Consider the following 57,671-nt stretch of genomic DNA (forward strand, 5'->3'; position numbering starts at 1 on the left):
CATCAACTTACTCAAACATAGTGAAACATCTAATTCTTGACTAAGGTAAGGTGGCTAACTTCATTATAGAACTTTCGATCTAACAAAAAATAAAAAAATAGAGATATTTTTCTTGCATTCTAAACTAGACTATGTTATCATAATTGAGGTTTGAAAAAACTGACCTAAGACAGTAGGGGAGCTAGACTCATAAACATCCTACCGAGGCACAAAACGATTATGGATATAAACGTGTTTGTACTTTCGTGTCTAGGTTTAGGTGCGATTTTTTTGTGCCTAGCCCAAAATAAAAACGGAGGTAAACGAAATGTCAGAAGCTATTATCGCTAAAAAAGCGGAATTAGTGAATGCCGTTGCTGAGCAAATGAAAGCTGCAACATCTATCGTTGTGGTTGATGCGCGTGGTTTGACTGTAGAGCAAGATACTGTTCTTCGTCGTAACTTGCGTGGTGCAGAAGTTGAGTACAAAGTTATCAAAAACTCAATCTTGCGTCGTGCTGCTGAGCAAGCTGGTCTTGAAGGTCTTGCAGAATTGTTTGTAGGTCCATCTGCAGTAGCGTTCTCAAACGATGCTGTTGCTCCAGCTAAAACAATTTACGATTTCGCGAAAACTGCTGATGCTCTTGAAATCAAAGGTGGAGCTGTAGAAGGTAAAGTTTCTTCTAAAGAAGAAATCGAAGCACTTGCTACATTGCCAAACCGCGAAGGCATGCTTTCTATGTTGCTTTCAGTACTTCAAGCACCAGTTCGAAACGTTGCATACGCTGTCAAAGCTGTTGCAGAAAAAGAAGACGCAGCTTAATCAAATCGCGTCAGAGCGTAGCTGCTTAGTGCTACAAACTATTTAAAAACCTAAATTGGAGGAAAATCACAATGGCATTGAACATTGAAAACATTATTGCTGAAATTAAAGAAGCTACTATCCTTGAGCTTAACGATCTTGTAAAAGCTATCGAAGAAGAATTTGGTGTAACTGCGGCTGCTCCTGTAGCTGTTGCTGCAGCTGGTGGTGCTGCTGAAGAAGCTAAAGATTCATTCGACGTAGAATTGACATCTGCTGGCGACAAAAAAGTTGGCGTTATCAAAGTTGTACGTGAAATCACAGGTCTTGGCCTTAAAGAAGCTAAAGAACTTGTTGACGGTGCACCAGCTATGGTTAAAGAAGGCGTTGCAACTGCAGAAGCTGAAGAAATCAAAGCTAAATTGGAAGAAGCTGGCGCTTCAGTTACTCTTAAATAATAGAGTATCGCAATTTGATTGCGGAAGCCTAGTAAATCAAGGTTTTAGAATTGCTTAGAGCGATTAAAAATCGGGAGAATGTTATTATTCCCCACCAAAACCCCACCAAGATTTAATCTTGGTGGGGTTTTATTTATGGTATAATATGTATATATATCGCTAAGGGTACCCTTAGTCTATTGCTTACACAATAGACTAATACTGTCAGCTCTTAGATAAATCTGTTTAGGAGTCTATTTCATGGCAATAAAGGGAATTACATTAAAAGAGAGTATGAATCGCTCTGTTCAAGCAATTATGCCACTTGATGAAGAAAAAGAGGTATTTAATCAAAAATTGGTTAGTTATTTGACTCATTTAAAAGACAAAGAGGATGAGTCAGAGGAATACCAGAAAAATCTTCTCAAGGGATTTTTAGAAAGTGTATTGCCTTATAATTTTATTAATACTTCTAGTCGAATAGACCTTGCTATCTATAATGGTAAAGACGCCAATTCGTCACTAGGTATTCTTTTTGAATGCAAGAGTTTGACTAACAAGTCTGAAATGATGTCAACGGAAAAAATCAATTCCAAAGCACTTCAAGAAGTTGTCTATTATTACCTACAAGAACGCCTATTTAATAAAAATTTAGAAATCAAAAAGTGTATTATCACAAATGGCCTATCTTGGTTTGTGATCGAGGCTAAAGAATTTGAAAAATATTTTTTCAAAAATAAAAAGCTAGTTGACCTCGTGACAAAGTTCAGAAATAATCAACTTTCTAGCAATAAAACAGATTTCCTTTATAGTGAGGTTATTGCACCAGAAATTGACAAAGCAATTGAAAAGGGAATCATTATTGCTCACTTTGACCTTAGTCAAGCTCTAGTTAAGACCAGTAAGTCTATTGAAATCAAGAAAAATAATCTGACTCAGCTTTATCGATTCTTCACAGCAGAGAATCTTCTCAATAAAGAGATTTTCACTGATTCAAACAAGCTTAATAAGAATTTCTATGATGAATTGCTTTATTTGATGGGGCTAGAAGAAACGAAGTCAGGGACTTCAAAAATTATTTCACGTTTGAAACCTGCTAAACGCCAACGGTATTCTTTTGTTGAGAATATTATTGATAAATTGGAGATGAAAGATGTTCCAAAAGAAAGGCAGGAAGATATTGCTATTCAACTAACAGTTGTCTGGACAAATAGAATTCTATTTTTGAAACTGTTAGAATCTCAGCTGGTGTTGTTCAACAAAGATGAATCTTATAAGTTATTGACCTATGAAAAACTGCCTAACTTTGAGGAGATTTATAGCTTATTCTTTGCTGTACTTGCTAAGAAAGTATCTGAAAGAAATAATCGAATGCAAGAAAAGTTCGGTTATGTCCCTTATCTGAACTCATCATTGTTTGAAGAAACAGAATTAGAAATTTCTAGAGATGGGATTGGTATTGATAGATTACCAGAGGGAGATATTGAAATTTTCTCCAAAACAGCTCTTAAAGGTGTAGATAAAAAACGTAAAAAAGGGAACATCAATTTTATTGATTATCTCTTTGAGTTTTTGGATTCTTATGACTTCTCGACCTCCATCAGCCACCATGAGAAATCTAAGAATGACCTTATCAATGCGTCAGTTCTGGGATTAATTTTTGAGAAAATCAACGGCTACCGTGACGGCTCTTTTTATACGCCAGGCAATATTACCATGTATATGTCACGTAAAGCGATTCGTACAGCAGCAGTGGACAAAGTCAATGAGGCACTCGACTGGCAGTGTGAAACAATCGAAGATATAAAGTTTAACATACGTAATGCTCAGATTGCTAAAAAGGTATCAGATGCGATTGACAGTTTGAAGGTTTGTGACCCAGCGGTTGGATCCGGTCACTTCCTCGTATCAGTCCTGAATGAAATTATTGCTCTTAAAAGTGATTTAAATGTTTTGTTTGACGCTGATGGCAACTATATTGGAAACCTGATTCAATGTTATGTTATTAATGATGAGCTAGTCATTCAAGATATGTCTGGAAATAATTTTTTGTATCAGACAGGTAATCAGCAGTCAGAACAAATTCAAAAGGCAATTTTCAACCAGAAGAGGCATATTCTGGAAAATTCGCTCTTTGCAGTGGATATTAACCCAAGTTCGGTCAATATTTGCCGTTTGCGTCTCTGGATTGAACTCTTGAAGTCTTCTTATTACTATCAGGATACTGATACCAACCAACCTGTTTTGACGACTTTGCCAAATATCGATATCAATATTAAAGTAGGCGATAGTCTCTTACATAAGTTTGATTTTGACTATGAATTTGATATGAGAAAAACAGATTTCAAGGACTATCTATCTCTAGTTAAAGACTATAAGGAGACGAATAATAAACGAGTAAAAGCAGAAATTTGGGAGAAAATCGAAAGGCTCAAACATTCCTTTGATGATACGGCTTCTAGTCCTGAATTAAAGAAATTATCTCGGCTCATATCTGAACGAAATAAGGCTGGTGCCATTAGCCTATTTGAGGAAGAAAATAAAAACTCTAAAGAAGTAGCGGAATTAAATAAGCAACTAGCAAAAGCTGAAAAGGAATTGGAATACAGACTGAAAAATCCATTATTCGCTAAAGGTATGGAATGGCGAATGGAATTTCCTGAGATTTTGGGAGAAGCTGGCGAATTTATCGGCTTTGACCTTGTCATTGGGAATCCGCCTTATATCTTTGCTCGTAATCAATCTTTTAGTGATGAGATGAAATCATATTACACTAGAACATATCCTCTCAACAATTATCAAGCTAACACTTTCGGTTTATTCCTAGAACTTGCTTTTTCGTTAGTAAGAAAAGGTGGGGGAATATCATATATTATTCCCAATTCATTTCTAACGATCAATCAATATAAGACACTTCGCCATCATATTTTAAAAACTTATGATGAAATAACTTTCATCAATTCAAAAGATAAGATTTTTGATGAAGCTTCTATTGATGTTTGTATTATTGACATGTTCACTAAACGACCTGCAAAAGTCATTCTTGGAGAAATCGTCAATAGTGAAGTTAATTTACTGACTGAAACAAACTCAGATTTACTGTTGAATCAGGATGTTATTACTATTTCATCTGCTAATACAAGCTCTCAAAAACTATTGATTAAAATAGAAGCTCAATCTAAAGTTCTTGAGAATAACTATGGTCACGTAAAAGATGGATTAAAAGCCTTTGAGAGAGGTAAAGGAACGCCTAAACAGCCAGAAGACAAAGAAGATTTTCAAAAATTCAAGAATGGAAAACCATTCTTTGCAAAAGAGCAAGTTAATAGTAGTTACAGAAAGTTCTTATCAGGCTCAGATTTACAAAGGTACAAAATAAATTGGTCAGGACAGTTTTTATCATATGGAAAACATTTAGCAGCACCAAGAAATGTTTCAATTTTTGAAGGTATCCGAATTTTAATTGCTCGTATTCCAGTTAAATCCAGATATACCTTTAGAGCCACGTTGACAGAAGATAATTTTGTTCATGAACAAAGTATAGAAGTAATTACAGATTTGATTGGGAATCCAAAGTTTTTAATAGGAGTTTTAAACTCTAAGGTAGTTTCTTACTATGCTATTCATAGGTTTGATTTTTTACAACGTAGCACATTCCCTCAAATGCGTTTAACTCAAATTAAGGACTTCCCAATTCCAGCTGCCACTGATTCCCAGCAAGAAGAATTAGCACAGCTTGTTGAACAACTGATGGAAGAAATGAAAAAAGATTCTCCTGAAACTGAAAAAGTCAATCAGCTTAATCTGGAAATTGATGAATTTGTCATGGACTTGTTTGACTTGACTGAAGAAGAGAAACAGACCGTTAGAGAATTTGAAGTATAGAAAGTAGGTATAAATGGCAAAAAGTTTGCAAAGTCAATTCAGAGATATTGAGAGAAATTTAGTCAGAGAAACGAATAAAATGGTGAAGAGAGCTAATAAGAAGATAAAGCCTGTTATCCTTCCAACACAACTAGATTCCTCTAAAACAGCACTAAACTTTAACGAATATCATCAAGATAATAGTACTCATGTTTCTGTTAATGGAGATTTGATAAACTCACAGATTGGTGGACAAAATAATTTGTTAAATATTACCTATACTGATATGGAAATTGAGAGAGTATTTGAGAGTATTTGAGAATATCAGAGAGTACTCTAGGACATTAGATGAAGAAGAACAGACAGAATTAGTGACAATTTTAAATGAGGTACAAGAAGCCGGAAAAGTTAATAACCATCAAACTTTCTTTGAAAAGCACCCGATACTTGCAATGGCTCTTAGTGCTAGTGTAAGCTGGGGAGTTGATAATGGAATTGATAGATTAGTTAGTGTCATTTCAAATACATTTAAGTGAAAGTGAGATTTACTTGACTTAGAAAGAATCTTGAAAAAGATAATCACTTGTTCTTTAATACAACTTTCACTCGAAATATTTTGATAAGCTGATCTACCTTTTAAAATGTTAGATTTATTATTAGTAGATTCGTTATATAAAATATTTTTTATAATTCATTAAAGATGACGAAGTTCTTATTGCAAACGATTTCAGTTTTCGGTATAATAGTATATAATGATTGTTGGAGAAAGTTTCATGAAAAGATACAAGAATTATATTTTTGACTTTTATGGTACCTTGGTAGATATTATAACGGATGAAAACAAGTTGGAATTGTGGGAAAAGTTAGCTGAGATTTACCAATCTTTTGGCTGTACCTATGGTGCACGTCAGTTAAGGAGTTCCTTTCAAGAAAAGGCTAGTGAGGCCGAGCTAGATTTGATTCGGATTAGTCCCTATGAAAACGTTGAAATTGACCTTGAGAAAGTCTTTATTCAATTACTAACGGATGAAAAATACCGCCGTCCAACTAAGAATGAACCAGCAGATTTAAAAACATTTGGTCAAGTGGTGGCTTCCATATTTAGAGTCCTGTCACGTGAGAAATTAACAACTTATGCCAATACCTTGTCAACACTTGCATATTTAAAGGATAAGGGGAATCGTCTCTATTTATTGTCCAATGCTCAACGTGTTTTTACGCAGGCTGAAATTGAAATGACTGGTTGTGCTGAATATATTGAAGGCATATACATTTCCTCTGATTATCGAATCAAAAAACCTGAACCAGAATTTTTACAAGGTGTCTTGAATGAGAACCAACTGGATCCTACTGAGACGGTTCTAGTTGGAAATGATTTGACTACAGATATTGCAATCGCGCAAGAGCTAGGCATAGATGCTATACTTTTGAATACTTTCCCCTATTCTCCAGAGGAGATTCAAGCTTATCGAGATTTAGGATGGAAGTTTGAAGTAATTGAGGATATTTCAGAGCTAGTCTCACTTCAAGGATAAGCGTTATAGTTACTTCTATCAACTAATATTTATGTACATTTTATTATGTAAATACTATCAAACTACTTTCCTAGGATGAGAGTAGTTTTTGTCTTTTCCAGCTATTTTTTGATATACTAGATAGGTTAGAAAAATTAGAAAGGTTCTGTTTTGGGTCATTCCCAAACAGTAGTCAGATAGTCTGGCTAGAGGTATTAGTTTCATGTCTCAAACCCATATTAACGTTATCGGAGCTGGTTTGGCCGGCTCAGAAGCAGCTTATCAGATTGCCAAGCGTGGCATTCCTGTCAAACTCTACGAGATGCGGGGTGTCAAGCCAACGCCCCAGCACAAGACAGACAAGTTTGCGGAGTTGGTTTGTTCTAACTCTTTCCGTGGCGATAGTTTAACCAACGCCGTCGGTCTGCTCAAGGAAGAGATGCGTCGTTTGGATTCCATTATCATGCGAGCTGGTGAGGCTCACCGTGTGCCTGCTGGCGGTGCTATGGCCATGGACCGTGAGAATTTCTCCCAAGCGGTCACAGATGAGATTCACAATCATCCATTGATTGAGGTCATTCGCGGGGAGATTACAGAAATCCCTGAAGATGCTATCACAGTCATCGCGACGGGGCCTTTGACATCTGACGCCTTGGCGGAGAAGATTCATGCACTGAATGGTGGCGATGGTTTTTACTTCTACGATGCGGCAGCACCGATTGTGGATAGCTCGACCATTAACATGGATTTAGTCTATCTCAAATCCCGTTATGATAAGGGAGAAGCTGCCTATCTCAATGCTCCGATGAACAAGGAACAGTTTACCGCTTTCTATGAGGCTTTAATTTCTGCTGAGGAAGCACCGCTCAACTCCTTTGAAAAAGAAAAATATTTTGAAGGCTGTATGCCTATTGAAGTCATGGCCAAACGTGGTATCAAAACCATGCTTTATGGACCAATGAAGCCTGTTGGTCTGGAATATCCAGAAGATTACAAGGGACCTCGCGATGGCGAATACAAGACACCCTATGCTGTTGTCCAACTCCGTCAGGACAACGCAGCTGGCAGTCTCTACAACATCGTAGGCTTCCAAACCCATCTCAAGTGGGGTGAGCAGAAGCGGGTCTTCCAGATGATTCCAGGACTCGAAAATGCGGAATTTGTCCGCTATGGTGTTATGCACCGCAATTCCTACATGGATTCGCCAAACTTATTGGAACAGACCTTTGCCACCAAGAAAAATCCAAATCTGTTCTTTGCAGGTCAAATGACAGGAGTGGAAGGCTATGTCGAGTCTGCCGCCTCTGGTTTAGTGGCCGGTATCAATGCTGTTCGCCGCTTCCGAGACGAAGCCCCAGTCATCTTCCCACAGACCACAGCCATCGGTGCTCTGCCATTCTACATCACCCACACGGAAAGCAAGCACTTCCAGCCTATGAATGTCAACTTTGGCATCATCAAGGAGCTGGACGGACCGCGGATCCGCGATAAGAAGGAGCGTTATGAGGCAATAGCAGCCCGTTCCCTCAAGGACTTGGAAGAGTTTTTGGCTTACTAAGATAATCAGCTATCTCTAGACACCTTCGGGTGTCTTTTGTGTTATACTGGGGTTAGAAAACCGAAGGAGAAACACGATGAATCACGATACTTGGAAGGGTATTATCTTGCAGAAGCAGGGCTTATTAGCCCCCCAGTCTGTCCAGCAGATTTGCCAAAATCTCAATGGCTTACAGGCTCAGTTCCAGCCCTATGTTCATGTCGGATTTCGCAACCGTATGACAGCGGAGGATTTTCATGAGGGGAGCTGGCAGGAGGAGCTGGCACGTCAGTGGTCCATTCGGCGAACGGTTCATGCCTATCTCAAGTCGGAAATTCCTCTCTATATCCACGAGGGGCGGATGGCTAGTACCGACTATCTTCAAACCGTCGGTCGCGATGATTTTTCACCTCAAACCAAGCAGAAGTATCATCGGCTCATCCTAGAAGCCTTGGAACAAGCCCCTATGACCCGAGAGGAGCTGAAAATCCTCTGTCGTGCGGAAAAGATGACGCAGGAAGAGGAGAAGCAGGTTTTCAACGCTTGGGGAGGCCTTTTTCGCTACATGGTCGAGCGTGGGGAAGTCTATCAGGAGTACGGTGCCAAACGTTTTCATCGCCTGACAGACTTTCAGCCACTTTCACGGGAAAAAGCAGAGCTGGAAATCGCACGGCGGTATTTTTCAGGTTTTGGTCCTGTCAGCTTAGCGGATGCCCGTTACTACTTCAAGGAAAATAAATCTATGGTCCTAAATTGGATGAAACAATTGGATTTGAAAACTATAGAAGTAGCAGGGGAAGAACGCTTCTATCTAGGAAAATTAGAAGAAGCAGAAGTACCAGACTGCCTCTTCATTGCAGGTTTTGACCAACTTTTGCTAGGTTACGAAAAGAAAGCCAATCCCTTCTTTGATCCCAAGCATATTCGGCAGATTTATACGCTGACAGGCATTATCAAACCAGTTGTTTTCTACAAGGAACGACTGGTTGCGACCTGGCGACGTGATAAGGACAGGATTGAATTGGCTATATTTGAAAATTTGACCAGTCTTGAACTGAAAGAACTGGAACGTTACCGTCGAGTCTACGAGGAACGCTTGAAAACTGAGCAAAAATTGTTCGGATAATCCGAAAAATGACGTAATATAACTAAATTTTCTGAATATTTCAGAAAATCTGTGGTATAATACTAAAAACACTGTTTAGAAAGAGATATCAATGAATAAGTCCTACTTTTATTTGGAAATGAAAACGCATGAATTGGAAGTGCCATTTACTACTAGAAAACGCCGAGTCCGTGTTTTATTGCCAAAAGGATATGAGGAAGATGTGGATAAAACCTACCCAGTTGTCTATTTTCATGACGGACAAAATGTCTTGTATAGTAAAGAAGCCTTTTCAGGACATTCCTGGAAGGTGATTCCAACTATCAAACGAAATCCTGATATTGAAAAAATGATTATTGTGGCCATTGACAATGATGGTTTGGAGCGCATGCATGAATATGCTGCTTGGAAGTATAGTGAGATGGGCATTCCTGGTATTCAGTTTGGTGGTAAGGGTACTTTATATGCCGAATTTGTTATGGATGTGGTCAAACCTTTTATTGACAATACCTATCGCACCAAGAGTGACAAGGCTCACACCGCCATGATTGGCTCATCACTTGGCGGTAATATCACTCAGTTTATGGGATTGGCCTATCAGGACCAAATTGGCTGTCTGGGAGTATTTTCATCAGCTAACTGGCTCCATCAAGAAGCCTTTGACCGCTATATTGAGCGTCAGACTTTGGATCAAGACCAACGGGTCTATATATACGTCGGAACAGAAGAAGCGGATGATACAGATAAAACCCTGATGGCAGGTAATATCAAACAGGCCTATATCAATTCCTCACTGACTTACTATCGTCAATTGATAGCTGGAGGCGTTGATTTGGACAATATCGCCTTGGAAGTTGTTTCTGGTGCCGTCCATAATGAGGAAGCTTGGGCAGCTTATTTGCCAGATTGCTTGCGCTTTTTAAGCGAAAAGTGGTAATGTAAAGAATTAGTTAGGAGAATGAATATGCATGTAGAATTTTTAAGTCATTGGTCAGGTAATCTTGGTCGTGAAATGAATGTCAATCGTTATGGACACGCAGGTATTCCTGTGGTTGTTTTCGCTTCATCAGGTGGTTCGTACAATGAATACGCAGATTTTGGTATGATTGAAGCCTGTCGCGGTTCGATTGAGGCTGGCAATGTCCAATTTTTCACTCTAACCAGTCATGATAAGGAAAGCTGGTTGGCGGATTGGAAATCCATCCATGATAAGGCAGAGGCTCACCGTGCCTATGAGCGTTATGTGATTGAAGAGGCGATTCCATTTATCAAGCATAAGACCGGTTGGTTTGATGGTATGATGACAACTGGTTGCTCAATGGGGGCCTACCACGCGCTGAATTTCTTCCTCCAGCATCCAGATGTATTTACAAAAGTCATCGCCCTTTCAGGTGTCTATGATGCTCGTTTCTTCAACAACAACCATGATTATGGTCATGATGATGCAGTCTATCAAAACTCACCGTCTGATTACATCTGGAACCAGAATGATGGCTGGTTTATTGATAAATACCGCCAAGCAGACATCATTGTTTGTACAGGTTTGGGCGATTGGGAGCAAGATGGCTTAGACTCATTTTATAATCTAAAACGCGCATTTGAAGAGAAAAATATCCCAGCTTGGTTTGACACCTGGGGTACGGATGTGGCGCATGATTGGGTTTGGTGGAGGAAACAAATGCCTTTCTTCCTTCACTCCATCGGACTTTAAAAAATTAGAAAGGACTGCCTATGAATTATCTCGTTATTTCACCTTTTTATCCAGAAAATTTTCAACCATTTACCATTGAATTGGCTAAAAAAGAAGGTGTTACCGTTCTAGGTATTGGACAAGAGCCTTACGATCAATTACCAGAAGAGCTCCGCAATGCCTTAACAGAATATTTCCGTGTGGAAGATTTGGAAAATATTGACGAAGTTAAGCGTGCAGCTGCTTTCTTGATTTACAAACATGGTCCAATTGACCGTGTAGAATCCCACAATGAGCATTGGCTTGAAAACGACGCAGCCCTCCGTGAGCAATTTAATATCTTTGGAGCCAAACCCAAACACCTGAAAAAGACTAAATTTAAGTCTGAAATGAAAAAATATTTCAAAAAAGCAGGAGTTCCAGTCGTTCCAGGTGTTGTTGTTAAAACAGATCGTGACTTTGGCAGAGCTTTGAAGAATGTTGGATTCCCAATGATTGCTAAGCCGGACAACGGTGTCGGTGCATCTGGGACTTTTAAAATCGAAAATAAGGAAGATTTTGATCGATTTGTTGACACTTGGGATAGAAGCACCATCTATTTCTTAGAAAAATTTGTCAATTCAAGCATTATTACTACCTATGATGGCTTGCTGGACCACGAAGGCAATGTTGTTTTTGAAACAGGCTTAACCTATGTTCATACTCCATTTGAATTGATGCAAACCAAGAAGGACAATGCCTACTTTATCGAAAAAGAACTAGATCCTAAGTTGGTGGAATATGGCAGAGCTATTATCAAGGCTTTTGGTATGAGAGAGCGTTTTTTCCATATTGAATTTTTCAAGGAAGGTGACGATTATATCGCCATTGAATACAATAACCGTATGGCAGGTGGTTTCACAGTTGAAGCCTATAACTACGCCCATTCCATTGATCTTTTCCGTGATTATGCCAATGTTGCAACAGGTGGTACAGTTGAGGAACGTAGATTTGAACCACAATACTGCTTGGTAGCAACTCGTCGTGATACAACTGACTATGTTCACTCTGCAGATGACATTCATCAGAAATTCGCTGGTAAGATTAAAACCGTCAAACGCATGCCAGATGCCTTTGCAGAATTGCAAGGAAATGATGCCTACCTCCTTGTGACAGAGAGCAAGGAAGAGTTGGATGAAATGATTGCCTACATTGGTCTAACAAAATAAAACTAACTGTAAGACGCCAGAAATGGTGTCTTTTCATTTTCTTACAAAGCTGTAAGTTATCATATCAGAACTGTAAGGGAGCGAGGTAGTAATATTTTCTATAATAGACTCATAAGAAAACGAAAGAAGGGAATCATATGTCATTCAAATTTTTACAAGCAAAGAGAATAGAAGAAAAGGTATTCTCAGAAAAAGAGAAGATTGAACTCATGGAACAAGCTACATTCTTGGAAGAGCTAGACCATGATTTGCAAAGTATGCGATTTATGGCATACTAGAGGGAGGAAACTATGAAAAAGAAAGCATTTGGCTTGCTGGCTTTGGGCAGTATAATGCTAACTGCTTGTTCTTCCTCTTCAGCAAGCCTTAGCTTTGATGAGGGCTATCAGACCTTTCATTACAAAGGAAAAGACTATGCCGTTAGCAAACAGGAAGTTGCCGAAGATAGTATTCAAGGAACAGAAGTTCAGTTTATGGAATGGCCTGTTGTCAAAGAAGAAGGGGCAGTGAAAAAGACGGTATCCTTGAATACTCTCTATGTAACCACTAACAAGGAATGGGCCATCGGTGTCCAGGATGGTTACTATAAGGTAGATTTAGAAGAAAATGTTGCTGAATCAGACCGAATCGACTATCAAAGTGTACTTGAGAATGTTGATTTTACTCAAGAAATCAATTAGGAGTTTATATGTTATTAGAAATCAATCATTTAAAAAAAGTTTACAAAGACGTTACCACTGTTGATATTGAAAAGATTACTGTACGAGAAGGAGAAATCTACGGCTTTCTTGGACCAAATGGTGCAGGTAAGACAACTACGATGAAAATGATTCTATCACTTGTCACTCCGACTTCAGGTGAAATTTTTATTAATAAAAAAGACATTCGAAATGACAAAAAATACCTAAATCAGATTGGATCTATGATAGAAGAACCGTCCTATTATCCTAATTTAACTGGATATGAAAATTTATTAGTGTTTCAAAAAATGGTGGGATTTGATAAAAATAATATCCGGCCAACATTGGAGCTCGTTGGATTAGCTGATGAAAAAAATCGAAAAAAATTAGTTAAGGCCTATTCTCTTGGTATGAAACAGCGACTTGCCTTAGCATTTGCTTTAGTGAAAAAGCCGAAAATCTTATTATTAGATGAGCCCACAAATGGTCTTGATCCAGCTGGTATTCATGAAATTCGTGAATTAATTGTTCAATTAGCCAAAGAAAAAGGTCTGACTGTCTTTATTTCCAGTCACATTCTTCCGGAAATTGAACACATTGCAGATCGAGTTGGGATTATCAATCATGGTCGTCTTGTCTATGAGGGAGAAATTGAAGCTATTAAGTCAAATACTTGGATTGAAATTGGCGGTGATTTTTCACAGAAAAATATTGTTCAGACCTTAGTTGAACTTGGAACGGTAGAAATTTTGAGTGCATCCGAAAGTCAAGTAACTTTAAGGGATTTGGATAACGATCGGTTAGCAGATCTGGTGAGCTATTTAATAGAAAATGGATACCGAATATTCCGAGTGGTTAGAGAAAGTGAAACTCTTGAAGATATTTTCCTAAATCTAACAAAGGAGGCGTAAGATGAATGGTGTTTACATTGAATGGCTAAAAAGTAGACGAACAAAATCTATTTCAATTGTCATTATTTTGATGTTGGTTGCTACACTTTGGAATATTGCAACTTTTATCTCTGCTTTCTCTTCACATCCAGAGTTAAGAATGGCTGGAACCTTGTTTAGTAATCAGAATGTCAATCTACTTATGTTCCCGATTGCAGTTTGTGTGTTTGCTAGTCGAATTGTAGGGAATGAACATGAAGGGCAGACCTTTAAACTACAAATAGCTAATGGTCAAAGCCTAACAGCCATTTTTCGTGATAAATTCTTTTTTATGCTGGTTTCCTTTGTTATTATGTCTGCTATCGAAATTATGATTATTTATCTTTTCGGAACACAGGCAGGAATCTCTATTTCTTTGCAGATTATTGGTATTCAGTTTATTGGGCAGATACTTGCAATATTTTCATTGATTTGTCTTTATCTGACCTTGGCCATGATTCTTGAAAAGCAGGGGATTCTGTTAGCTCTAGGACTTTTAGGTGGTTTTCTAGGAATTATCTTAAACCCAAAAAGTTATGGTTTTACCAGTTTACTTAACCCAATCACTGGCTCAGGAAGTCTTGCGCCTTATAAATATCAATTTCTGGGTGACGGCACAATTACCTATAATTTAGATAGTCAGTTGCTTGAGAAAATCGTCTGTTATGCCATTTACTGCTTGATACTCTACCTTTTGGCGGTTCTAATATTAAGAAAGAAAGGGAACTAAGATGAAAGATTACTTCTTAGCTGAGTGGACAAAAACAAGGAAAATTCAATTATTAGTCATTGGGATTGCCTTTTTGAGTTTCTCTAGTATGATAGGATTGGGTATCTATTTTGCTAATCGTGATGTTTTAATCGACGGAACTCAATCTTTGGTTCTGTGGGGACAACTGACCTTTTACAATAGTACCTTACTTTATCCTCCTATGTTAGCCATTATTGCAGGTCTCTTACTAGTTCCTGAATTTGAGCGAAAAACTCTTGACATGCTAAAGGCTAATCAAGTTTCTATGAGGAAATTATATTTAGGAAAATTAATGAGCAGTTTTCTTCTTATTCTTCCAATTCAACTCTTATTGCTGCTGATTTTTATAGTTGCGGCTAAAATTGACGGCATTTCATTTGACCTTAGTTTAACCACACATGTTAAATGGATTGCTTTATCGCTTTTGTCTTCCTTTCCAATTATTACACTCCAATCCTATATCACTGTAAAAACTCGAAATTTCAGTAAGGGAGTCGGTGTTGCTACCATTGGTAGTATGCTTAATTTTGTATTAATTTTTATCAATGAAAGTTTTACGAAATTTTTCCCTTACTCTCAACCGATGATTGGATTACGGAGTAGGGCATTGCAAGATATGACATTTTTAGAATTTATCTTATTTATTACAGTGAATATTGTGTTTAGTTTTATTTTTTATCAGTTAACTATCAAGAATTTGGAAAATAGTAAATAAAAACCTTTTACAATTTCATGTATTTCTTTTATAAAGCTGATAATTAGAAACTCAATTTCATGGGATTTAGTACCAAAGAAAATTAGCTATACTAAATCAAGTTAATTTTGCCAAAGAAAACAATTAGGAGTTTGTATGTTATTAGAAATCAATCATTTAGAAAAAGTTTACCGTACGCGCTTTTCAAAAGAGGAAACTCGTGCTTTGCAAGATGTGGATTTTAAGGTAGAAGAGGGCGAGTTTATCGCCATCATGGGTGAAAGTGGTTCAGGTAAGACGACTTTGCTCAATATTCTAGCAACCTTGGACAAGCCAACTCGTGGCTCTGTTCTTTTGAACAATCAAGATATTACCAAAATCAAGGAGAGCGAGCTGGCCGATTTTCGCTTGCGTAATCTTGGCTTTGTCTTCCAAGATTTTAATCTCTTGGACACCCTGTCCATCCAAGACAATATCTTTTTACCTCTGGTATTGGCACGTACTGGCTATGAGGAAATGGAAAAACGTTTGAAAGTTTTGGCGCCAAAACTGCGGATTCAAGATTTGCTGAAAAAACGTCCTTTTGAACTTTCTGGTGGACAAAAGCAGCGCGTGGCCATTGCTCGTAGTTTGATTACCCAGCCACAGATTGTCCTAGCGGACGAACCGACAGCTGCCCTAGATTACCGCAATTCGGAAGACTTGCTGAATTTGTTTGAAGACATCAACTTAGACGGGCAAACCATTCTCATGGTGACTCACTCAGCCAACGCAGCTAGTCATGCTAAGCGAGTACTCTTTATCAAGGACGGGCGGATTTTCCACCAATTGTACAAGGCAGGTAAGAGCAATCAAGACTTTGCCAAGGAAATTTCGCTCAATATGTCTGCACTTTTAGGGGGTGAGTAGATGTTTTACCTCAAACTTGCTGGGCAAAATATCCGAAAATCCATGGGTGTTTTTGCTCCATTCGTTTTAGCCAGTCTTGTGCTATTTACTCTGATTTGTTCCATGTTCTTACTCATGCTAAGTCCAGTTATGGAGACCATGGGCTCTGGTGCCATTTCTATCGGTCTTGGTGTTGTTGTTCTGACCATTTTCTCGGTCATTATTGAGATTTATAGTTTTAATTTCTTGATGAAACAACGGGCGAGAGAATTTGGTCTCTATAACATGCTGGGGATGAACAAGAAAAAAGTAGCCTTGATAGCCAGCCTCGAATTGATAATGATTTTCTTGCTAGTTGTGGTTCTTGGTTCTGTCTTAGCTGGTGTGTTTGCCAATGTTCTCTACTTGATTTTTGTGAATTTGACCAATTATAGTGACTTACACTTTAGTATTTCACCTCTGGCATTTGCCATGACCGCCTCTCTCTTTGCTGGTATCTTCTTTCTCTTGGAATTGCTAGCTATTCGGACCATTGGCAAGACCAGTCCACTGATTTTGTTCCGAGCTAGTGAAAAAGGAGAGAAGGAGCCAAAAGGCAATGTTCTTCTAGCTGCTCTTGGTGTAGTGGGACTGGGTATTGGATACTACCTATCACTTTCATCTAAAGCAGAAGGTGTAGCTCTTATCTTTCGGTTCTTTATCGCTGTGCTCTTTGTCATTGCGGGGACCTATCTGTTCTACATCAGTTTTATGACTTGGTATTTGAAGGCTCGTCGGAAAAACAAGCGGTATTTCTATACGCCAGAGCATTTCATTACCACCTCGCAGATGATTTTTCGGATGAAGCAGCACGCAAAGGGTTTGGCTAATATTACGCTACTTGCGGTCATGGCCTTTGTGACCATTGCAACAACGACTTCACTTTATACTGGCATGTCAAGCATGACAAGTGGTCTTTATCCAAAGGAAACATCTATTACCTACAAAGTTGCGGATAGAAGTCAGGGTGAAAGTGCCTATCAGCAATCGGTGCTCAGCCATTTTCCAGAAAAAGCGGAAGATAGTCTGTCCTACCTGACCTACCAAGCTGGTCTGGTCTATGATGGTGGGAAAGAGATTGTCATTAGTCCAGAGACTATTGCCAATAAAGAGATTGTCATTAGTCCAGAGACTATTGCCAATCCAAACTTTAGCAAGATGGCCTTTACCTACTTCATCACCCAAGATGATTTCAGGAAGTTGGGCAATGACCTGCCAGAGCTGGCTGCCAATCAAGTTGCCTTTATGCGTCCGAGTGAAAAACCATTGCTGAAGAAGCTTGTTTTGGGCGATCATACCTTTGAGAATGTAGCCAATCTTGACCAGGCTATTTTCCCAGACATCACCAATACGCTAAATGCCGCCGTTATGGTAGTCAGTGATGACACTGTATTGAATACTGTTCGTGAGTATTATGAGTCCAATAATCCGCAAGGCTATCAGGTTAGCCTGGACTACCGTGTCTTTACCGACTTGACTGATGAAGAGGTTACTTCAATTGGTGAGCAAACTGGGGACTCTTATAATATCAACGATGCAAACGGAGAATTCCTAGGATATGCTATGCAAAAATCCGATTTCAACAATTTACTGATGGGCTTTAGAGGCGGTTTCCTCTTTACAGGTTTCTTGCTGGGAATTAGTTTCCTACTGGGTGCAGCCTTGATTATCTACTACAAGCAGTACTCGGAAGGGCATGAAGACAAGAAATCCTACAAGATTCTACAAGAAGTGGGCATGAGTGCAACAGCAGTCAAAAAGACCATTAACTCGCAAACACTTACGGTCTTCTTTATGCCACTAGCTATGGCGACCTTGCATTTCGTGATTTCTCTTGTTATGCTTAAGCAAATGCTATTGACCCTTGGTGTCACCTCTTCGCTTATGATTTATACCGTCAGCGGAATTACCCTACTGGCAGTCGCTCTGATTTACTTTGTCATTTACAAGTGGACTAGTCGCACCTATTACCGCATTATTGAACGGTAGAAGAAGTCTCGCCTTGTGCGAGATTTCTTGCATTTTCAGGGAAAGGGTGTTACAATGGTAATACCAAAGGAATACTCGAAGAGGTGAGAAAATGGCAGCTATTACATTGAAAGTTTCTGAGCAGGACAAGCTCTTTATGCAGGCTATGGCAAAGTTTGAAGGTGTGAGTTTGTCAGAACTCATTCGGACTAAAACCCTTGAAGCCCTTGAAGACGAATACGATGCGCGTGTGGCAGACCTTGCTTGGGCAGAATACCAAGAAGACTTGGCGAATGGCATTGAGCCGATAAGCTGGGAGGAAATGTTGGAAGAGTTGGGGTTGACGGATGAAGACCTGTTATAAACTCGTACCGACCAGTCGTTTTATCAAACAGTTGAAAAAGTTGGACAAATTTACCCAAAAACAGATTACCAACTACCTGTCTAGTCATGTGACCGACAACCCCAGACAATACGGAAAAGCCTTGACTGCCAATCGTTCTGGCCAATGGCGCTATCGTATCGGCAATTACAGGGTCATCGTCAGCATTGAGGATGATAAATTGATCGTAACAGCTCTTGAAGTCGGGCATCGAAAAGAAGTATATAAATAAAAAAACAAGACTTGTGTCCTGGCTTTTGCAGAATGAAGAAGATGAAAAAAGAGAAGATTTATATTGTTGAAGACGATGAGATGATTGTACAGCTCTTGAAGCAACATTTAGGCAAATCGTATCAGGTTGCCAGTGTGCAAAATTTTCGGGCAGTCAGTCAAGAAGTGGTTGAGTTCCAACCAGACCTGGTCTTGATGGATATTAGCCTGCCTTATTACAATGGGTTTTACTGGACGACAGAAATTCGGAAATCCATGACCATGCCGATTATTTTTATTTCGTCTAGTGATGATGAGATGAATGCAGTTATGGCTATGAACATGGGTGGGGATGATTTTATTTCCAAGCCTTTTTCAATTGGGATTTTGGATGCTAAAATCGCAGCCTTCTTACGTCGGGTCAATCAATTTAGTAAGACAGCGGATCTGCAACTGGATCAGTTTAAACTCAGTCCTGACGGGCGCTTTTCTGACGGCAAATCCAGTATCCAGCTATCTCCGACAGAGACGAAAATTTTAACGCCACTTATGCAACAGGTTGGGCAGATTGTGAGCAAGGAAATCTTGTTGGAAAGCTTGTGGGAGAACGAAGAATTTATCGACCAAAATACACTCAATGTCAATATGACCCGACTACGCAAGAAAACAGGTGAACTGGGTTTTGACCGCATTCATACAGTGCGGGGAGTGGGGTATCTTGTCAAATGATAGCCAAATTTTTAAGAGAATACAGGAGTTTATTGCTAGCCTACCTCTTGCTAGTTTGCGGTTTTATCCTGCTTTTCTATCTCTATCGGCTTCCCCTTACATTCTTGTACCAAGCTCTGCTATTTTCCTTGAGCATCTTGATTCTTTTCAGTCTTGGTCTCTATTGGAAATTCCGCCAGCGAATGCAAGCCTTGGAAAATCTAACAGATAAGGACCTTGCGTTGCTGGATAAACCGTCTGATCTGGCCTATTTACAGGTCCTTTCAACGGAAAAGGAGCAGTGGCAGGAGCAGTTATTGGCCTATAAAACGCGTGAAGAGGATTTGCAGGCTCTGGTAAAAATGTGGTCCCACCAGATGAAGGTTCCTTTGGCTGCCCTGTCCCTCATGAGCCAGACGGACAATTTGCAACAGGCAGATGTTGACCAACAATTGCTGCGCTTGGACAATTACATGGCTAATTTGCTCAATTATCTCAAGTTGTCCAATCAAGCTTCGGATTTTCGCTTTGAAATGGTCCAAGTAAGAGAAGTAGTGGTGGATTTGGTCAAGAAATACCGGCAACAATTTCTGCAACGCGAGATAAGTGTCGCTATAGATGGGGATTGGCAGCTGAAAACAGACCGCAAGTGGCTGAGTTTTGCCCTATCGCAAGTCTTAGACAATGCCCTGAAATATAACAAAACAGGTGGTTCAGTGACCATTGCCTTGGACAAGGGAATCACGATTTCTGATACAGGATTAGGCATTTTACCAGAGGATATTCCGCGCCTTTTTGACGAAGGTTTTACGGGCTATAATGGACGTGAACACCAGAAAGCCACTGGTTTTGGCCTCTATCTCACCAAGCGCGTCTTGCACCAGCTAGAATTAGATATTGATGTGGACAGTCAGGTTGAAGTTGGGACAAATGTGCGGATATTTAAATCAGATTAAGAGTTTGCAACCGCCTCCAAAAGTGCTATACTAAGGATAGTATTTCATTGGAGGTTTTTTATGTCTCATCATGTTTTGCAAAATGGATCCGACATTCGCGGGATTGCCATTGCTACTGACGAATACGCTGTTAAATTGACGCCCCAAGCAACCAAGGAAATTGTTAGAGGGTTGATTCATTGGCTGACCCAAAATCAGGAATTGTCCACGCTCTATAAAGAAGGAAAATTGACCATTGGTATCGGTCGTGATAGCCGTCTGAGCGGTCCAGATTTGGCAGATGCTTTTATTGAAGAAGCTGTTGGTCTGGGGGTTCAGGTGATTGACTTTGGTATGGCCACAACGCCAGCTCTCTTCATGAGCACCCAGTATCCGCAGTTTGCCTGCCACGCAGGGGTGATGATTACTGCCAGCCATCTGCCTTATTATTTTAATGGTCTCAAGATTTTTTCGCAAAATGGCGGAGCGGAACACGAGGATATTGACTATATCTTGTCGCATACGGAGGCATTCCCAGCCTTAAGTCTGGGAAGTCTGACCCATGCGGATCTGATTACGCCTTATGCCCAAGATTTGGTTGATAAGATTCGTACAGCCTGCGATGGTCAAGACAAGCCGTTGACCGGACTCAATATCATCGTCGATGCTGGAAATGGTGCAGGCGGTTTCTTTGCGGAAAAAGTTTTGGCCGAGCTGGGAGCTGATACAACGGGTTCACAGTTTTTAGAACCGAACGGCACCTTCCCTAATCATGTCCCAAATCCCGACAACAAAGAGGCCATGGAAAGTATTCGTCAAGCAGTACTTAAACAAGGTGCCGACTTGGGCATTATCTTTGATACAGATGTGGACCGCGCTGCCTTGGTTACCAAGTCAGGACAAATTCTCAATCGTAACAATCTAATTGCTGTCTTGGCTCAAATTACCTTGTCCGAGCATCCGGGTACGAGCATTGTCACCAATTCCCCAACCTCAGAACACCTAAAAGATTTTATCGAAAGTCTGGGTGGCAAGCAAATTCGCTATATTTCAGGTTATCGTAATGTGATCAATCGCGCCATTGCTGCCAACCAAGCTGGTGTGGATTGTCAATTGGCTATCGAGACGTCAGGTCATGCAGCCTTTAAGGAAAATTATTTCTTGGATGACGGTACCTATGTGGCTGCCAAAATTCTCATGCTTCTGCCTCAGTTGCAAAAGGATGGCAAGTCCCTGGATGATTTGATTGCACAGCTGAAACAACCTTTAGAAACGCAGGAAGTGCGCTTTAAGTTGGAAGTTGAAGATTATCGCGCGCTAGGTGAGCAAGTCATTGCCGACTTGCAAGCGACATCCATTGCCGGTTTTATTTTCAATCCAGAGAATGAAGAAGGAGTGCGCTTTGATGTGACAGCCCCTTATGGAGACGGCTGGTTCCTTCTCCGCATGAGTCTCCACGAACCGCTCCTGGTCCTTCAAATTGAAAACGACCAATCAGGTTATATGCCGAGCATTTTGAAACGTTTGTCTGAATTCTTGGACGGCTATCCAGCTGTTAATCAGACCAAATTAAAAGAATTAGCATAATTAGATGAAAGTCAGCCACTTGGTTGGCTTTTTGGTGTTTTTCTGGCTAGTTTTAAGCAGTTTTAGAAACATTTACAAGATTTTTTCTTAAATTTTCACACAAAATGCTTGACTTATCAATAATTAGTGATATAATAGGATTACAGAAAGAAAGTGAGGTACTTAACATGACACTCGTTTCAAATCCTACTCAATTAATTAGCGCTTTGGACAATAATGAAAAAGAAGTTGTTATCACACGTACCATGACTTTTGCAAGTTCCATCTATCTTCCAGCTGGTATCGACATCAAAGGTCAAGCACAAGAAAATGGCGTTCTGCCAACTGTATTCTTTTCACATTCTGATGGTTTTATCTTGAAAGGCGATGCTAAGATTTCTGATTTAACAATCTCAGCTCTTCAAGATAAGAAAGCTATTTCACTTGTGCCACAACAAGTTCGTGACAACTTTGGTCAAATTTCACTTGAAAACTTGATCGTGGACGGTCAAATTTCAATGATTTTCCGTGCACCAACCATGACTGCACATGTCGACACACACAACGTCTTGGTTCGCAAAGCAGATACGCGCACCTACCTTGAGCAACCACAAAAATATGGCGTAAACGTCCTGCAAGGTGCTTATACCCTTTACAATTTTAACCCCGATGCTAACAGTAAGATTACAGCAGCTATCAGTGAATTGAACGTCGGTCAAGACGGTCAACCTGTCATCGGATCTGGTGTCTTTGTTTCAGGTTTCAATGATGCTGGTGGTCAAGTTGTGATGGATAAAATGGTCTTGGGTTCAGTTTATTCTACTGGTCTCCTTCCTCAAGGTGCGGCAGATTTCATCACCGGTGGTGTCTTTGTTGTCTATGGTGCCCATGTTCACGAATTGTATCAGCTCGGTAAAACCGTTACTTACGGCGTCAATGACATGGTCTTGGATGCTTGGGGAACTGTTGACAAATGGGTCGTAGAAGATGAAGTGATTTCCTACGGTCAATCTGGTGTTGGTTTCGTAAACTTCGGTAAAGTCAATGATTTCCAAGCGAAAAAAGCCATTTCTACCTACGGTGTCGGAGCTCGCGCCTACAATCAATACGATGGTACCTTGAAAATCGGTCATTTTGCTGAAATCAATACCTACAATGACGGTGCTGTTGGTATTCAAATTTCCAAAGAAGTCGGTGAACTGCATATTGAAGGCGATATTACGACCCACGGTGGTGTTGGCCAATCTCTTGTAAAAGGTGTCAACGTGGATCTTCCAGCCTATGCCTTTTCTATCAAAGATGGCGGTTACCTTCATAAACTTCATGTCAAAGGCTCTATCCTTAGCCACGGTGATAATGTTACAACTGTCACTATGGAAGATGGCAGTCGTTTAGACCAAGTCGCAGTGGATGGTAAAGTCGCTGCACTGGGCAACAATAGCAAAACCTTCAGCGATGAAACTGTTGAGAAACGATTTTAAGAATGAAGCTAAACGAGACTAGGATTTCCTGGTCTCGTTTTTAGTAGTAAATTCCGATTAGAAAATTGGCATAGAAAAATGAGATTGGTAGTCCAACCTCATTTTTTTCTTCTGAAAGCAAGTTGTTGCAAGAGCGAGATAATTGGTCCAGTGAAGAGCATGGCAATAATTGTTCCTTCGCGAATTCCTAGAAATGGGTTACCAAAGAGGAAAGAGAGAAGAAGCGCTGTTACAACCATTCCAATATCACAGGCCAATTTGACGCTAGAAAATGGTTTATTGGTCACTTGGGCAATAGTTTTGGGCAACCCTTCGCCCGGCATGACAATCGTATCCGCATTGACCTCAACAATGACACCGATTGCCAAGATAAAGACAGAGATAATCAAGACAATCAACTGGACTGGATAAGATTTACTGGACAAGATTGGAGCGAGCAGACCGTAGAAAAAGTTAATAAACAAGCCAAACAAGGTTCCGGGTATTAACTGAATGAGGTAAGGAATTGCCTCGCTCATCTTCTTTGGTCTAGCCAAGACGAGCTGAAAAACAACTAGCAGGGCTAAGAAGAGCGCCGTGTTCAGACCGATGGATGAACCCATAGATTCTGAGACGACGTTGGGCACAGCAGCAATCGGAGACGTGCCGAGCAGGGATATTTTTGACATGGCAACAGCAATGGCCATGATTGTGATTCCAATAACAAATTTTATGATTTTCATAATTCTATTTTAATACAATATCGACAAAAATCAAGCATTAACTCACTAATTAGTAGATTTGTTATTTATGTTTGCATAAAATAAATTATGTAAATCACAGTTTATCCAATGCATTTTTTTGCTCATCATTGACAATATGGGTATACAAATCAGTAACTTGCGTATTGGCATGCCCCAGTTGATGGCTGACCAAGACCTGCGACTTGGTTGCATCGTAGAGTCTGGTCGCAAGCGTGTGGCGGAGTTTGTGGGGCGTTACACGAATTTTGAAATCAGACGAATACTTGGCAACCATTTTTTCAATAGAAGAGGCATCCATGCGATTGGGTATCCCACGATATTCGGAAAGAAAGAATGCGATGTCAGTCTTTTCAGCCTTATAGCGTTGCTGCCGGATGGTCATATAGGCTTCCAGATAGGGCTTGGCAAAGCCAGCAATATTAACAGAATCCCGTTTACCACCTTTTCGAGTGACTTCGATGATCATCAATTTTAGATTAACATCCTTGAGGTCCAAATTGACGGCCTCAGACAGACGGACGCCAGAGGCCAAGAGCAGGGCAAGAATGGCTAAATCACGCTCCTTATTTTTTCGGAAAGAAGATTTTGCACGGTTGGAAAGTTTATTTTCGTATTCTGTGTCCACGTATTCCAGAAATTCCATGGTTTCGTCGCCCAAAAAGAGTTTCTGCTTGATATTTTCCGCCCGGGCAGCCAAGGTTTCTTTTTTCTTCTTGGTCGACACCTTTTTCATGACATTGCGGTAGAAGTAGGGCTCACCCTGATCATTTTCCACTTCTTCGGTTAAATACTTGAAGAGACTAGAAAGTGCCGACAGAGTGCGGTTTATGGTGGTCTGCGACACACCATTCTGCGTGGTATTGGCGTTCAGTAAGGGACGCTCCCGTAGATAAAGAATGAAGGCTTCCATATCTTTTTTGGTCAAATGTTCCAGAATATCCAACGGAATATCAGCAATCCGTTCCACAGATACCAAATCTGAATCCTGTAACCACTCAAAAAAACGACGATATTCTTTGAGGTATTCATAAAGGGTTGTAAAACTATAGGGAACCGCCAACTTGGATTGGTAATAATCCAAGACATACCAAGGCATGATTTCTTTCAATTCCTCAATTTTTTCCAATAATAATTCACGACGCATGATGATTTCTCCGAGATATTTTATTTAAAATTAAGTATTGTATTTTGGAAGAATTTTCAGCCTTCGTATTTATTTTGAAATTATAAAGTACATATATTCGGCAAAAATTTTTTCTAGTTATCATACCAGTAGTATACCATAGTTTTATATAAGTTTCAAGAAAATTATAGTTTTTCGGAAAGATGTTATATAGATTTTCAATTTTATAACCAAAAAAAATTTTTATGGCTAAACTGGAATTTCTAGATACCCTCATTTTTCTAGTTTGATAATAGATATGTATAAATTCTGAGGTGGTTAAATTTATGCTAAATTTCATACCTATCAATCCTGACAACTGGCGAATTCCGCTTTCCATTTTTCCTTCACAGACAGGCTTTGTTGCTGATAAGATGACCACGCTGGCTCAAGCTTTTGCCTACCGTGAATTTAATAGCCAGGCTTATTTGATTTATGACCATCAATTGCCTGTCGGTTTAATCATGTATCACGATTTACCTCAAGTCCAAGCCTATCACCTATCAGAATTTTTCATTGATAAACATTACCAGGTTCAGGGCTATGGTCGACAAACTATGAATCAATTTTTAGACAATATTCGTAGAGAAAAACGTTTTTCAGCCGTTGAATTATGTATCCTTGAAAACAATGATTTAGCAAGAAAACTATATGGATCCCTTGGATTTGTGGAAACGGGTGATGCTGACGGAGATGAAATAGTATTTCGTTTGAATTTATAAAACCCAACATTTGCATATTAAATATTATGTAAACTATTTTTTATTTATTTGATAACTGCATCATTAACTCCATAGCCGTTTCTTGATTACGGAGATAGACCTTGATGCCTGTTGATTTGACCCGTTTTGTAAAGGCACTTTGACTGAGTTTCAGTTTCTGAGCTAGGGATTTTTGCTTAAAATGTTCAGAATAAATGCCAGTCTCTACCAATCTTAGGATGAATTGCTTTTGCGAATGACTCCACCGATCTCGCATAAAATCGCTGGTCGCTAAAAGACTGTTAATGACCTTGTCAATATGGGGATAGTCGGAAGAAAATCCGTTGGCTCTACTTCCGTAATCGTCTTGTGTCTGGATCAAAGTTAGAGCTTTCTCAGCCTCACGCTGAGCTTGAGAATTGCTTGAGAAAATGCTGGTTTTCTGCACTGCATCATCCAGCTCACCCAAACCAATTCCTATTTGCAACTGATAACCTTCGGCCAGAGACAGATGTAAATAATCAAGAATTTGCAATAAATCCGCGTTGGGTTTGACTTGAGCCTCTAGCAGTCCACCTCTATGGAGAGTAAAATCAGTCAATAATTGACTAGCATAAACCTGATTTAGACGACTAATAATCGTGAGAATGTTTATTTCTGTTTGTGATTGGCTTGATAAAGGTGTAATCTGGCCAGTAATCATCATCATTTTATTCATCATTCCATTTTAATGGAAAAATATAAAAATGTCCATTAAAATGGAATTATTTAAAATATTTATTATGTAACTAGGTCATTACTAAACTTCTATCAAGACTGAAAGAAACTATACTAGCACTTCCCTGACTTTTTTACATTTTACATATTAAAACCCAGCTAAATGGAATAATCAGTCTAGCTGGGTTTAGTTAGTTCATTGTTGTATGTATAAATATAGATGAATGGAAGATTCTAGCGATTTGCCCAGGCGATATCAAGATTTATAGTCTCTTGAGTTGTATATTGTGCGCGATATGGATTCCAAATTAAATTAGCTACTGACGAAACATTCTCATTAATATAATATCCATCGTATTGTGTCAATCCATGAAGTTCAATGATATCATTAAGTTTTTCAGCGTAGGCTGTATCTGTTGCGTATGTACCAGTTAAAGCATTAGTAGCATCCAAGTAGCTACTGGTGTTGGAACGCCAAACACTGTTAAAGTGAGGTTGGCGAACAATATTTACGTAATCAGCTAAAGACTCATAATAACTTGGATAAGTACGAAAATAATCAACGATATCATAGGTATTTCCATATCCACCATCTTCCCATGTTTGAAGGGATACAGATTGTCCATTGTATACTCCCTTGATACCAAATAAGTTATGGTACAGGGAAATTGATAACCCAGATTATCCATAATTAGATTCATGTATAGCCTGTGCAATCATGACAGATGGATACAAATCATAGGTGTTGGCTAATTGCTGCGCAGATGGTGCAACTGTATTGGTGAATTGTTGTCTATAATCTGCCACTACATATTCTGTAGCTTCAGCCTGTCGAATCGTCTTATTCCAAAATACAAATAAACTAATCGTTAAAAAGACAATACCACTGCCAGTAATATTGAGAGAGGATGTTTTTTCATTGATTGAAAATATTGACCTCTTGAATACTGCATAATACCTAAATCCTTTTTCATAGTTTAATGGTAATCATTATACAATTTTCAGACATTAATACTCAAGATAGTTTACTTTATAACTTATATTACAAAAAAAGTTTACATAACATTCGTTATGCAAACTTAATTGTTAGTTATTCTTCTACCCATACGGAAACCGAGCCTGGATTGACATAGAAACGCCCCCATCCATTTTCATCTAATTGAACGGTGTCTTGTCGATGACCGGTTGCATCTACAAATACTTTTCCAGCATTTAAAGTTCCCATATCCATGTCTTTGTATCCTTCATCTGCATTGCTGATAACGCAGGCTAGACCTTTAGGATGCTCATTATCCCCTTGGCAAACCCAACCAATACAATTTGGATGATCGAGATAATCAATCTGTGGACCGTAGGTATGATGTTGACGGATAGCAAGTAATTTATCCAAGATTTCATTGAAGGCAGCTTGTCCAAATTCACCTGAAATACCGTAATAATCACCGTAGAATAAGGTTGGCAATCCTTGTTGACGTAGCAAAATTAAGGCGTAAGCAGCTGGTTTGAACCAATCTGCGACTGTTGATTCTAGCGCCTGTCCACGTTGTGTATCATGGTTTTCGACAAATGTAACGGCAAAATCAGGCTTTGTTTTCACCAAGCTACCATCAAAAATGGTCCGTAAATCGAAAGATTGCCCTTCATTACCCGCCTGAAAGAAATTCATGTGGAGCGGAACGTCCACCAAGTCAAGTTGGTAATCTGTACCGTCGATATAACTTTGACTATCTACTTCACTGTCTTTCCAATATTCTGCGAAAGCATACAGGTCAGGTTTAACTTCTTGTCGGATAAATTCCATAAAGGAAGCGATAAAATCTTCCCCAATATGCTTGGCAGCGTCAATCCGAAAGCCATCAACCTGAGTTGTTTCGATAAACCATTTTACCCAATCTTTGAGATGCTCTACTACTTCTGGGTGTTTGAAATCAATGTCATTGAACATCAGGTAATCGTAGTTCCCGTGCTCTCCGTCGACCTGATCTTGATTGGCCCAGCCCTTGTTCTCTCCTACGATTTGATAAATGCCCGTTTCATTGTGGGCGGCATCAAAATCAAGCCCTGTGAAATGGTACCAATGCCACTTAAAATCATTGTAGACATCGTTACGACCTTGGAAATCATAACCAGTATAACCCTTGATTTCATAGGGCTCAGAAAGACTTTCTTGCCGATTATCAGGGTTCATCCGACGAACTTGGAAGCTTTCTTGGTAGTCTCCACCAGCCTTGTGGTTGAGGACAATATCCGCAATCACTGCTATCCCTTGTTCGTTGAGAGCATGAATAGCAGCCAGATACTCATCTTTTGTTCCGTATTTGGTTGGAATGGTGCCTTTTTGGTCGAATTCTCCCAAATCAAACAGATCATAAATCCCATAGCCGACGTCATCTGGTCCTGTCGCTTTAAAGGCAGGTGGCGTCCAAACATGGCTAATTCCTAATTCTTTCAGATGCGGAGCGTCATTTTTTAGCCGATTCCAATGGTCGTGATCAGCAGGCAGATACCATTCAAAGTATTGCATTAATGTAGAACGTGTCATCAAATCTTCTTTCTATTTGTGGAGAACGAATTATTTACGCTTTTTCTTAGCTTTTTTCATCTTGTTGACTTGACGTTTCATGGCCTGCTCCATGGCAAATTTTCCAATCTTGCCTTTGAGCCCACCACCAAACATGGATGACATGTCAGGCATACCAGCCCCGCCCATCAGTTGGCTCATATCGGGCATTCCGCTACCACCCATCATATCTTCTAAGGCAGACATATCCATATTGTTTGGCATATTTTTCGGAAGATTATTAGGGTTAATGCCCATCTGTTTCATCATTTTGCTCATGTCACCAGACATCATGCCTTGCATGAGGGATTTTGCTTGGTTGAAATCCTTGATAAATTTATTGACTTCGACAAAGCTATTCCCTGAACCTTCCGCAATCCTACGGCGACGGCTCGGAGTTAATAAATCCGGATTTTCTCGTTCTTCAGGCGTCATTGAGGACACAATGGCACGCTTACGAGCAATCTGTTTTTGGTCAACCTTTAGATTTGCCAGAGCTGGATTGGTTGACATACCAGGAAGCATTTTGAGCAAGTCTTCCATCGGTCCCATGCTTTGTACTTGGTCGAGCTGGTCAATGAAATCGTTGAAATCAAAGGTGTTCTCGCGCATTTTTTCCGCCAGTTCCAATGATTTCTTCTCGTCGTACTCCTTGCTGGCCTTTTCAATCAGCGTCAACATATCCCCCATACCGAGAATACGAGATGACATACGGTCTGGATGGAAGGTTTCGATGTCTGTGATCTTCTCACCAGTACCAGTGAATTTGATAGGTTGGCCAGTAATGTGACGAACAGAAAGCGCCGCACCACCACGCGTATCACCGTCAATCTTGGTCAAAATCACACCAGTGATCGCCAACTGGTCATTAAATTCCTTGGCAACATTAGCAGCCTCTTGACCAATCATGGCATCGACTACCAAAAGGATTTCATTTGGTTGGACAAAGTCTTTAATATCACGCAATTCCGCCATCAGGGCTTGGTCAATCTGCAAACGACCGGCCGTATCAATGAGGACATAGTCATTGTGGTTGGCTTTGGCTTGTTCTAAACCTTGGCGCACAATTTCAAGGGCAGGAACTTGGTTGCCCAATTCAAAGACAGGAACGTCAATCTGTTGCCCTAGCGTTTTCAACTGGTCAATGGCCGCTGGACGGTAAATATCCGCCGCAATCAAGAGAGGACGCGCGTTCTCCTCTTGCTTGAGTTTGTTGGCCAATTTACCGGTAAAGGTCGTTTTACCAGCACCTTGGAGACCAGCCATCATGATAACGGTTGGAATTTTCGGTGATTTGATAATCTCAGCCGTTTCCGAACCCAGAACCGCCGTCAATTCTTCGTCGACAATCTTGATGATTTGTTGAGCTGGATTGAGGGTATCGATGACTTCGTGGCCAATGGCACGCTCACGCACCTTCTTGATAAAATCTTTGACGACTGGCAAGGCTACGTCCGCCTCAAGCAAGGCCAAACGGATTTCCTTGGTCGCTTCTTGAATGTCGCTCTCGCTGATTTTTCCTTTTCCACGCAGATTTTTAAATACGTTCTGCAAACGCTGGGTTAAATTTTCAAAAGCCATGTGTTCTCCTTTTAATCTCGATTATCAATGCTGGTTAGGACAGAGATTTTTTCATGCAAAAACGCATCTTCTGGATATTTTTCCAAAATCTCATCGAAAATTTGGCTGCGCACAACATAGTCCGAGTACATGTGCAACTTCATTTCGTAGTCCTCTAGCAATTTTTCGGTTCGTTTGATGTTATCATAAACCGCCTGACGGCTCACCTGAAATTCCTCAGCTATCTCTGCTAAACTATAATCATCCGCATAATATAGCTCGATATAGTTCATTTGCTTGTCCGTCAATAAGGCAGCGTAGAATTCAAATAAGGCATTCATTCGGTTGGTTTTTTCAATTTCCATAAACTTTATTATATCAAAAATTCTAGCGTTAATAAATAAGAAAATCCGTTTCTAGTGGGAAAACGGATCATTTGTTTGCATAATTTTATTTACGTCTATTTAGAGAGTTTTAAGACGAGCGAAAATACTCAAAAACCTTTGACTTTTTTGTCAAAACCGTGTATAGGATGTACGGAGGTATCCTTTTATGAATATTGTGAAAACGCGTAAGGTGGGTAATTCACCGGCAGTAACCATTCCTAAAGAACTAGGCATTAGTGAGGGCAAAGAATTCCTTGTCTACAAAGGAGTTAACGATGTGATTGTTCTTGCGCCCAAAATCCCTAATCCCTTTGACAATATGGAACCCTTCATCATGGAAAATGACTTTGAGGGGGTGGTGTTACTCGATAATGAAGGTTGAATATATTCCTCAAAAGCAGGATATTATCTGGATTGATTTTGACACTTCTATTGGTAAGGAAATTCAGAATCGCCGTCCTGTTTTAGTTATCTCCAGTCAAAAATACAGCCGAGCAACAGGTTTCGTCGCTGTCTGTCCTATTACACACGGTGCAAAAACTTTAGAGAGCCGTGGGCTATCTGTGCCGATTGACTCAGAAAAAGTCAACGGATTCGTCAATCCTATGCAACTCTATACTTTTGATTTCATATCTAGGAATGCCAGCAAAATCACACAGTTAGATACTTGGACTTTCCAGAAAGTCGTTCAGCTTTACAATTATATTTTTGAATAGAGTCGAAAGGCTCTATTTTGCTTGCTCTTTTCCTAATTATTCTCCAAATAAAACTCAAAGCGTTCGCCAACGTACTGGCTGTTAACAAATTCAAAGGCCTGGCCGTCATCCAGGTAGGAAACCTGTCTCAGAGCCAAAATTGGCTGATTTTTACTGATGTCTAGGTAGTTAGCCACCTTCTCATTGGCCAGCCGTGCAAAAATGGTCTGCTTGCTGGTGCCGATTTTATAGCCATTGTCCGTCAAGGTCTTGAAGAAATGATTGGTCACTTCCTCCTTGGGAACGCTTTTAATCAGACGCTCCGGAATGCTGGCAACTTCATAAACGACAGGGACATTATCAGCATAGCGAACCCGTTCCATCCGGACGACATATTCCCCCTTGGTCAAGGCTAGCTGTTCAACTTCTTTCTCATTTGGTTTGGTTCGAGTATAAGACAAGAGCTTGCTACTCGGCTTTTTGCCCTGCAAGAGAACCAACTCTGTAAAGGAGGTCGTGCCGCGCATCTTTTCTTGAACCCGAGTGCTGGCCACATAGGTGCCGGAACCGACCTTACGCTGGAGCACTCCTTCTTCGACCAGGAGGGTGATGCCTTGGCGCAGGGTCATGCGGGAAACGCCGAACTCATCGGACAGGTCACGCTCGCTGGGCAGGCGCTGGCCAATCTTCCAAACACCCTGGTCAATCTGCTCCTTAATCTTATCGTGAATGGTAATATATGCTGCTTTCATTTGTCAAACCTCTCTTCGTCTAGTCTACCAAAATTAGACCAATTTTACAAAGGTCAGCTGTTTTTTATGAGTAAAAATAAGACATGCAAACAATGACTGGTAATCTGCTCAAATAAAACAAGTAAATTCAAGAAAAAAACGAACAGGGGATTTCAAAAAAATAGCCATAGTTTGGAAAACTGATAATTGACAAATATAGTTTGGAAAATGTTCGTATTTATGGTAAAATAGCTATCAGTATTTGAATGATTTTCAAATGGAAAGGGAAAAACATGACAAAACAAGATGTCCAAAAAATTATCGTTCTGGATTATGGTAGCCAGTACAACCAGCTGATTTCACGTCGCATCCGTGAATTCGGTGTCTTTTCAGAACTGAAAAACCACAAAATTACTGCTGAGGAGGTCCGCCAAATCAATCCGATTGGTATCGTTCTTTCTGGTGGGCCAAACTCAGTTTACGCGGAAAATGCCTTTGACATTGACTCAGAAATTTTTGAACTGGGGATTCCAATTTTGGGGATTTGCTACGGTATGCAGCTAATTACCCATAAATTGGGCGGTAAGGTGGTGCCTGCTAGCGAGGCTGGTAACCGTGAATATGGTCAGTCAACACTTGAACTCAAGGCTGAGTCTGCTCTTTTTGCTGACACTCCTTCTGAGCAATTGGTTCTTATGAGCCACGGTGACGCTGTGACGGAAATTCCAGCTGACTTCCACTTGGTCGGTCTGTCTGCGGATTGCCCTTATGCTGCCATTGAAAATACCGAACGCCGCATCTACGGTATCCAGTTCCACCCAGAAGTTCGTCATTCCGTATACGGTAACGACATCTTGAAGAATTTTGCCTTTGGTATCTGTGGTGCGCGTGGCGACTGGACCATGGAAAACTTCATCGAGACTGAAATCGAGAAAATCCGTGCAACTGTTGGCGACAAGAAGGTTCTTCTGGGTCTGTCTGGCGGTGTGGACTCTTCTGTTGTCGGTGTCCTTCTGCAACGTGCGATCGGTGACCAGTTGACTTGTATCTTCGTTGACCACGGCTTGCTCCGTAAAAATGAAGGTGACCAGGTAATGGAGATGTTGGGTGGCAAATTCGGTCTCAATATCATTCGCGTAGACGCTTCTAAACGTTTCCTAGATTTACTTGCTGGCGTATCTGACCCTGAGAAGAAACGTAAAATCATCGGTAATGAATTTGTTTACGTATTTGACGACGAGGCAAGCAAGTTGACAGATGTAAAATTTCTGGCTCAAGGCACGCTTTACACCGATATTATCGAGTCTGGGACGGATACGGCTGAGACAATCAAGTCTCACCACAATGTGGGCGGACTTCCAGAGGATATGCAATTTGAGTTAATTGAGCCGCTCAATACCCTCTTCAAGGATGAAGTACGTGCGCTAGGAACGGCACTCGGTATGCCTGATGAGGTTGTGTGGCGTCAGCCATTCCCAGGTCCTGGACTGGCTATCCGTATCATGGGCGAAATCACCGAGGAAAAACTCTACACTGTCCGTGAGTCAGACGCTATCCTCCGTGAGGAAATTGCCAAGGCTGGCCTGGACCGTGATGTGTGGCAGTATTTCACGGTCAATACTGGAGTTCGTTCGGTAGGTGTCATGGGAGACGGTCGTACTTATGACTATACCATTGCTATCCGTGCTATCACTTCTGTCGATGGAATGACGGCTGACTTCGCCAAACTTCCTTGGGAAGTTCTTCAGAAAATCTCTGTCCGCATCGTCAACGAAGTCGACCACGTCAACCGCATCGTCTACGACATTACAAGCAAACCACCAGCAACAGTTGAGTGGGAATAGAATAAGTTACTCAAAAAACCGCATGAAATAAAGTGTTTCATCGGTTTTCTTTTATCGTTAGCACCAGTTTAGCACCAAAATATAAAAACTACCAAAATTAATGGTAGTTCATCCTACTTAAAAGCAAATATATTCTTTCTCTCTTCTCCTACCCTATTTTGGTGCCTTGTCTGACAGGTTCAACAGCCGGAACGGCAAGCGGATTCCCTTCGTCTTTCTAGGCAGTCTGCTAACCTGCTTTGGACTGGTCCTTCTACCCTATGCGACCAGCCACAAACTTTTCTGGCTCTTCAATCTTGGCTTGGAACTTGTCTTATTTGCCATGTCCATTTCTCGGGCTCCTGCTATTGCCCTCGTGCCCGATTTGACACTCAAGCCTTTGCGTAGCAAGGCTAATGCCATCATCAATCTTATGGGTGCTGTCGGTGCAATTCTAACGCTCATTGCCCTAGCCCTGCTGGTCGATAAGTCAGACCAGCCTGACTATACTGACCTCTTCCTGACAGTTGGACTCATTTTGCTAGTCAGCTTTGCCATTCTCCGCTGGAAAATTGATGAGAAAAAAATGGCCATCCCAGTCCAAAATGAAGAGGAAGAGACTAGAGGAACAGGCGAGCCCGACAAGGAAGTCAATATTTCCCTCTTTTTCCTGCTGGTGTCCATCATCCTGTGGTTCATGGCCTACAACGGCATTACGACGGCTTTTTCACGCTATGCTATCGCTGTCTGGGAAATGGATGTTGGCCAGGTGGCACGCTCGCTCATGCTGGCTACTATTGCAGCAATCATTACCTATATTCCCTCTGGATTTTTAGGGACAAAAATCGGTCGCAGAAAGGCGATTTTATTAGGAATTTGCCTGTTTTCCACGACCTATCTTCTCGGTATCATCCTGACCACTTTTTCAGCCCTGGTCTATCTGTCTTTTGCTATTATGGGGGTGGGTTGGGCCTTCATCAATGTTAATTCCCTGCCTATGATTGTAGAGATGAGTCATGTTTCGGATGTGGGCAAGTACACTGGCATGTACTACACTGCCTCTATGGCGGCGCAGTTTGTGACTCCCATTTTGTCTGGTTTTCTCATGGAGGTGCTAGGATTTGGTGCCCTCTTTCCCTATACCCTCCTCTTCTCCATCCTGTCCTTGCTGACAATGATTTTGGTCCGGCACGGGGATAGTTCCTAGAAAGGTTGCTATGGTTTATTTACTCGGAATCCTCATTCTCATAGGTTTATTGATTTTTTTGCTCAAACCTCGCATGGGGCGGGTTGACTTTGGTCCCTTTCTGGGCTGGGATTATGCTCACAGGGGTTTTTATGATAATAGCGGAGATGTACCGGAAAATAGTCTGTCAGCGCGCGTAACCAGCTATCTGGACAGCTACACAGGAGCTTTTATGGTGGAATCCTTCAATCCCCAGGTTGTCGCCTATTTTAAGAAACATCGCCCTAACTCTATTCGTAGACAATTGTCTGGTGATTTAAGTAGGCAAAAGGGGCTGATTTACTTTGATATCAAACACCTGCTGACCAATTGTCTCACACGACCAGACTTTATCGCCTACGAGCATGAATTTCAGAAAAATCCATCACTTAATCTAATTCGCCTGCTCTTTCGCATCCCTCATGTGGTCTATACAGTCAAGACCCCTCAAGGATACATTAACCATAAAAAACGCTTTGACATACAAATCTTTGAAGGCTTTGATGCCAAGGAAATGTAGTCAGAGCATTTCTTTTTAAAAAGAAGTTTAACAAGTTTTACTTTTTTACTGGATTTGCAGAAAATTTTCTGCTATACTGGTTTTATGAAAAAAATGAAACTTGGACAACTCCTGGATTTACCCACTTTTCACCAATTATACAGCATTCCTATCGAAAGAAAAGCCGAACAGCATGAGAATTATATAATCGTTTTTAGCCAGGGCGAAACGCTTTTTGTAGACAGCCAGAGTGAGAACGGTCAGACTTCCCAAGCCCGCTTTGCCAGTCATTTTACAAGGGAGCAACTCCTGATTGGCCTTGGCGCAGTCCCTCACGATAGCTTGGATACCTGCCGTATCCTTGACATCCAGCCAAATATCAGCCATAGAGGTGCTACGACACCTTATTTGCTGGAAAACTATGGTAGCTTGCCTCATTTTAAAAAAATGGCAGAGCGTTACCGAGTTCATGAACGGTCGATTATCTTTGACCCCTACCGCTATTCTTACACGGTAGATGAGAAAAAAATTGCCAAGGACAGAGGATTTACAATCGTTGACCAGAAGGATTACGAAAAAATCCGTGATTTCAAGCCTTTCTTGCAAACCAATCGTGGCACGGTCTATGCCCTTCCCTGTACGTATCATGACATCAAACGCCAGCAAGAAACCAAGATTTATATCATGGGCTGGTATTTTTATAACCAGCAAATCAAAATCTCCTGGAAACCGTCCCATTCACGAAAGGCCCGCTGGCGCTCCTCGATCATCTTTATTGACAAGATTACTGATAAATTCTTCTTTCAAGGAGAACTCTATAAAAAGGGAAGCTTCCCAATATTCTTAGAAAATCTAGCCCTTTCCACTGGAACCTCTCAAAAATTCCCCGCAGTTAAACAGACCTATGACCACTTCTTGGACACAGTAAACCAGCAGAAAATTGGAACCGGTGTACGGAAAAAGTAAAAACTGGGCATGAAACCCAGTTTTAGAATATTTACCTGTAGAACTAAAGGACATTCAAATCTTCAGCTGTCTCTTATGGCTGGTGGACCAGTTTGTTGTCTTTATCATAGATTTCGCCATTTTGGTAGACCCAGTAAAGCGAACCGTCATTCCCTTGTAGCAGATTGTAGGGAATAGACTCTGTCCGAGTATAATTTCCTTCAATGACAATCCAATCCTTGTCGCCTAAGATCATTTTGGCATAGTCAATGGTATCCTGCCCACTCTCTAGTTGGATCCCTATGTTTAATTCTGGAAAATCTTTTCCAGAAACTTTTGTGGTCTCAGAGCTACTGGTGCTAGTTGAACTACTTGCCCTTGTCGATGAAGAGCTGCTAGATGGGGAACTGCTGGTGCTTATCTGCCCTATTCTTGTTTTATTGGTGCAGGCACCTAAGAACATGGCAGATAGAAGTAAGATGGATAAACTGTTTCCAAACTTTCTCATAGCAAGACCTCCTACTCACGGTGAATGGTAAATCCTGTTGCTTGCTTGGTGGCCATGATCGTCATATCTGAAATCTGCACATGGGCTGGTTGATTCGTTATAAAAATGGTGCAGTTGGCAATATCTTCTGCCTGAAGTGCATCAATCCCTTGGTAAACTGTTGCTGCTCGCTCCTTGTCTCCATGGAAACGCACCTGGCTGAAGTCCGTCTCCACAATTCCTGGTTGCAATGTTGTCACCTTGATGTTTTTATCAATGGTATCAATGCGGATACCGTCGCTCAAGACCTTGACAGCAGACTTGGTTGCAGCATAAACAGCCGCACCTGCATAGGCATAAATCCCAGCAGTTGAGCCGATATTGATGATGTGACCATTATTGTTTTCTACCATTTGTGGCAAAATCTGGCGGGTCACAGTCAACAGACCACGAACATTGGTATCAATCATAGTCAACATATCAGCCAAATCATATTCTTGGAACTTATCCAGTCCCAAAGCCAGACCAGCATTGTTGACCAAGACGTCCAACTGTCCAACTTCTTTCATAATCTGCTGGCACTGCTCTATAACTTCTTCTACATTTGTTACATCAAACACAGCCAAAGTCACATTGATGCTAAAACTTGTTTCCAAGTCCTTTTTAATCGTTTCTAGCTGTTCCTTCCGGCGCCCAGTAATAACTACATTATCACCGTTTTTGGCAAAGGCATATGCAATGGCCTTCCCAATTCCGCTACTTGCACCAGTAATCATACAGGTTCTTGTCATCTTGGCACACCTCCGTTCATATTTCTATTATAACACTTTTTAAGAGGGAGGGTTAAAAAAGATTGATAAGGCGCATCAGATACATGTTAAATTGGACCTGGCGTGAATAGTACATATTGCCCCCGTTGACATAGAGCTTGCCGCCATTGACAAGAGCAAGTGGATGCCAGTAGGTATAAGTTTCTAGACTAGTATTACCCAAACTTGGTGCGACTACTGTTTTGGAATACTCCTCAGCCAAATTCAGGGAGTTCTCACCTCCATTTGCAGCCACATAATCAATATAGGTCTGCCCAAAATTGTAGGCCTGAACTGCCGTCCAAACATCCACCCCACGTTCTCCTGCCAGCTGCAAATTCTGACTGAGATAGATAACACCTTGGCGGATGCTCTCCTTGCTATCTGTAATGGCATTAATGTAGCCTGTCGCAGATTCACTGGACTGCATAACGTCGACCTGTTTTCCCTTTGTCTCTGTATAAATCATAGCCAGTACCAATTCTTCATTTGCTGCGGTATCATTTTCAGCCAGGACTTCTTGGACCAAGGGCTGAAAAGTCATGACCTGCTCAACCGCATGATAGGTCTGGTACAATTGATAACAAAGAAAAACAAGGACGACAAGAAAAATCGTTCTTGTAATTTTTTTCATTTATTTACTCTTAATATCTTCGATGTTTTTAATCAAAATGGAGTAGGTTCCGTTAGGATTTTGGATGAACTCCACCGACTCTGCATCCTCATAGACTGAATTCGGTACAATCAGCTCTATGCCATTTGATAGGGACAATTTCTGATTTTCAAATTTTTTGAGCTGACGGCTGGCATCAATCTCATCAAAGGAAACCTTATCTGGGATGACTTCCTTCAGCTGGTCGACAAAATTCAAGCGGGCTGTGAGATTGTTGTCAAAAAGCTGGTCGGCCAATTTCTCAGGCGATAACTCATTATCCTCTTCCAAATGATTATAGATAGCCGACTTGACCCTGGACTGGAATTGGAAATCCCCCTGATGAAAACTATCCGCAATTTTTTGTGCGGTCTGCTCAAGGGCCTTAATGGATTTTTTGGCAGAATGAGCTGGTGTAACTTGCAAAAGATTATCTGAAAAATAGTTGAGAAAGGCTCCGTTGTGCTTGATTCTTTTCTCAATCAGGTGGTATTTGTAGGTCTGCAAGTTGATGATGAGGGCTTCGTCAGGTGCGGAGCCTGGACCAGGCAGATTGTTCTGGGTAATCTTCAACGGGCTGTCGCTTTCCGAGCCAACGTGGGCCAGGTTTTCACGTAGAGAAATCCGCAAAAATCCAAAATGTTCAATTCCATTTTTCTCAAAAGCCACAAAAATCAAGTCATTGGTCTTAAGGTTTTCAGAAATTGAAAACTCTTCCTTCCAGAGATTGGCAATTTTGACCGAATTTTCCATCAGATTACCTGACAGATTTTCTAGGAAGGGATTTTCCGAATCAAATTGGCCAGTTTTGGCCTCGTCTGAAAAGACACGTTCAATTTTTTTGCGTAAATATTCTTCTATTTTAGGACTGACAGTCAAAAGCTGGTCGGCAAGGACCAGCTCTGTATCGTCAGGACTAAATTGATGTATGATTGCTTGTTTTACAAATATATCCATTTTTAATTTTCATAGAGTGGGAAGCGGTCTGTTAAGCTGCGAACATCTTGGCGGACTTGTTCCAACAAAGTTTCATTTTCAGCATTTTTCAAGGCTGTAATGATGAAGTTAGCTACCTGGCGACACTCTTCTTCCTTGAAACCACGAGCTGTCACAGCCGCTGTCCCGATACGAATACCAGAGGTCTTAAATGGAGACAGGGTTTCAAAAGGAATAGAGTTCTTGTTAAGGGTAATGCTTACTTCATCCAGCAAGTTTTGGGCAACTTTTCCGTTTTCAACGACTTTGGTCACATCAACCAAGAAGACATGGTTGTCTGTTCCACCAGAAATAACACGGAAGTTCTCGTCAGCTTTGAAGACATCTGCCATAGCCTGACAGTTTTTGATAATCTGGCTTGCGTAATCTTTGAAGGCTGGGTCCAAGTTTTCCTTGAAGGCAACAGCCTTAGCAGCAATAACGTGCTCCAATGGACCACCCTGCATACCTGGGAAAACTGCAGAATTGATTTTCTTAGCCAATTCTTCGTCGTTGGTTAAAATCAAGCCACCACGAGGGCCACGAAGGGTCTTATGAGTGGTTGTGGTAACAATATGTGCATGTGGAACTGGATTTGGATGAAGACCAGCTGCAACAAGACCTGCGATATGAGCCATATCTACCATCAAGTAAGCACCAACTTCATCAGCAATTGCACGGAATTTTTCAAAGTCAATGGTACGAGAATAGGCAGATGCACCTGCAACAATCAATTTGGGTGAGACTTCTTTTGCACGAGCCAAAATTGCATCGTAGTCCAAGACTTCTGTCTCCTTATCAACACCATAAGCTACGAAATTGTAAGTCTTACCTGAGAAGTTGACAGGAGAACCGTGGGTCAGGTGACCACCAGCTGACAAATCCATACCCAAAACAGTATCACCTGGCTGGATGAGCGCCATATAGGCTGCTGCATTAGCCTGGCTACCAGAATGCGGTTGTACATTGGCAAATTGGGCACCGAAAATTTCCTTAGCGCGCTCGATAGCAAGATTTTCAATCACGTCAACTACTTCTGTACCACCATAATAACGTTTACCAGGATAGCCTTCCGCGTATTTATTAGTAAGAATAGATCCCTGAGCTGCCATAACAGCCTTAGAAACGACATTTTCAGAGGCAATCAATTCAATATTGTGTTGCTGACGTGCTTCCTCGTCCTTAATCGCATCCCAAAGTTCTTTGTCAAATTCTTTATAATCAACTAAATCGAAAATCATCTATGATACTCCTATTTTATGGTTAGACGTGGGTCAATCTGCAAATTCAATTTCAGGTACAGCAGCCAAAATTTCTTCCTTGGTGATGGCACCTTGACGCAAAATTCGTGCTTGCTGACCAGAAAGGTCCAAAATGGTCGAATCTACACCAGTCAGGGCTTGATCATCCTCAAAGCCTACCAGCTCTTGAGAAAACTGGGCCTGAATATCCTGGAAATATCTTCCGCTTTCTTTTCCTGATAAATTAGCAGATGGACCAATGAGAGGGCCAATCATGTTTATCAATTGTAAGGTTATTTCGTGCTTTGGCACCCGAAAACCTACAGTTGCCAGACCTGAATTTATCCAAACAGGAACATTATTGTTCGCTTTTAGGATAATTGTTAGGGGACCAGGCATAAAACTATTATACACTTTTTCAAGAAAAAAGGGAGGATTTTGACTAAAATAATGGATATCGTTCAGGTTTGACACATTTAGGTTCATAGCCTTATCGCGCGGGCGTCGCTTGAGTTCATAAACATAATTAACAGCAGTTTCCGACAGGGCCTTGGCAAAAAGCCCGTAGACGGTCTCCGTCGGCATAATGACTGCACCGTCGTTTTCAAGAATTGTTCGGAATTTATCCATTATCATCAGCAACCACCTTTCTATCCTGGCCAAACTGGTCCTTCAGTACTCGGACATTTTTTTCTGGGAAATGCTGACGCAGCAAATCAGACACCTGCTGCCCTTGTTTGTAGCCAATTTCAAAGTAGATTTTTCCATTATTAGTCAAAAATTGACCAGCTTGCTCAATGATATTTCGATAGATAGCCAAGCCATCTTCTTCTGCAAAGAGCGCTACATGTGGCTCTGATGCAAGGACATTTAGCCCGACCTCAGCCTTATCATCTGGCGAAATATAGGGCGGATTGGAGACGATGATGTCAAAGGTTCCAGAAATATTTTCAAACAAATCGGACAGGATAAACTGGACGTCAACCTTGTTGCGCTCAGCATTTTCCTGGGCTAAAGTCAGTGCGTCGGGTGAAATATCTACTGCAGCTACATCCCAATCTGCTCTAGCATGAGCAAGAGAAACTGCAATAGCACCGCTGCCAGCTCCAATGTCCAACACTCGTAAATTAGCTCTGCTATTTTCCGACAAAACCAAATCAACCAACTCCTCTGTCTCCGGTCTCGGAATAAGCACCCGCTCGTCCACCTTGAAACGCAATCCGTGAAAGTCCTCGTAACCTAGGATGTACTGAGCTGGCTGATGCGCTTTGAGCTGCTGAAAAATCTGCTCGATTACATCCCGCTCCTCAGCCGACACTTCTTGACGAAGTAGCAAGACAAAGGCGGTCAGATCAAGATTTTTCAGACCTCGATAGACAAAAGAGAGGCTCTCAGGCTCCTCTCCCACTGCCAAAAGCTCTGCCTCATAGACAGAAAAAAGTTGGGCGTATGTCATTACTTATTCAGCTCTTCCAGTTTTTGCGTTTGATCATAGAGTACCAAGGCATCGACAACCTCATCCATCTTACCAGACAAAATGGTGTCCAGTTTTTGCAGGGTAAGACCGATACGGTGGTCGGTCACACGGTTTTGCGGGAAGTTGTAAGTACGAATCCGCTCCGAACGGTCACCAGTGCCGATGGTTGACTTGCGCTCAGCATCTTGCTCGTCTTGGGCAATTTGGGCAAAATGGTCAGCCACACGCGCTCGGATGATTTTCATAGCCTTGTCACGGTTCTTTTGCTGGGTACGCTCTTCCTGCATTTCGACCTTAATGTTGGTCGGCAAGTGAACGATACGAACGGCAGTCGCCACCTTGTTGACGTTCTGACCACCAGCACCAGAGGCATGGTAAATGTCGACACGAAGGTCTTTTGGATCGATGTCATATTCCACTTCTTCTACTTCTGGCATAATTAGGACAGTTGCTGTCGAAGTGTGGACACGGCCTTGGCTTTCCGTTACAGGAACCCGTTGAACCCGATGAGCACCTGACTCGTACTTGAGTTTTGAATAAACGGATTGACCAGAAACCATAGCCACGACTTCTTTGATACCACCGACGCCGTTGTAAGTGGCCTCCATTACTTCAAAGCGCCAGCCTTGGCTTTCTGCGTATTTTTGGTACATGGTCAACAAATCGCCAGCAAAAAGTGCGGCCTCATCACCACCAGCTGCACCACGAATTTCCAAGATAATGTTCTTGTCATCGTTGGGGTCTTTTGGTAAGAGAAGGATTTTTAATTTCTCTTCATAGGTTTCTTTGTCAGCCTTGGCTTGTTTGAGTTCTTCCTTGGCCATTTCTTCCAAGTCGCTATCGCCAGAAGATTCTTTAATCATTTCTTCTGCATCGATAATGTTTTGAAGTACAGTCTTGTATTCGCGGTAGGCTGTTACTGTATCACGAGTTGCCGCTTCTTCCTTAGACAACTCCATAAAACGCTTGGTATCGCTGACCACATCAGGGTCAGACAACAATTCACCAAGTTCCTCGTAGCGATCTTCCACCGCCTGTAATTGATCGTAGATGTTCATAAAATTAAGATACAAAGCCCGTTAAACAAGCACAGTCAAAATAGGAATTTCGGCCAAGTGTTACAAACACTTGGAGAAATTATCTTTTTGACACAGCTTGTAGGGCGTGTTCGATTCCTTTCTGTAATATGTAGGTCAAGAAACAGGCACAGTTCGTAGCCCGAATTCAGTTCCTTTCTTAAAATTTGGAAGGAACACACTTCTAGTTATCTTATATGCGTGTTCCATTCCGATCTCTAAATATGGACAGATTTGTAATTCCATATTTCTTTTTATGATTCAAAATGGCTAAATTTCTGGCGAAAAATAATGTTTGCGGCAAACTGGGATATAGGTTTCGTTGCCTCCGATTTGTATTTGCTCTCCCTCGTAGGTCGGTTTGCCATCCTGCGTTCTCAAAACCATTGTCGCTTTTTTAGAACAATATTGGCAAATGGTTTTGATTTCTTCAATCTTGTCCGACAAGAGTAACAAATGTTTCGAGCCTTCAAACAATTCATTTCTAAAATCATTTTTAAGACCGAAGGCCATAACTGGCACACCGAGTTCGTCTACCACACGGGCCAGGTCATAGACGTGATGACGTCGGAGAAACTGAGCCTCGTCGATGAGGACACAATAAGGAAGCGGGTCCATTTTCTCAATATAACCAAATACATCCATCTGGTCGTCAATGGCCACCGCATCTCTTCTCATGCCAATTCGGCTAGAAACGATTCCGAAAGCATCACGGGTATCCAGTGCCGAAGTCATAATGACAACGGGTTTTCCCTGCTCCTCGTAGTTGTGGGCTACCTTGAGAATTTCAATGGTCTTACCAGAGTTCATGGTACCGTATTTATAGTATAATTGAGCCATTTTTCCTCTTCCGTTCTAAAATTTCACTCCCTCCATTCTACCATAAAATCACTATTATGGGAAAGAGAAAAACAAGCCCAGTTGAGCTTGTTTGGAAATCATGGTCACATGAATAAATTTAAAACCAACTCTAATAGCATCTCACCCCATTTGGGCTTCCATTTATAGAGAACCAGGATGGTGTAAATAGCAGAAAACAATGTTATGGTTACCAGGATGGGTCCGATGATGGTGCTGATTGGAAACACTGCCATTGCAAGATCAAGGGTAAATATACCTAGTAACAAAGCTAAGATGATGCGGTATGCAGGTTTCAAAACAGTCCCTCCTGTTTTATCTACTCGCAACCAATTCCGTCGCCATCTCTGTCTAGGTGACTTCCATAACCAGGTTGACCTTGATAGACCGGAGCTGCTCCTGCTGCTCTCGCTGCCTTACAGTTCGGATAGTAAACATTGCTCGCAGGTGCTTGCGCAAAACCATGGATTTGACCTTGTGATTGAGCCGCCGCTTGAGCCTGGGCTGCAGCTCGCTCCTCAGCAATTCGTTTGGCCTCAGCCGCCTGGCGCTCTTCCTCCTCTTTACGAGCCTTTTCTGCGATAGCCTTCTCAGCATTCCAGTATTTGATGACAACCTTGCTATTTTTCTTATAAACAGTATCCTTCTGGGAATCCCAAGCCTTCCCATCTATTTCAATAACGCTCACCTGACCATTTTTACTGATATCATCTGTTTCGGTAGCAACTTCGGAAATCTGAGTGAAGCCCGCAGCAGTAAATAACTCCTTATTTTTTTCTACTGTTGCATTTGAAATATTCTTAGGTACTTCAGCAAAGTTTGAAAAATCATAGTAACTGATGACGATTGGCGTTGCTTTTTTTAAGATAATATCTTGCTTGGTATCTAGTCTTAGTTTCTCACCATCTACTGTAATATCGCGGATGGTCCCGTGTTTTGATTTGTCCTTTTCTTCAATTTTATCCCACTTTACCTGTGTAAATCCGACTTCAGTCAGGGATTTTTCTAAATCTGCCTTATTTTTAGTCTCCAAAGCATCCTGTGGAAATTTCAAATTGTCCTTGCTAGCATCAAAATAAGTTACTTTGACAGGAAGACTTGTCGAATAAAAGTAGCCTTTCTGATAGGAATAGAGACCAATTTCCAAATTCTCTACTTGATCGTGCTTGTCATTATTTCCATCTGCCAACAACATAACAGAAGATAGCTCAATATTGTCAAACCCTGCCTCTGTCAACTCTTTTTCAAGCTCAGTGACATTTCCAGGATAGGAAAGATTGCTTAATTCAACCGCATCATCTTTTGGGGCATGATAAGATATGGAAATCGGTACATTTTTTGAGGCAGTCCCTTCTTTCCATTCTTCGCCATCAACAAGAACAACTTCTACCTTACTACTTTCATCAATTTTTCCGTACTCTAAATCTGCAATTTTTAAACTTTCCTTGATATTTTCAAATCCAGCCTCTTTATAGATTTGTAGAACTTTTTCAATAGGTTGGCCGTAAACTTGTTCTTTCGCCGGCAACTCAGCAGTCGTCAATTGAATTCCTGCAACACTTGCTACCAGCAAACCACCTGCTACAGTAGCTGTTTTTCTGTTGAAAATCTTTCTGATTTTACCTTGATTTTTAATCTTACCTAGCATATCTATCTCCTTTCTTTCACAATATTATTATATAGAACAAAGGATAAAATTGCAATTATTTATAAAATACTTGAATAATTTTTTTACTGTGATAAAATATTCAACAAAAAGGAGAATTTATATGCCATTTGTACGTATTGATTTATTTGAAGGTCGCACTGAGGAGCAAAAAATTGCCCTAGCTCGTGAGGTGACAGAGGTTGTTTCGCGTAATACCAACGCCCCGAAGGAAGCTATCCATGTCTTTATTAACGACATGAAAGAGGGAACTTATTTCCCGCATGGTGAAATGAAATGCAAATAAGCAAAAAGCTGACTTGTCTTCTTTCCAGTCAGCTTTTTGCTTATTGCTTATCTTTTTTTACAATATATCGTAAGCGTAGATTCAAGGAAATCCCGCAGGTGAATATCCCGACAATCAAGCCAATCCAGTAAGCTTTTGGTCCCAAGTCCGTCAGACTATCCAGCAACCAGGCAATAGGGAAGGTCATGGACCAGTAGGACACTAGGCCTAGCACAAAGGGAAAGGTGGTGTCCTTGTAGCCCCGTAAAATCCCCTGAATCGGTGCTGTAAAGGCATCTGCCAGTTGGAAAAAGAGGGCAAAGACCAGGAAGTCAGATGTTAAGGCGATAAATTCAGGTTCTATACCATAAAGACCTGCTACCATTTCCCGATTAAAATAAAGGAAAGTCAAGGTCAGACTGGCAAAGAGAACGGCTGTCAAGCGGCCAATCAGACTGTACTGCTGGACATCTTTCAGGCGTTTTGCCCCGTGTTCGTAGGAAACCAGAATAGGCAGGGCCATGGAAATGCTGAGCGGGAAAGCATACATGAGAGTCGCAAAATTCATAGCTGCCTGGTGGGCCGCAATGGTCTGCGCAGAATATTTGGACATGTAGAGCCCGACCACTGCAAAAATGGCTACTTCTGCGAAAACCTGTAGACCGATGGGAAGACCGATTTTTACTCCTTCTTTGAGTATGGCAGGATTAAAGGATGTCCAGTCCCACACTTGGTAGGATGCAATCTGCTTATTTTTCCTCATGACCAGGACAACCACTGCTAAGACTGCCCAATAAGCCAAAGCAGTCCCAAGTCCAGCACCTGATCCGCCCAGGGCCGGCAGGCCCAATTTCCCATAAATCAAGAAATAGTTAAAGAGGGTGTTAAAGGGAACCAGGAGCAACATGAGGTACATGGACAGTCGGGTCAGACCGAGAGCATCGAAAAAGGACCGGCAGACGCTGAAGATGAGAAAAGGCGGGATGCCAATGGAAATATAGTAGAGATAGAACAGAGCAACTCCTGCAACTTCAACCTCTAAGCCCAGCCAGCTCAAAATAGGCCTAGCAAAAACAAAGACCAAGATATACAAAATTAAGGCCAAAAAGCCAGACAAATAGACAAACTGGTGAAATTCTTCGCGAATCTTGTTCTTATCGCCCTTGCCCAGATGATGGCCGATAATGGGAACCAAAGCCGACACAATCCCTGTCAAAAAGGAGAAAAATGGGTTCCACAAACTGGTCGCCATAGAAACACCCGCCAAATCAAGGGTACTAAACTGTCCCGTCATCATGGTATCGATGAAAGAAGCCGAAAAGTTAGCAAATTGATAAATCAAAATCGGCAGAAAAATTTTTAGAAAGAGAAGAAACTTTTCTTTTATTGTTTTAGTTGGATACATAATCGGTCCTTTAATCTTAGTCAATCTATTGTATCAAGAAAAGGACCTGCACTGCAAGTCCTCTATTTCATTACAAACATAAATTAAATCGAATCGCCGTTCCAGATGGAATTTTTCACGACGACATAGTCCACATGGCGCAGGCTGTTCAAATCACGACCACCTGCGTAAGAAATGGATGACTGCAGGTCCTGTTCCATTTCCACCAAAGTATCCTTGAGATGCCCCTTAGCTGGCAGGAGAATTTTCTTGCCTTCTACATTTTTATAAGCACCTTTTTGATATTCAGAGGCCGATCCGTAGTATTCTTTGAATTTCTCGCCGTCCACTTCAATGGTTTTACCCGGACTTTCAATATGCCCTGCAAAGAGGGAACCAATCATGACCATGCTGGCACCGAAACGGATGGATTTGGCAATGTCACCATGCGTACGGATACCACCATCCGCAATAATGGGTTTACGAGCCGCTTTAGCACACCAACGAAGGGCTGCCAGCTGCCAACCACCTGTACCAAAACCTGTCTTAACCTTAGTAATACATACTTTACCCGGACCAATGCCGACCTTGGTTGCGTCAGCACCCGCATTCTCCAACTCACGAACCGCTTCAGGCGTCCCAACATTTCCTGCGATAACAAATGTCTCTGGCAACTCTTTTTTAATATGCTTGATCATCTTGATGACACTATCCGCATGACCATGCGCAATGTCAATGGTGATAAATTCGGGCACATCGTTTTTCAAGCTAGTCACAAAATCATATTCGTAGTCTTTGACACCGACCGAAATAGAAGCAATCAAACCTTGGTCATGCATCCGTTTGATAAAGGGAATGCGTCCTTCTTCGTCAAAACGGTGCATAATGTAGAAATAACCGTCCTTAGCCAGCATCTCCGCTACATCCTCATCAATAATGGTCTGCATATTGGCTGGAACTACAGGAAGTTTGAAACTGTACTTGCCCAAAGTCACCGTCGTATCCGCCTCAGAGCGGCTGTTGATGATACACTTGTTGGGAATTAACTGAATATCCTCATAGTCAAATACCGGCATTTCGTTGTACATAGCTTTACCTCATTTTCTGAACAATCTTACGAAAAATACATTGTTTTTTCGTTTTTAAATCAACTTACAGAATAAATTATATACTATCGTTTGGTTTTTGTCAAATATAAAGCCATGCAGATGATTAACGTTCGCTTATTCTCAATTATCCAACATTTAAAACGTCACTTCATTCGTATTATTCGATTTTTGAGAATATTTTAGAACAAATTCAAAAAATCATTCTTGTTTTCTGAATGAAATTGTCCTAACAATCAAAAAAATCTCCAAAAATTGAAGATTTTTTAATCAAATTCATATAACTGCGGAAATTTTGCACATTCTGGATTTTTCGGATGGCAGACTTCCCGTCCAAAATAAATCATGGCCTGATGGGCTGGGAGCCAGAGTTCTGGTGGCAAAACTTCCATGACCCGTTTTTCTGTTTCCAGTGGCGTAGCGGATTTTTTAACAATATCATGGTGTTTGCAGATGCGACCGACATGCGTATCCACCGCAAAAGCTGGGATGCCAAAGCCGACACTCATGACGACGTTGGCGGTCTTGCGGCCTACTCCAGCCAAACTTTCCAATTCCTCGCGTGTCTGTGGAACTACACCGTCAAATTGATCCAACAACTGCTGGGCGCATTCTTTGAGGAATTTAGCCTTGTTACGGTAAAGACCCAAGCGTGAAATATAGGGCTCAATGTCTTTGACCTCGGCTGCTGCCATAGCCTCTGGTGTTGGATAGGCCTCAAACAAGGCAGGTGTTGCCTTATTGACCGCCGCATCTGTCGTCTGAGCAGACAACATGACCGCTACCAGCAGTTCAAAATGATTTCTAAAATCCAAACTTGGCTTGGCATCTGGATAGAGGGCAATAATTTCTTCAATCACTTTTCGTGCACGTTTTTTTGATAATACCATGTAAACCTCTAGTCCTTATTTCTTGAAAATTCTCTTGCTCCTTGGAACATATAGCGAATATTGTCCGCTATTTTTATTTCTGGTAGCATCATTTTTCGTTTTCGTATGGCAAATTGCAGAATCAATAACCAATACCAGTTGGCTGTCATCCGCTTGAAGATTGCACCTTTTTTTCGACAAAATTCTGGTGAATTAGACCGATCCCAATAAGAAGCTCTAGCATCTATCAAAGTTGCAATTTTGACAGGATAACTATAAATTTTCAATCCCTTGCGAAGAGCATCGAATAATAAAATATTTTCTTCACCCGAGCCATATTTGGCCCCAATTCCAAACCGTTCATCAAACACAATTCCTTTTTGTAATATACTAGATTTTTTAAAGCTAATCTGCACAGAAGAGGTTCTCATTGCCCCAAGATGATAAATTCTTCCTTTTTTCAATGGTTTCTTGGCCAAGGTTGCCACCTCATTGTCTACATAAAAGACAATCACATCCGCATCTGGAAATTCCTGATAGGCCTCAGCCACAATCTCCTGGTAGTTATCGACAAAAACCATGTCATCATCTGCAATTTGACAAATCGCATGCTCAGGTGCTAGGGCAAGAGCATCGTTTCTACTGGCACTCAAGCCCAAACGATTGGAATGCAGTATGGTCGAACGCTCTTTTGTTACCAATTCAGACTGCTCACGACCTGACCGATACTGATTAACAATAATCGTGACAACAGATGTTAAATTCATCGTCTCAAGTAATTTGTCTACATTGTGATTATCCACTGTTGCTACTAATACAACCATTCCTATATCCTCCTCTTCACAGCGTTATAGGCATACCCAATGAAGGGAATAATCGTTTGAATTAAGGATAGACCTTCTACTTTTCTAAATAGATACCATGTCCGTTTGATGGCCTTTAGTTTGTTTGCAGATAAGGAAGATTTGACGCGGCGGTAGATAGACAGAGCTTCAGGTAAGCTATAAGCGTAACCTGTAACTTTCAGTATCTTCCACCAAGTAGCAGTATCCTGTCCTCTACGGACATCAGGCATCGCAATCTGCTCTTTTGTCAACTGGTGTAAATCCAGCATAACGGTTGAAGTGAAAATCGTGTGATTGCGTAGCGATTCCTGGTAAGAGATTTTAGCAGGAACTTTGACTATTTTGTTTAAACTTGTACCGTTTTCGTCAGCAAATTGGTAGGCTGTAAATGTAAAAGCATGACCGTTTGCTTCTGCGAAGGCAAGTTGCTTTTCTAATTTTGTTGGCAACCAAAGGTCATCTGCGTCTAAGAAGCAAATATAGCGACCATGCGCCGCTGCTACCCCTTTATTCCTAGATATTGCCACCCCTGAATTAGTGGGATTCTCCAAGAGATTCAAATCGGGTACCCAAGTCATCATCTCTTTAACAAGGACAACAGACTGGTCTGTCGAGCAATCGTCTACCACGATAATTTCATAATTCTGATAGGTTTGTTTTAAAACAGAGTTAATTGTCTCAGTAATATAGTCAGCCGCATTATACATGGGTATAATTACGCTAACCAATGGACGAGATAGGTCTTTATTCATTGCATATCCTCAGCAAATATATTTGAAAATTAGTATCTATTATAGTAATATTAATAGCGATAATAGACGAGAAGGAAAAAAACAAAATGTCTTTACCATTAATTTCAGTAGTTATTCCCAACTACAATAGAGGTCATCTACTGCAAGAAGTCCTCAAAAGTGTCATTAGTCAAACCTACTCCAATTGGGAAATTATTGTTGTGGATGACTTTTCGACAGATGACTCACTAGCTGTCCTAAAGCAATTGCAGGAGCAAATCCCTCAGCTTATTGTACACCAATTAGCTGAAAATAGTGGCGCTAATGTTTGTCGCAATAAGGGCGTTGAGCTAGCTAAAGGTGAATTGATTGCCTTTCTGGATTCCGATGACTATTTCTTGCCAAGTAAGTTAGAAAAACAAGAACTTATCTTCCGAAAATATCCCGAAGTAGGATTTGTCGTGACTGGATTTGGCTCAACTGCTATCCATGTACCATCGGAAGGACTTCTGAATGTTGGAGATACTATTTTACAAAATAATCTCGGTGGTTTCTCAACCTTGATGGTAAAAAAATCCTTGTTCCTACAGATTGGTGGCTTGGATAACAGCTTATTAAGCTGTCAAGATTGGGATCTCTTTTTAAAACTCCTAGAAGTTTCCAAGGGCTATAAGATTTTGGAAGACCTAGTTGTCTATGAAATTCAAGATGACAGCATTTCAAAAAACAGCAACAAGGTCATTCAAGGTTATCAGGTTGTTTCCAAACGTGCTGCCGAGATAAATAGCAGACTAAAACTCGTGCCTGAGAGAAAACTAGCTAGCTACCAGGAATATTATCTAGCTCTGCGCTACTATGGTTTGAGAGACATTGGTCAAGTACGCCATCATCTGTGGCAGTCACTGCGTATCCAACCAACTCCACTTGCAGCTATCTATCTCCTTGTTTCTTGTTTTGGGTGGCAAGCCCTTCGTGGTTTTATTAACCTAAAAAATAAAATAAAGTAAAAACTTAGAATCTGTGTTCACAAGTTGTAAATACAGGTTCTCAGGAAACAAAACCAAGCAAGAGGGCTGACAGCTGATAATTGGTTGGCAGTAGATACAAAATAGCAAGACAAACAGGATAAGAATGCTCATTTTTTAAGAGACTATACAAGTATTTGTTCTTTCTGAAATCCAATCTTTTCAGGTATGCTTTAGCAGATTGATAGGTTTCTTTATTGTTTTCTTTGATGGAAACCATCAATAATTGCAAGAGCGCCTCAATCAATTTAAATTCATAATACTCTTTATGATTCTTGCAATTTTTAAGCAAAAGCTCGCAGGAAGCAACTGATTCGAGAATATTCTTTACTCGGAAATCTGAACTGAGCGAATTTGCACAAATACGATAGGTGTACATTTGCTCGTGGACACTGGTGATCTGATTCGCTGCAACCATTAAGTCAACATAGACACCATCACTATTTCCTTTTAAAATTATGAAACCCTTCGCATCATTCTACCAAAAATGGTTTTATTTTTCAAAAAATGTTACCGAAAAATTCACAAGGAAAGGCTTGGAATGAATACAAAATCACTGAAAATCAACGGGATTATTTCCCTTTTGAACAAATGTATTTCAATCGTCTGTAGTTTAATTCTCCCTCGGCTTTTCATCACAGCTTATGGTTCAGAAGTCAATGGGCTCATGTCCAGTATTACTCAATATCTGACCTTGATTAGCCTATTGGATATGGGAATGGGAACTGTCGTCCAAGCTGCTATGTATAAACCATTGTTGGACCAAGATTATGGGAAGCTGTCCACCATTTATTATAAGTCTCAGCAATTTTTCAATAAGATTGGACTCTTTTTAATCGTTTATGTCGGTGCGCTCTGCCTCTTTCTCCCTCAGGTACTGTCCAGCCATTTCTCACAGCAACAAATAATGAGTCTGATTGCTATTCTTTCTCTGTCGCATCTCCTTCAATTTTTTGTTGGCATCACCAGTCAAATCATTTTAGGCTCTGATCAAAAAGCCTATATCAAGGAAATCTTACAAGGATTGACCAATATTGCCAATCTCTTACTTTCCATGTTTCTCATTAAACAGGGACAAACTGTATTTCTAGTTAAATTCGTTTCAGCATTGGTCTTTATAATCCCACCAATCTCTATCAGTTACTACGTCCACAAGCATTACCATATTTCCAAGCAAGGAATTGATAAAAACTTTAAAATCAACCAACAATGGTATGGAATTGGTCAGCATATCGCCTATACTGTTCAAGAAAGTACCGATATTGTCATCCTTTCTATGTTCTCAAGCTTGAACAGTGTATCTGTCTATGCGATTTATAACACGGTCTTTCAGGGAATTAAAACTTTTCTCAATGCAGCAACCAGTGGCTTGCGTCCCTTTCTTGGGCGTGCCCTACATTTGGACGATCACCAACTTCTCTTTCGGCAATTTAGAAAGTTAGAATGGCTCTTACATACTGGTTCAACCATTGTCCTTGCGACAACCTTTCAATTGGTGACGCCATTCATCCTTCTCTATACGGATAAGGTGACCGATGCCAACTATAACCAGCCTTTATTTGGCTATATCATGACGATTTCCCTTCTTCTCTACGCTATTCGTTTGCCTTACCGGACCTTGGTTTTCGCTAGCGGAGAATTTAAGAAAACACAGTTTGGAACCTATACCGAAGCTATCTTAAACTTAGCGATTTCTCTGATGTTAGTTGTACCTTTAAACATTGTTGGCGTTGCCATCGGTACAGCTGTTTCACAAACCTTCAGTCTGGCCTATTATATCTGGTATACCTACCGTTTTATCATTACAGGTCAACCCGTTTCAATCTCTAAACAATTACTGATGGATGCGGCTATCTTTACCTTGTCCAACCTCCTGCTCCTTCCATTTACTGGAAGTATTGGTTCCATTGTCGGTTGGATTGTCTTTGGCAGCATCAGTATCCTTGTCACAACCATTATCAGTTTGATTATCAATTATGCTTTCTCTCGGAAAGAATTATTTGACTTTTTAAAACGAAAACTGCCAGCATAAGAAATACCATACTAGTTCAAGACAAGTTTGTCCATCTAGTATGGTATTTTTCTATATGGCTACGCTAAGGTAGATTTAATCCTTCCACATCTCTTGCCGATAAACAGCATAGACTACTGAAAGCATGATGATGAAACTATAATCTCCATACATACTCCCCGTTACAAAGAATTTCAAAAAGAAGGCTGAGACTGCAAAAACGACAACTTTCTTATTGGTCATAGATGCTCGGAAAAAGGTTGTGCCGATAAAATAAACGAGAAAGAGCAAGATCATTGTCCCCAAAACCCAACCAAAGCTCAGATAGGTTTCCAAGATAAAGTTATGGACATACAGACCATCCGGCATCAAGGTTCTGTCAAAAAAGACACCGTTGATTTCCCCACCCATGATTTTCAAATGCACGATAGCCGTCTCTATCATAAAATTACGTCCCGTACTCTCTCCAATAATCCCTTGATTGATTCGATTGAGGATATAGGATCCTTCTATATGAACAGAAGCAAGTACCCGTCTGAGAAAAAGAAAAATTCCTGCGAACAGACCTATACCAGAGAAAATTTGTAAGAAGGTTTTTAAGGTTAGGTGACGCAGGACTTTTTTTTCAATCAAATCTATGAACAAACACAGGAAACCACCCACTGCCAACCAAATCAAGGGACCACGCGCCCCATAAATAACACCTTCTAGCAACATAACAATCGCAATGCCTGCTTTCAACAGGCTTGGGCGATGAATAAAATTAAAGACAAACAACAGCCAAATCGGTAACAAGTTATAGGAATATGGCATGTAATTCGTCGCATTATGAAAGACATATTTTGCGATAAAAGCACTGACAATAATCACATAATTCATATATTCTATGAACTTGCTGGTAAAGAGATAGGAAAAATCAGTTATTCGAGATAAAATCAAGACCGCATAAGGTAAATAAAAGGTGTAAATCATCACCATCTCAACCCCTGTAAAAGTCCTTTTGACAAATCGATTACTGGTCAAATACAAAATAATATACAAGAGATAGATGAAATATAAACTCGTCAGCCGTTTCATGGACAAAGGGAAACGCACAAAGATAACAAAAGCAAATAGATAAATAAGCGCATAGAAGAAAAAGATGCTTTTGCTCGCGAGATAGGCAAATCCCAGCCGTTGTAAGGCCGTCGCCATCACCATACTGAGGGGATAGATGCTAATCGAGACATAAAAGAAAATGACACTCCACTTATTGAAGGTATTATTCTCCATACCTGTTTACCCATAACACAAGTTTTTCCCTACAAGATTGTTGTAGAAACATCGATTGTGGCCCTCCCATATCCTGTTCTTTCCGGCGTTCGTACAATTTATGTACTCCTACTTCTCTAATCATTTCTCTTCCTTCGTCTGATAATATTTACTAACACCATATTATAACACCTCGATTTCAAAAATAGAAATAATAGATATTCTCGAACACAAAATCCCCATTTTAAAAGTGCCCAACCACGGATAACAGGCTCCTCTGTGCTATAATAGTAGCAGACAGAAAGGAATAGATAAAATATGGTAGCGCCTAAAGTTTCTATTATCGTACCCGTTTACAATACGGAACAATATATCGCGGAATGTATCCAATCCATTCTCCAACAAAGTTTGAAGGATATTGAACTGATTTTGGTCAATGATTGTTCAACAGACCGTTCTTTGGAGATTTTAAAATCGTTTGAACAAGAAGATAGTCGTGTTACTGTGATTGACCTACCTGAAAATATGGGGGTCGGCGATTCTCGCAATAAAGGCATAGATATTTCTAGTGGCGAATTCGTTGCCTTTGTCGATTCAGACGACTTGGTCAAGGTAGATATGTTTGAAAAACTCTATCAGCAAGCCAAGAAAGATCAGGCTGATTTAGTATTGTGCGACACAGGTACTCTCTCATCTGATGGACGCGAAAAAACTGTTTGGCACAAGCCAATCTATGGGAAAGCGAGGCTGCAAGACATCTATCACAATACACAACCCACGGCTCGCATGGTCGCTCGAACACTGATTGACCAAACGAACTTTCGTTTTCTATCGGGTATGGGTGAAGGTATCTATTTCGAGTTGATGATTGCTGCTAACACTATCACAACGGTTCCCGAAAAACTCTATATTTACCGTTCGCGTCAAGGCTCGCTCAGTACCACTCCTAATCCTGATAACAACCGCAAGTCTATGGAAAATAGCCGCATTATGGGCCAACGTAATCCTGACTATGCTGATTATTTCACCTTCAAAATGATTGAAGATTTACTTCAAATGGTCGCTAATGCAGTCAAAATCGGTGACAAAACAGCCTATCAGGATGCTGTGACAGAGCTCGAAAAATTAAACTACAAACAAAACCCATTTATTCCAACATTTTATAAAGAGGAATATAGCTGGCACCGCTATTATCTCAAAGTCTATTTACTCCCAGCAAATTATTATCTGGGTCGAATGATTTCCTTGTTGCTATTTAGATAGTCTGCTGATGTACAAAAGAGTTGAGCCAATGCTCAACTCTTTTTACAATCTAATTTTTCTAATCCTGAGAACCTTGTTCCCGACCATAATAATACTGGTAGGTATCTTTGTTCTCTTTAGGAACATCGTTCATGACATAGCCAAGCAATTGTGCATCGACATTGTTTAGCAAGCGCAAGCTTTTTTCCAATTCATTTTTCTGAACATATCCTTGACGTACCACCAATATCATGCCATCGACCTTTCGAGCCATAATCTGAGCATCCGTCACACTGTTGACAGGAGGCAAATCATAGATAACAAAATCAAAAGAATGTTCTAATTCTTCCATCAGACTTGTTATATTATTAGATAATAATAATTCCGCTGGATTTGGTGGGATAGCACCCGAAGTTAAGACATAGACTCCCAAATCTTCAGGATAGTCTAACAAATCTGCAAATGATTGTTTTGTGTCAATCACTAAGTCAGTCAATCCACGTAAATTGGACAATTTAAAGGTCCGGTGAACGGTTGGTTTTCGCAAATCAGCATCGACAATCAGTACTTTATTACCTGCCGCAGCT

The 57,671-nt window shown here is 40.8% G+C and carries 60 protein-coding genes, 1 pseudogene and 1 other annotated feature (1 of these 62 running past the window's edge); of the genes and pseudogenes, 34 read left to right on the forward strand and 27 right to left on the reverse strand.

What is annotated here, in order from left to right; all coding sequences use genetic code 11:
* Positions 1-145 precede the first annotated feature (145 nt).
* Positions 146-280: a sequence feature (ribosomal protein L10 leader region), on the forward strand.
* Between the two features lie 27 nt (positions 281-307).
* The 23 genes and pseudogenes from rplJ (at position 308) to ACHBGV_RS02000 (ending at position 23,367) form a co-directional block, all read left to right on the forward strand.
* Positions 308-802, forward strand: a complete 495-nt coding sequence (gene rplJ / locus ACHBGV_RS01890) for a 50S ribosomal protein L10 (protein WP_002936486.1) — start codon at positions 308-310, stop codon at positions 800-802.
* Positions 803-873: 71 nt separating this feature from the next.
* Positions 874-1,239 (forward strand): 50S ribosomal protein L7/L12, encoded by a 366-nt coding sequence (gene rplL / locus ACHBGV_RS01895; protein ID WP_002936483.1) that lies wholly within the window; start codon positions 874-876, stop codon positions 1,237-1,239.
* A 240-nt stretch (positions 1,240-1,479) separates the two neighbouring features.
* Positions 1,480-5,103 carry an Eco57I restriction-modification methylase domain-containing protein gene (locus tag ACHBGV_RS01900; protein ID WP_394735537.1) on the forward strand — a complete coding sequence of 1,208 codons (3,624 nt, stop codon included), beginning with the start codon at positions 1,480-1,482 and terminating at the stop codon, positions 5,101-5,103.
* A gap of 13 nt (positions 5,104-5,116) precedes the next feature.
* A pseudogene (locus ACHBGV_RS01905) lies at positions 5,117-5,618 on the forward strand (hypothetical protein).
* 237 nt (positions 5,619-5,855) lie between these two features.
* Positions 5,856-6,617, forward strand: coding sequence for an HAD family hydrolase (locus ACHBGV_RS01910; protein ID WP_394735538.1), 762 nt, complete (start codon positions 5,856-5,858; stop codon positions 6,615-6,617).
* Between the two features lie 202 nt (positions 6,618-6,819).
* Entirely contained in the window at positions 6,820-8,154 is a 1,335-nt protein-coding gene (gene trmFO, locus ACHBGV_RS01915) for a methylenetetrahydrofolate--tRNA-(uracil(54)-C(5))-methyltransferase (FADH(2)-oxidizing) TrmFO (protein ID WP_394735539.1), read from the forward strand.
* 76 nt (positions 8,155-8,230) lie between these two features.
* Entirely contained in the window at positions 8,231-9,259 is a 1,029-nt protein-coding gene (locus tag ACHBGV_RS01920) for a DNA glycosylase AlkZ-like family protein (protein ID WP_394735540.1), read from the forward strand.
* Between the two features lie 91 nt (positions 9,260-9,350).
* A complete protein-coding gene (locus tag ACHBGV_RS01925; protein ID WP_394733412.1) occupies positions 9,351-10,175 on the forward strand; it encodes an alpha/beta hydrolase in 825 nt (274 codons plus the stop codon).
* A 27-nt stretch (positions 10,176-10,202) separates the two neighbouring features.
* Positions 10,203-10,949 carry an alpha/beta hydrolase-fold protein gene (locus ACHBGV_RS01930; RefSeq protein WP_171999454.1) on the forward strand — a complete coding sequence of 249 codons (747 nt, stop codon included), beginning with the start codon at positions 10,203-10,205 and terminating at the stop codon, positions 10,947-10,949.
* A gap of 20 nt (positions 10,950-10,969) precedes the next feature.
* Positions 10,970-12,136, forward strand: a complete 1,167-nt coding sequence (locus tag ACHBGV_RS01935) for an acetyl-CoA carboxylase biotin carboxylase subunit family protein (protein WP_394735541.1) — start codon at positions 10,970-10,972, stop codon at positions 12,134-12,136.
* A gap of 137 nt (positions 12,137-12,273) precedes the next feature.
* Entirely contained in the window at positions 12,274-12,414 is a 141-nt protein-coding gene (locus ACHBGV_RS01940; RefSeq protein WP_105144602.1) for a hypothetical protein, read from the forward strand.
* A gap of 12 nt (positions 12,415-12,426) precedes the next feature.
* A complete protein-coding gene (locus ACHBGV_RS01945; protein WP_394735542.1) occupies positions 12,427-12,816 on the forward strand; it encodes a NisI/SpaI family lantibiotic immunity lipoprotein in 390 nt (129 codons plus the stop codon).
* A gap of 8 nt (positions 12,817-12,824) precedes the next feature.
* Entirely contained in the window at positions 12,825-13,727 is a 903-nt protein-coding gene (locus ACHBGV_RS01950; protein ID WP_011922412.1) for an ABC transporter ATP-binding protein, read from the forward strand.
* Position 13,728: 1 nt separating this feature from the next.
* On the forward strand, positions 13,729-14,475 hold the full coding sequence (locus tag ACHBGV_RS01955; RefSeq protein WP_011922411.1) for an ABC transporter permease: 747 nt from the start codon (positions 13,729-13,731) through the stop codon (positions 14,473-14,475).
* Position 14,476: 1 nt separating this feature from the next.
* On the forward strand, positions 14,477-15,211 hold the full coding sequence (locus tag ACHBGV_RS01960) for an ABC transporter permease (protein ID WP_125183736.1): 735 nt from the start codon (positions 14,477-14,479) through the stop codon (positions 15,209-15,211).
* A 135-nt stretch (positions 15,212-15,346) separates the two neighbouring features.
* A complete protein-coding gene (locus ACHBGV_RS01965) occupies positions 15,347-16,099 on the forward strand; it encodes an ABC transporter ATP-binding protein (protein ID WP_099810586.1) in 753 nt (250 codons plus the stop codon).
* Entirely contained in the window at positions 16,100-18,106 is a 2,007-nt protein-coding gene (locus ACHBGV_RS01970) for an ABC transporter permease (RefSeq protein ID WP_394735543.1), read from the forward strand.
* 91 nt (positions 18,107-18,197) lie between these two features.
* Positions 18,198-18,449: a type II toxin-antitoxin system RelB family antitoxin gene (gene relB, locus ACHBGV_RS01975; protein WP_105129171.1), complete on the forward strand. Its 252-nt coding sequence runs from the start codon at positions 18,198-18,200 to the stop codon at positions 18,447-18,449.
* Positions 18,433-18,699, forward strand: coding sequence for a type II toxin-antitoxin system RelE/ParE family toxin (locus ACHBGV_RS01980; protein WP_024397888.1), 267 nt, complete (start codon positions 18,433-18,435; stop codon positions 18,697-18,699). Before relB ends, ACHBGV_RS01980 begins: the two co-directional genes overlap by 17 nt.
* Before the next feature lie 41 nt (positions 18,700-18,740).
* A complete protein-coding gene (locus ACHBGV_RS01985) occupies positions 18,741-19,406 on the forward strand; it encodes a DNA-binding response regulator (RefSeq protein ID WP_394735544.1) in 666 nt (221 codons plus the stop codon).
* On the forward strand, positions 19,403-20,341 hold the full coding sequence (locus ACHBGV_RS01990; RefSeq protein WP_172061892.1) for an ATP-binding protein: 939 nt from the start codon (positions 19,403-19,405) through the stop codon (positions 20,339-20,341). Before ACHBGV_RS01985 ends, ACHBGV_RS01990 begins: the two co-directional genes overlap by 4 nt.
* A 60-nt stretch (positions 20,342-20,401) precedes the next feature.
* Positions 20,402-21,907, forward strand: a complete 1,506-nt coding sequence (locus ACHBGV_RS01995) for a phosphomannomutase/phosphoglucomutase (RefSeq protein WP_394735545.1) — start codon at positions 20,402-20,404, stop codon at positions 21,905-21,907.
* A gap of 167 nt (positions 21,908-22,074) precedes the next feature.
* Positions 22,075-23,367 carry a hypothetical protein gene (locus tag ACHBGV_RS02000; RefSeq protein ID WP_394735546.1) on the forward strand — a complete coding sequence of 431 codons (1,293 nt, stop codon included), beginning with the start codon at positions 22,075-22,077 and terminating at the stop codon, positions 23,365-23,367.
* 98 nt (positions 23,368-23,465) lie between these two features.
* On the opposite strand, the gene ACHBGV_RS02005 is transcribed toward ACHBGV_RS02000, so the two are convergent.
* Together ACHBGV_RS02005 and xerS are read right to left on the reverse strand one after the other, a co-directional pair.
* Entirely contained in the window at positions 23,466-24,089 is a 624-nt protein-coding gene (locus ACHBGV_RS02005) for a YitT family protein (RefSeq protein WP_394735547.1), read from the reverse strand.
* A gap of 94 nt (positions 24,090-24,183) precedes the next feature.
* Positions 24,184-25,254, reverse strand: a complete 1,071-nt coding sequence (gene xerS, locus ACHBGV_RS02010) for a tyrosine recombinase XerS (protein ID WP_172009048.1) — start codon at positions 25,252-25,254, stop codon at positions 24,184-24,186.
* Between the two features lie 305 nt (positions 25,255-25,559).
* Between xerS and ACHBGV_RS02015 the strand changes: the two genes are divergently transcribed.
* Positions 25,560-25,994 (forward strand): GNAT family N-acetyltransferase, encoded by a 435-nt coding sequence (locus tag ACHBGV_RS02015; RefSeq protein WP_394735548.1) that lies wholly within the window; start codon positions 25,560-25,562, stop codon positions 25,992-25,994.
* A 40-nt stretch (positions 25,995-26,034) separates the two neighbouring features.
* Here ACHBGV_RS02015 and ACHBGV_RS02020 read toward each other — a convergent pair whose 3' ends face one another.
* From ACHBGV_RS02020 to ACHBGV_RS02040, 5 genes are all read right to left on the reverse strand, one after another.
* Entirely contained in the window at positions 26,035-26,691 is a 657-nt protein-coding gene (locus ACHBGV_RS02020; protein ID WP_394735549.1) for a SatD family protein, read from the reverse strand.
* Between the two features lie 233 nt (positions 26,692-26,924).
* On the reverse strand, positions 26,925-27,359 hold the full coding sequence (locus ACHBGV_RS02025; RefSeq protein ID WP_394735575.1) for a glucosaminidase domain-containing protein: 435 nt from the start codon (positions 27,357-27,359) through the stop codon (positions 26,925-26,927).
* A 421-nt stretch (positions 27,360-27,780) separates the two neighbouring features.
* A complete protein-coding gene (locus tag ACHBGV_RS02030) occupies positions 27,781-29,232 on the reverse strand; it encodes an alpha-amylase (RefSeq protein ID WP_394719631.1) in 1,452 nt (483 codons plus the stop codon).
* 30 nt (positions 29,233-29,262) lie between these two features.
* Positions 29,263-30,831 (reverse strand): signal recognition particle protein, encoded by a 1,569-nt coding sequence (gene ffh / locus ACHBGV_RS02035; RefSeq protein ID WP_105137850.1) that lies wholly within the window; start codon positions 30,829-30,831, stop codon positions 29,263-29,265.
* An 11-nt stretch (positions 30,832-30,842) separates the two neighbouring features.
* Complete coding sequence (locus tag ACHBGV_RS02040; RefSeq protein WP_105110178.1) at positions 30,843-31,175, reverse strand: putative DNA-binding protein; 333 nt, start codon at positions 31,173-31,175, stop codon at positions 30,843-30,845.
* 187 nt (positions 31,176-31,362) lie between these two features.
* On the opposite strand from ACHBGV_RS02040, the gene mazE reads away from it, so the two are divergent.
* Both mazE and ACHBGV_RS02050 read left to right on the forward strand, forming a co-directional pair.
* On the forward strand, positions 31,363-31,578 hold the full coding sequence (gene mazE / locus ACHBGV_RS02045) for a type II toxin-antitoxin system PemI/MazE family antitoxin (protein WP_105110177.1): 216 nt from the start codon (positions 31,363-31,365) through the stop codon (positions 31,576-31,578).
* Entirely contained in the window at positions 31,568-31,912 is a 345-nt protein-coding gene (locus ACHBGV_RS02050; protein ID WP_394735550.1) for a type II toxin-antitoxin system PemK/MazF family toxin, read from the forward strand. The genes mazE and ACHBGV_RS02050 overlap by 11 nt, the downstream gene beginning before the upstream one ends.
* A 32-nt stretch (positions 31,913-31,944) precedes the next feature.
* Here the strand turns inward: ACHBGV_RS02050 and ACHBGV_RS02055 are convergent, their stop codons facing one another.
* Positions 31,945-32,643 (reverse strand): GntR family transcriptional regulator, encoded by a 699-nt coding sequence (locus tag ACHBGV_RS02055; RefSeq protein WP_105123328.1) that lies wholly within the window; start codon positions 32,641-32,643, stop codon positions 31,945-31,947.
* A gap of 272 nt (positions 32,644-32,915) precedes the next feature.
* Here ACHBGV_RS02055 and guaA point away from each other — a divergent pair, with 272 nt between their 5' ends.
* The 4 genes from guaA (at position 32,916) to ACHBGV_RS02075 (ending at position 37,135) form a co-directional block, all read left to right on the forward strand.
* The gene (gene guaA / locus ACHBGV_RS02060) at positions 32,916-34,466 is read left to right on the forward strand and encodes a glutamine-hydrolyzing GMP synthase (RefSeq protein ID WP_394735551.1); all 1,551 of its coding nucleotides are present in this window, start codon (positions 32,916-32,918) and stop codon (positions 34,464-34,466) included.
* A gap of 127 nt (positions 34,467-34,593) precedes the next feature.
* The gene (locus ACHBGV_RS02065; protein WP_394735576.1) at positions 34,594-35,652 is read left to right on the forward strand and encodes an MFS transporter; all 1,059 of its coding nucleotides are present in this window, start codon (positions 34,594-34,596) and stop codon (positions 35,650-35,652) included.
* A 10-nt stretch (positions 35,653-35,662) separates the two neighbouring features.
* Positions 35,663-36,190: a hypothetical protein gene (locus ACHBGV_RS02070; RefSeq protein ID WP_394735552.1), complete on the forward strand. Its 528-nt coding sequence runs from the start codon at positions 35,663-35,665 to the stop codon at positions 36,188-36,190.
* A gap of 84 nt (positions 36,191-36,274) precedes the next feature.
* Positions 36,275-37,135 carry a hypothetical protein gene (locus ACHBGV_RS02075; protein WP_394735553.1) on the forward strand — a complete coding sequence of 287 codons (861 nt, stop codon included), beginning with the start codon at positions 36,275-36,277 and terminating at the stop codon, positions 37,133-37,135.
* A gap of 73 nt (positions 37,136-37,208) precedes the next feature.
* On the opposite strand, the gene ACHBGV_RS02080 is transcribed toward ACHBGV_RS02075, so the two are convergent.
* The 11 genes from ACHBGV_RS02080 to ACHBGV_RS02130 form a co-directional block, all read right to left on the reverse strand.
* A complete protein-coding gene (locus tag ACHBGV_RS02080; protein WP_394735554.1) occupies positions 37,209-37,622 on the reverse strand; it encodes a hypothetical protein in 414 nt (137 codons plus the stop codon).
* 11 nt (positions 37,623-37,633) lie between these two features.
* A complete protein-coding gene (locus ACHBGV_RS02085; RefSeq protein WP_394732861.1) occupies positions 37,634-38,392 on the reverse strand; it encodes an SDR family NAD(P)-dependent oxidoreductase in 759 nt (252 codons plus the stop codon).
* Positions 38,393-38,444: 52 nt separating this feature from the next.
* The gene (locus tag ACHBGV_RS02090; RefSeq protein ID WP_105123334.1) at positions 38,445-39,044 is read right to left on the reverse strand and encodes a lysozyme family protein; all 600 of its coding nucleotides are present in this window, start codon (positions 39,042-39,044) and stop codon (positions 38,445-38,447) included.
* Positions 39,045-40,019 carry a nucleoid-associated protein gene (locus ACHBGV_RS02095; RefSeq protein ID WP_125266349.1) on the reverse strand — a complete coding sequence of 325 codons (975 nt, stop codon included), beginning with the start codon at positions 40,017-40,019 and terminating at the stop codon, positions 39,045-39,047.
* A gap of 2 nt (positions 40,020-40,021) precedes the next feature.
* The gene (glyA, locus tag ACHBGV_RS02100) at positions 40,022-41,278 is read right to left on the reverse strand and encodes a serine hydroxymethyltransferase (protein ID WP_394735555.1); all 1,257 of its coding nucleotides are present in this window, start codon (positions 41,276-41,278) and stop codon (positions 40,022-40,024) included.
* Positions 41,279-41,311: 33 nt separating this feature from the next.
* Positions 41,312-41,914: an L-threonylcarbamoyladenylate synthase gene (locus tag ACHBGV_RS02105; protein ID WP_394735556.1), complete on the reverse strand. Its 603-nt coding sequence runs from the start codon at positions 41,912-41,914 to the stop codon at positions 41,312-41,314.
* The gene (gene prmC / locus ACHBGV_RS02110; RefSeq protein WP_172096266.1) at positions 41,901-42,734 is read right to left on the reverse strand and encodes a peptide chain release factor N(5)-glutamine methyltransferase; all 834 of its coding nucleotides are present in this window, start codon (positions 42,732-42,734) and stop codon (positions 41,901-41,903) included. Before prmC ends, ACHBGV_RS02105 begins: the two co-directional genes overlap by 14 nt.
* Positions 42,734-43,813, reverse strand: a complete 1,080-nt coding sequence (prfA, locus tag ACHBGV_RS02115; protein WP_257117683.1) for a peptide chain release factor 1 — start codon at positions 43,811-43,813, stop codon at positions 42,734-42,736. The genes prmC and prfA overlap by 1 nt, the downstream gene beginning before the upstream one ends.
* A 288-nt stretch (positions 43,814-44,101) precedes the next feature.
* Positions 44,102-44,671 carry a thymidine kinase gene (locus ACHBGV_RS02120; protein WP_105123339.1) on the reverse strand — a complete coding sequence of 190 codons (570 nt, stop codon included), beginning with the start codon at positions 44,669-44,671 and terminating at the stop codon, positions 44,102-44,104.
* 104 nt (positions 44,672-44,775) lie between these two features.
* Positions 44,776-44,988 carry a hypothetical protein gene (locus ACHBGV_RS02125; RefSeq protein ID WP_394735557.1) on the reverse strand — a complete coding sequence of 71 codons (213 nt, stop codon included), beginning with the start codon at positions 44,986-44,988 and terminating at the stop codon, positions 44,776-44,778.
* 20 nt (positions 44,989-45,008) lie between these two features.
* A complete protein-coding gene (locus tag ACHBGV_RS02130; protein ID WP_172021450.1) occupies positions 45,009-46,337 on the reverse strand; it encodes an excalibur calcium-binding domain-containing protein in 1,329 nt (442 codons plus the stop codon).
* Positions 46,338-46,458: 121 nt separating this feature from the next.
* Here ACHBGV_RS02130 and ACHBGV_RS02135 point away from each other — a divergent pair, with 121 nt between their 5' ends.
* Positions 46,459-46,641, forward strand: a complete 183-nt coding sequence (locus ACHBGV_RS02135; RefSeq protein WP_257117682.1) for a 4-oxalocrotonate tautomerase — start codon at positions 46,459-46,461, stop codon at positions 46,639-46,641.
* A 40-nt stretch (positions 46,642-46,681) separates the two neighbouring features.
* Here the strand turns inward: ACHBGV_RS02135 and ACHBGV_RS02140 are convergent, their stop codons facing one another.
* The 5 genes from ACHBGV_RS02140 to ACHBGV_RS02160 form a co-directional block, all read right to left on the reverse strand.
* On the reverse strand, positions 46,682-48,025 hold the full coding sequence (locus ACHBGV_RS02140) for an MATE family efflux transporter (protein ID WP_394735577.1): 1,344 nt from the start codon (positions 48,023-48,025) through the stop codon (positions 46,682-46,684).
* A gap of 83 nt (positions 48,026-48,108) precedes the next feature.
* Positions 48,109-49,092: a GMP reductase gene (guaC, locus tag ACHBGV_RS02145; protein ID WP_105160907.1), complete on the reverse strand. Its 984-nt coding sequence runs from the start codon at positions 49,090-49,092 to the stop codon at positions 48,109-48,111.
* 284 nt (positions 49,093-49,376) lie between these two features.
* Positions 49,377-50,000: an endonuclease III gene (gene nth, locus ACHBGV_RS02150; protein ID WP_105110158.1), complete on the reverse strand. Its 624-nt coding sequence runs from the start codon at positions 49,998-50,000 to the stop codon at positions 49,377-49,379.
* 8 nt (positions 50,001-50,008) lie between these two features.
* Entirely contained in the window at positions 50,009-50,803 is a 795-nt protein-coding gene (locus ACHBGV_RS02155; RefSeq protein WP_172059278.1) for a hypothetical protein, read from the reverse strand.
* Between the two features lie 2 nt (positions 50,804-50,805).
* On the reverse strand, positions 50,806-51,576 hold the full coding sequence (locus ACHBGV_RS02160; protein ID WP_394735558.1) for a glycosyltransferase family 2 protein: 771 nt from the start codon (positions 51,574-51,576) through the stop codon (positions 50,806-50,808).
* 86 nt (positions 51,577-51,662) lie between these two features.
* Between ACHBGV_RS02160 and ACHBGV_RS02165 the strand changes: the two genes are divergently transcribed.
* Positions 51,663-52,562 carry a glycosyltransferase family A protein gene (locus ACHBGV_RS02165; RefSeq protein ID WP_105110155.1) on the forward strand — a complete coding sequence of 300 codons (900 nt, stop codon included), beginning with the start codon at positions 51,663-51,665 and terminating at the stop codon, positions 52,560-52,562.
* Positions 52,563-52,602: 40 nt separating this feature from the next.
* Here the strand turns inward: ACHBGV_RS02165 and ACHBGV_RS02170 are convergent, their stop codons facing one another.
* Entirely contained in the window at positions 52,603-52,998 is a 396-nt protein-coding gene (locus ACHBGV_RS02170; RefSeq protein WP_394735559.1) for a hypothetical protein, read from the reverse strand.
* A gap of 123 nt (positions 52,999-53,121) precedes the next feature.
* On the opposite strand from ACHBGV_RS02170, the gene ACHBGV_RS02175 reads away from it, so the two are divergent.
* Complete coding sequence (locus ACHBGV_RS02175; protein ID WP_172059281.1) at positions 53,122-54,612, forward strand: hypothetical protein; 1,491 nt, start codon at positions 53,122-53,124, stop codon at positions 54,610-54,612.
* A 75-nt stretch (positions 54,613-54,687) separates the two neighbouring features.
* Here the strand turns inward: ACHBGV_RS02175 and ACHBGV_RS02180 are convergent, their stop codons facing one another.
* Positions 54,688-55,863: a hypothetical protein gene (locus ACHBGV_RS02180; protein WP_394735560.1), complete on the reverse strand. Its 1,176-nt coding sequence runs from the start codon at positions 55,861-55,863 to the stop codon at positions 54,688-54,690.
* A gap of 297 nt (positions 55,864-56,160) precedes the next feature.
* Between ACHBGV_RS02180 and ACHBGV_RS02185 the strand changes: the two genes are divergently transcribed.
* Positions 56,161-57,105, forward strand: a complete 945-nt coding sequence (locus ACHBGV_RS02185) for a glycosyltransferase family 2 protein (RefSeq protein ID WP_394735561.1) — start codon at positions 56,161-56,163, stop codon at positions 57,103-57,105.
* Between the two features lie 58 nt (positions 57,106-57,163).
* Here the strand turns inward: ACHBGV_RS02185 and ACHBGV_RS02190 are convergent, their stop codons facing one another.
* Positions 57,164-57,671, reverse strand: the 3' portion of a protein-coding gene (locus ACHBGV_RS02190; protein WP_394735562.1) for a CpsD/CapB family tyrosine-protein kinase. Its footprint extends 236 nt past the window's final position; 508 of the gene's 744 nt are visible here — the last part of the coding sequence; the start codon falls outside the window, past its right edge; its stop codon occupies positions 57,164-57,166.

This window comes from Streptococcus sp. A34 (assembly GCF_043674115.1).
Classification (GTDB): Bacteria; Bacillota; Bacilli; order Lactobacillales; family Streptococcaceae; genus Streptococcus; species Streptococcus suis_V.

Bases quoted from the DNA above. Each gene is read 5' to 3' on its own strand.
- rplJ (WP_002936486.1), top strand. From the start codon at position 308: ATGTCAGAAGCTATTATCGCTAAAAAAGCGGAATTAGTGAATGCCGTT.
- rplL (WP_002936483.1), top strand. From the start codon at position 874: ATGGCATTGAACATTGAAAACATTATTGCTGAAATTAAAGAAGCTACT.
- ACHBGV_RS01900 (WP_394735537.1), top strand. From the start codon at position 1,480: ATGGCAATAAAGGGAATTACATTAAAAGAGAGTATGAATCGCTCTGTT.
- ACHBGV_RS01910 (WP_394735538.1), top strand. From the start codon at position 5,856: ATGAAAAGATACAAGAATTATATTTTTGACTTTTATGGTACCTTGGTA.
- trmFO (WP_394735539.1), top strand. From the start codon at position 6,820: ATGTCTCAAACCCATATTAACGTTATCGGAGCTGGTTTGGCCGGCTCA.
- ACHBGV_RS01920 (WP_394735540.1), top strand. From the start codon at position 8,231: ATGAATCACGATACTTGGAAGGGTATTATCTTGCAGAAGCAGGGCTTA.
- ACHBGV_RS01925 (WP_394733412.1), top strand. From the start codon at position 9,351: ATGAATAAGTCCTACTTTTATTTGGAAATGAAAACGCATGAATTGGAA.
- ACHBGV_RS01930 (WP_171999454.1), top strand. From the start codon at position 10,203: ATGCATGTAGAATTTTTAAGTCATTGGTCAGGTAATCTTGGTCGTGAA.
- ACHBGV_RS01935 (WP_394735541.1), top strand. From the start codon at position 10,970: ATGAATTATCTCGTTATTTCACCTTTTTATCCAGAAAATTTTCAACCA.
- ACHBGV_RS01940 (WP_105144602.1), top strand. From the start codon at position 12,274: ATGTCATTCAAATTTTTACAAGCAAAGAGAATAGAAGAAAAGGTATTC.
- ACHBGV_RS01945 (WP_394735542.1), top strand. From the start codon at position 12,427: ATGAAAAAGAAAGCATTTGGCTTGCTGGCTTTGGGCAGTATAATGCTA.
- ACHBGV_RS01950 (WP_011922412.1), top strand. From the start codon at position 12,825: ATGTTATTAGAAATCAATCATTTAAAAAAAGTTTACAAAGACGTTACC.
- ACHBGV_RS01955 (WP_011922411.1), top strand. From the start codon at position 13,729: ATGAATGGTGTTTACATTGAATGGCTAAAAAGTAGACGAACAAAATCT.
- ACHBGV_RS01960 (WP_125183736.1), top strand. From the start codon at position 14,477: ATGAAAGATTACTTCTTAGCTGAGTGGACAAAAACAAGGAAAATTCAA.
- ACHBGV_RS01965 (WP_099810586.1), top strand. From the start codon at position 15,347: ATGTTATTAGAAATCAATCATTTAGAAAAAGTTTACCGTACGCGCTTT.
- ACHBGV_RS01970 (WP_394735543.1), top strand. From the start codon at position 16,100: ATGTTTTACCTCAAACTTGCTGGGCAAAATATCCGAAAATCCATGGGT.
- relB (WP_105129171.1), top strand. From the start codon at position 18,198: ATGGCAGCTATTACATTGAAAGTTTCTGAGCAGGACAAGCTCTTTATG.
- ACHBGV_RS01980 (WP_024397888.1), top strand. From the start codon at position 18,433: ATGAAGACCTGTTATAAACTCGTACCGACCAGTCGTTTTATCAAACAG.
- ACHBGV_RS01985 (WP_394735544.1), top strand. From the start codon at position 18,741: ATGAAAAAAGAGAAGATTTATATTGTTGAAGACGATGAGATGATTGTA.
- ACHBGV_RS01990 (WP_172061892.1), top strand. From the start codon at position 19,403: ATGATAGCCAAATTTTTAAGAGAATACAGGAGTTTATTGCTAGCCTAC.
- ACHBGV_RS01995 (WP_394735545.1), top strand. From the start codon at position 20,402: ATGTCTCATCATGTTTTGCAAAATGGATCCGACATTCGCGGGATTGCC.
- ACHBGV_RS02000 (WP_394735546.1), top strand. From the start codon at position 22,075: ATGACACTCGTTTCAAATCCTACTCAATTAATTAGCGCTTTGGACAAT.
- ACHBGV_RS02005 (WP_394735547.1), bottom strand. From the start codon at position 24,089: ATGAAAATCATAAAATTTGTTATTGGAATCACAATCATGGCCATTGCT.
- xerS (WP_172009048.1), bottom strand. From the start codon at position 25,254: ATGCGTCGTGAATTATTATTGGAAAAAATTGAGGAATTGAAAGAAATC.
- ACHBGV_RS02015 (WP_394735548.1), top strand. From the start codon at position 25,560: ATGCTAAATTTCATACCTATCAATCCTGACAACTGGCGAATTCCGCTT.
- ACHBGV_RS02020 (WP_394735549.1), bottom strand. From the start codon at position 26,691: ATGAATAAAATGATGATGATTACTGGCCAGATTACACCTTTATCAAGC.
- ACHBGV_RS02030 (WP_394719631.1), bottom strand. From the start codon at position 29,232: ATGACACGTTCTACATTAATGCAATACTTTGAATGGTATCTGCCTGCT.
- ffh (WP_105137850.1), bottom strand. From the start codon at position 30,831: ATGGCTTTTGAAAATTTAACCCAGCGTTTGCAGAACGTATTTAAAAAT.
- ACHBGV_RS02040 (WP_105110178.1), bottom strand. From the start codon at position 31,175: ATGGAAATTGAAAAAACCAACCGAATGAATGCCTTATTTGAATTCTAC.
- mazE (WP_105110177.1), top strand. From the start codon at position 31,363: ATGAATATTGTGAAAACGCGTAAGGTGGGTAATTCACCGGCAGTAACC.
- ACHBGV_RS02050 (WP_394735550.1), top strand. From the start codon at position 31,568: ATGAAGGTTGAATATATTCCTCAAAAGCAGGATATTATCTGGATTGAT.
- ACHBGV_RS02055 (WP_105123328.1), bottom strand. From the start codon at position 32,643: ATGAAAGCAGCATATATTACCATTCACGATAAGATTAAGGAGCAGATT.
- guaA (WP_394735551.1), top strand. From the start codon at position 32,916: ATGACAAAACAAGATGTCCAAAAAATTATCGTTCTGGATTATGGTAGC.
- ACHBGV_RS02070 (WP_394735552.1), top strand. From the start codon at position 35,663: ATGGTTTATTTACTCGGAATCCTCATTCTCATAGGTTTATTGATTTTT.
- ACHBGV_RS02075 (WP_394735553.1), top strand. From the start codon at position 36,275: ATGAAAAAAATGAAACTTGGACAACTCCTGGATTTACCCACTTTTCAC.
- ACHBGV_RS02080 (WP_394735554.1), bottom strand. From the start codon at position 37,622: ATGAGAAAGTTTGGAAACAGTTTATCCATCTTACTTCTATCTGCCATG.
- ACHBGV_RS02085 (WP_394732861.1), bottom strand. From the start codon at position 38,392: ATGACAAGAACCTGTATGATTACTGGTGCAAGTAGCGGAATTGGGAAG.
- ACHBGV_RS02090 (WP_105123334.1), bottom strand. From the start codon at position 39,044: ATGAAAAAAATTACAAGAACGATTTTTCTTGTCGTCCTTGTTTTTCTT.
- ACHBGV_RS02095 (WP_125266349.1), bottom strand. From the start codon at position 40,019: ATGGATATATTTGTAAAACAAGCAATCATACATCAATTTAGTCCTGAC.
- glyA (WP_394735555.1), bottom strand. From the start codon at position 41,278: ATGATTTTCGATTTAGTTGATTATAAAGAATTTGACAAAGAACTTTGG.
- ACHBGV_RS02105 (WP_394735556.1), bottom strand. From the start codon at position 41,914: ATGATAATGGATAAATTCCGAACAATTCTTGAAAACGACGGTGCAGTC.
- prmC (WP_172096266.1), bottom strand. From the start codon at position 42,734: ATGACATACGCCCAACTTTTTTCTGTCTATGAGGCAGAGCTTTTGGCA.
- prfA (WP_257117683.1), bottom strand. From the start codon at position 43,813: ATGAACATCTACGATCAATTACAGGCGGTGGAAGATCGCTACGAGGAA.
- ACHBGV_RS02120 (WP_105123339.1), bottom strand. From the start codon at position 44,671: ATGGCTCAATTATACTATAAATACGGTACCATGAACTCTGGTAAGACC.
- ACHBGV_RS02130 (WP_172021450.1), bottom strand. From the start codon at position 46,337: ATGCTAGGTAAGATTAAAAATCAAGGTAAAATCAGAAAGATTTTCAAC.
- ACHBGV_RS02135 (WP_257117682.1), top strand. From the start codon at position 46,459: ATGCCATTTGTACGTATTGATTTATTTGAAGGTCGCACTGAGGAGCAA.
- ACHBGV_RS02140 (WP_394735577.1), bottom strand. From the start codon at position 48,025: ATGTATCCAACTAAAACAATAAAAGAAAAGTTTCTTCTCTTTCTAAAA.
- guaC (WP_105160907.1), bottom strand. From the start codon at position 49,092: ATGTACAACGAAATGCCGGTATTTGACTATGAGGATATTCAGTTAATT.
- nth (WP_105110158.1), bottom strand. From the start codon at position 50,000: ATGGTATTATCAAAAAAACGTGCACGAAAAGTGATTGAAGAAATTATT.
- ACHBGV_RS02155 (WP_172059278.1), bottom strand. From the start codon at position 50,803: ATGGTTGTATTAGTAGCAACAGTGGATAATCACAATGTAGACAAATTA.
- ACHBGV_RS02160 (WP_394735558.1), bottom strand. From the start codon at position 51,576: ATGAATAAAGACCTATCTCGTCCATTGGTTAGCGTAATTATACCCATG.
- ACHBGV_RS02165 (WP_105110155.1), top strand. From the start codon at position 51,663: ATGTCTTTACCATTAATTTCAGTAGTTATTCCCAACTACAATAGAGGT.
- ACHBGV_RS02170 (WP_394735559.1), bottom strand. From the start codon at position 52,998: ATGGTTGCAGCGAATCAGATCACCAGTGTCCACGAGCAAATGTACACC.
- ACHBGV_RS02175 (WP_172059281.1), top strand. From the start codon at position 53,122: ATGAATACAAAATCACTGAAAATCAACGGGATTATTTCCCTTTTGAAC.
- ACHBGV_RS02180 (WP_394735560.1), bottom strand. From the start codon at position 55,863: ATGGAGAATAATACCTTCAATAAGTGGAGTGTCATTTTCTTTTATGTC.
- ACHBGV_RS02185 (WP_394735561.1), top strand. From the start codon at position 56,161: ATGGTAGCGCCTAAAGTTTCTATTATCGTACCCGTTTACAATACGGAA.